The 55,771-nt window shown below is 67.6% G+C and carries 50 protein-coding genes, 3 tRNA genes and 1 pseudogene (2 of these 54 running past the window's edge); 21 read left to right on the top strand and 33 right to left on the bottom strand.

The genetic code is table 11. The features are described 5' to 3' along the window. Together AC2YHT_RS15610 and AC2YHT_RS15605 are read right to left on the bottom strand one after the other, a co-directional pair. Window positions 1-170 carry the 5' portion of a hypothetical protein gene (locus tag AC2YHT_RS15610; protein WP_487290697.1) on the bottom strand. 85 nt of this gene lie to the left of the window's left edge, so the window shows 170 of its 255 coding nt (coding positions 1-170); its start codon is at window positions 168-170; its stop codon lies beyond the left edge, outside the window. Window positions 171-373: 203 nt separating this feature from the next. Continuing rightward, entirely contained in the window at window positions 374-949 is a 576-nt protein-coding gene (locus AC2YHT_RS15605) for a hypothetical protein (RefSeq protein WP_487290696.1), read from the bottom strand. A gap of 250 nt (window positions 950-1,199) precedes the next feature. Here AC2YHT_RS15605 and AC2YHT_RS15600 point away from each other — a divergent pair, with 250 nt between their 5' ends. Continuing rightward, window positions 1,200-1,481 carry a hypothetical protein gene (locus AC2YHT_RS15600; RefSeq protein ID WP_487290695.1) on the top strand — a complete coding sequence of 94 codons (282 nt, stop codon included), beginning with the start codon at window positions 1,200-1,202 and terminating at the stop codon, window positions 1,479-1,481. Window positions 1,482-1,577: 96 nt separating this feature from the next. Here AC2YHT_RS15600 and AC2YHT_RS15595 read toward each other — a convergent pair whose 3' ends face one another. Together AC2YHT_RS15595 and AC2YHT_RS15590 are read right to left on the bottom strand one after the other, a co-directional pair. Continuing rightward, window positions 1,578-2,999 (bottom strand): Shedu immune nuclease family protein, encoded by a 1,422-nt coding sequence (locus AC2YHT_RS15595; RefSeq protein WP_487290694.1) that lies wholly within the window; start codon window positions 2,997-2,999, stop codon window positions 1,578-1,580. Window positions 3,000-3,038: 39 nt separating this feature from the next. Continuing rightward, window positions 3,039-3,539: a hypothetical protein gene (locus AC2YHT_RS15590; RefSeq protein ID WP_487290693.1), complete on the bottom strand. Its 501-nt coding sequence runs from the start codon at window positions 3,537-3,539 to the stop codon at window positions 3,039-3,041. 423 nt (window positions 3,540-3,962) lie between these two features. On the opposite strand from AC2YHT_RS15590, the gene AC2YHT_RS15585 reads away from it, so the two are divergent. Continuing rightward, the gene (locus AC2YHT_RS15585; protein WP_487290692.1) at window positions 3,963-4,394 is read left to right on the top strand and encodes a helix-turn-helix domain-containing protein; all 432 of its coding nucleotides are present in this window, start codon (window positions 3,963-3,965) and stop codon (window positions 4,392-4,394) included. A gap of 29 nt (window positions 4,395-4,423) precedes the next feature. On the opposite strand, the gene AC2YHT_RS15580 is transcribed toward AC2YHT_RS15585, so the two are convergent. The 3 genes from AC2YHT_RS15580 to AC2YHT_RS15570 form a co-directional block, all read right to left on the bottom strand. Then, entirely contained in the window at window positions 4,424-5,332 is a 909-nt protein-coding gene (locus AC2YHT_RS15580) for an ArdC family protein (RefSeq protein ID WP_487290691.1), read from the bottom strand. A gap of 63 nt (window positions 5,333-5,395) precedes the next feature. Next, entirely contained in the window at window positions 5,396-5,761 is a 366-nt protein-coding gene (locus AC2YHT_RS15575; RefSeq protein ID WP_487290690.1) for a DUF736 domain-containing protein, read from the bottom strand. Window positions 5,762-6,519: 758 nt separating this feature from the next. Further along, a complete protein-coding gene (locus AC2YHT_RS15570) occupies window positions 6,520-8,595 on the bottom strand; it encodes a ParB/RepB/Spo0J family partition protein (RefSeq protein WP_487290689.1) in 2,076 nt (691 codons plus the stop codon). A 399-nt stretch (window positions 8,596-8,994) separates the two neighbouring features. Between AC2YHT_RS15570 and AC2YHT_RS15565 the strand changes: the two genes are divergently transcribed. The 3 genes from AC2YHT_RS15565 (at window position 8,995) to AC2YHT_RS15555 (ending at window position 11,641) form a co-directional block, all read left to right on the top strand. Further along, window positions 8,995-10,056: an exodeoxyribonuclease VII large subunit gene (locus tag AC2YHT_RS15565; protein ID WP_487290688.1), complete on the top strand. Its 1,062-nt coding sequence runs from the start codon at window positions 8,995-8,997 to the stop codon at window positions 10,054-10,056. A 64-nt stretch (window positions 10,057-10,120) separates the two neighbouring features. Beyond that, window positions 10,121-10,363 carry a DUF7662 domain-containing protein gene (locus AC2YHT_RS15560; RefSeq protein WP_487290687.1) on the top strand — a complete coding sequence of 81 codons (243 nt, stop codon included), beginning with the start codon at window positions 10,121-10,123 and terminating at the stop codon, window positions 10,361-10,363. A gap of 99 nt (window positions 10,364-10,462) precedes the next feature. Then, window positions 10,463-11,641 carry a PDDEXK-like family protein gene (locus AC2YHT_RS15555; protein ID WP_487290686.1) on the top strand — a complete coding sequence of 393 codons (1,179 nt, stop codon included), beginning with the start codon at window positions 10,463-10,465 and terminating at the stop codon, window positions 11,639-11,641. 50 nt (window positions 11,642-11,691) lie between these two features. Here the strand turns inward: AC2YHT_RS15555 and AC2YHT_RS15550 are convergent, their stop codons facing one another. After that, window positions 11,692-12,561 carry a hypothetical protein gene (locus tag AC2YHT_RS15550; RefSeq protein ID WP_487290685.1) on the bottom strand — a complete coding sequence of 290 codons (870 nt, stop codon included), beginning with the start codon at window positions 12,559-12,561 and terminating at the stop codon, window positions 11,692-11,694. A gap of 322 nt (window positions 12,562-12,883) precedes the next feature. On the opposite strand from AC2YHT_RS15550, the gene AC2YHT_RS15545 reads away from it, so the two are divergent. Continuing rightward, window positions 12,884-15,871, top strand: a complete 2,988-nt coding sequence (locus AC2YHT_RS15545) for a TrlF family AAA-like ATPase (protein WP_487290684.1) — start codon at window positions 12,884-12,886, stop codon at window positions 15,869-15,871. Between the two features lie 36 nt (window positions 15,872-15,907). Here AC2YHT_RS15545 and AC2YHT_RS15540 read toward each other — a convergent pair whose 3' ends face one another. From AC2YHT_RS15540 to AC2YHT_RS15510, 7 genes are all read right to left on the bottom strand, one after another. Next, complete coding sequence (locus AC2YHT_RS15540) at window positions 15,908-17,134, bottom strand: hypothetical protein (RefSeq protein WP_487290683.1); 1,227 nt, start codon at window positions 17,132-17,134, stop codon at window positions 15,908-15,910. Window positions 17,135-17,229: 95 nt separating this feature from the next. Continuing rightward, entirely contained in the window at window positions 17,230-17,427 is a 198-nt protein-coding gene (locus AC2YHT_RS15535) for a hypothetical protein (RefSeq protein WP_487290682.1), read from the bottom strand. 41 nt (window positions 17,428-17,468) lie between these two features. Beyond that, the gene (locus tag AC2YHT_RS15530) at window positions 17,469-20,627 is read right to left on the bottom strand and encodes a hypothetical protein (RefSeq protein ID WP_487290681.1); all 3,159 of its coding nucleotides are present in this window, start codon (window positions 20,625-20,627) and stop codon (window positions 17,469-17,471) included. Window positions 20,628-20,946: 319 nt separating this feature from the next. Continuing rightward, window positions 20,947-21,023, bottom strand: a tRNA-Arg gene (locus AC2YHT_RS15525). A 21-nt stretch (window positions 21,024-21,044) separates the two neighbouring features. Beyond that, a tRNA-Arg gene (locus AC2YHT_RS15520) sits at window positions 21,045-21,121 on the bottom strand. Window positions 21,122-21,179: 58 nt separating this feature from the next. Continuing rightward, complete coding sequence (locus tag AC2YHT_RS15515) at window positions 21,180-22,496, bottom strand: NCS2 family permease (protein ID WP_487290680.1); 1,317 nt, start codon at window positions 22,494-22,496, stop codon at window positions 21,180-21,182. Between the two features lie 3 nt (window positions 22,497-22,499). Continuing rightward, complete coding sequence (locus AC2YHT_RS15510) at window positions 22,500-23,585, bottom strand: purine nucleoside permease (protein ID WP_487290679.1); 1,086 nt, start codon at window positions 23,583-23,585, stop codon at window positions 22,500-22,502. 137 nt (window positions 23,586-23,722) lie between these two features. Between AC2YHT_RS15510 and AC2YHT_RS15505 the strand changes: the two genes are divergently transcribed. After that, entirely contained in the window at window positions 23,723-24,637 is a 915-nt protein-coding gene (locus tag AC2YHT_RS15505) for a 5'-methylthioadenosine/S-adenosylhomocysteine nucleosidase (protein ID WP_487290678.1), read from the top strand. 208 nt (window positions 24,638-24,845) lie between these two features. Here the strand turns inward: AC2YHT_RS15505 and AC2YHT_RS15500 are convergent, their stop codons facing one another. Then, on the bottom strand, window positions 24,846-25,808 hold the full coding sequence (locus AC2YHT_RS15500; protein WP_487290677.1) for an ABC transporter ATP-binding protein: 963 nt from the start codon (window positions 25,806-25,808) through the stop codon (window positions 24,846-24,848). A gap of 153 nt (window positions 25,809-25,961) precedes the next feature. Between AC2YHT_RS15500 and AC2YHT_RS15495 the strand changes: the two genes are divergently transcribed. The 3 genes from AC2YHT_RS15495 (at window position 25,962) to AC2YHT_RS15485 (ending at window position 27,678) form a co-directional block, all read left to right on the top strand. Further along, window positions 25,962-26,243, top strand: coding sequence for a zinc-finger domain-containing protein (locus AC2YHT_RS15495; protein WP_487290676.1), 282 nt, complete (start codon window positions 25,962-25,964; stop codon window positions 26,241-26,243). 1 nt (window position 26,244) lies between these two features. Beyond that, window positions 26,245-26,676 (top strand): acyl-CoA thioesterase, encoded by a 432-nt coding sequence (locus tag AC2YHT_RS15490; RefSeq protein WP_110121666.1) that lies wholly within the window; start codon window positions 26,245-26,247, stop codon window positions 26,674-26,676. A 66-nt stretch (window positions 26,677-26,742) separates the two neighbouring features. After that, entirely contained in the window at window positions 26,743-27,678 is a 936-nt protein-coding gene (locus tag AC2YHT_RS15485; protein WP_487290675.1) for a hypothetical protein, read from the top strand. A gap of 2 nt (window positions 27,679-27,680) precedes the next feature. Here the strand turns inward: AC2YHT_RS15485 and ggt are convergent, their stop codons facing one another. Continuing rightward, window positions 27,681-29,453 (bottom strand): gamma-glutamyltransferase, encoded by a 1,773-nt coding sequence (ggt, locus tag AC2YHT_RS15480; RefSeq protein ID WP_487290674.1) that lies wholly within the window; start codon window positions 29,451-29,453, stop codon window positions 27,681-27,683. Window positions 29,454-29,729: 276 nt separating this feature from the next. Between ggt and AC2YHT_RS15475 the strand changes: the two genes are divergently transcribed. Together AC2YHT_RS15475 and AC2YHT_RS15470 are read left to right on the top strand one after the other, a co-directional pair. Then, window positions 29,730-29,806, top strand: a tRNA-Arg gene (locus tag AC2YHT_RS15475). Window positions 29,807-29,878: 72 nt separating this feature from the next. Continuing rightward, window positions 29,879-30,340, top strand: a complete 462-nt coding sequence (locus AC2YHT_RS15470) for a low molecular weight protein-tyrosine-phosphatase (RefSeq protein ID WP_487290673.1) — start codon at window positions 29,879-29,881, stop codon at window positions 30,338-30,340. Between the two features lie 120 nt (window positions 30,341-30,460). Here AC2YHT_RS15470 and AC2YHT_RS15465 read toward each other — a convergent pair whose 3' ends face one another. Next, entirely contained in the window at window positions 30,461-31,108 is a 648-nt protein-coding gene (locus AC2YHT_RS15465) for a TetR/AcrR family transcriptional regulator (RefSeq protein ID WP_110120406.1), read from the bottom strand. A 181-nt stretch (window positions 31,109-31,289) separates the two neighbouring features. On the opposite strand from AC2YHT_RS15465, the gene AC2YHT_RS15460 reads away from it, so the two are divergent. The 5 genes from AC2YHT_RS15460 (at window position 31,290) to AC2YHT_RS15440 (ending at window position 38,434) form a co-directional block, all read left to right on the top strand. Continuing rightward, complete coding sequence (locus AC2YHT_RS15460) at window positions 31,290-31,457, top strand: hypothetical protein (RefSeq protein WP_487290672.1); 168 nt, start codon at window positions 31,290-31,292, stop codon at window positions 31,455-31,457. A 62-nt stretch (window positions 31,458-31,519) separates the two neighbouring features. Further along, window positions 31,520-32,695, top strand: a complete 1,176-nt coding sequence (locus tag AC2YHT_RS15455) for an efflux RND transporter periplasmic adaptor subunit (RefSeq protein WP_487290671.1) — start codon at window positions 31,520-31,522, stop codon at window positions 32,693-32,695. 165 nt (window positions 32,696-32,860) lie between these two features. Next, a complete protein-coding gene (locus AC2YHT_RS15450) occupies window positions 32,861-36,043 on the top strand; it encodes an efflux RND transporter permease subunit (RefSeq protein WP_487290670.1) in 3,183 nt (1,060 codons plus the stop codon). Between the two features lie 145 nt (window positions 36,044-36,188). Then, entirely contained in the window at window positions 36,189-37,583 is a 1,395-nt protein-coding gene (locus AC2YHT_RS15445) for an efflux transporter outer membrane subunit (RefSeq protein WP_487290669.1), read from the top strand. Between the two features lie 218 nt (window positions 37,584-37,801). Beyond that, window positions 37,802-38,434: a flavin reductase family protein gene (locus AC2YHT_RS15440; RefSeq protein WP_487290668.1), complete on the top strand. Its 633-nt coding sequence runs from the start codon at window positions 37,802-37,804 to the stop codon at window positions 38,432-38,434. A 258-nt stretch (window positions 38,435-38,692) separates the two neighbouring features. Here the strand turns inward: AC2YHT_RS15440 and gyrB are convergent, their stop codons facing one another. From gyrB to dnaN, 7 genes are all read right to left on the bottom strand, one after another. Further along, window positions 38,693-41,143, bottom strand: coding sequence for a DNA topoisomerase (ATP-hydrolyzing) subunit B (gene gyrB, locus AC2YHT_RS15435; protein WP_487290667.1), 2,451 nt, complete (start codon window positions 41,141-41,143; stop codon window positions 38,693-38,695). Continuing rightward, the gene (recF, locus tag AC2YHT_RS15430; RefSeq protein WP_487290666.1) at window positions 41,140-42,318 is read right to left on the bottom strand and encodes a DNA replication/repair protein RecF; all 1,179 of its coding nucleotides are present in this window, start codon (window positions 42,316-42,318) and stop codon (window positions 41,140-41,142) included. Before recF ends, gyrB begins: the two co-directional genes overlap by 4 nt. Window positions 42,319-42,488: 170 nt before the next feature. After that, complete coding sequence (locus tag AC2YHT_RS15425) at window positions 42,489-42,866, bottom strand: VOC family protein (RefSeq protein ID WP_487290665.1); 378 nt, start codon at window positions 42,864-42,866, stop codon at window positions 42,489-42,491. Between the two features lie 287 nt (window positions 42,867-43,153). Beyond that, complete coding sequence (locus AC2YHT_RS15420) at window positions 43,154-43,513, bottom strand: hypothetical protein (protein ID WP_487290664.1); 360 nt, start codon at window positions 43,511-43,513, stop codon at window positions 43,154-43,156. Then, window positions 43,510-45,453, bottom strand: a complete 1,944-nt coding sequence (locus tag AC2YHT_RS15415) for a S9 family peptidase (RefSeq protein WP_487290663.1) — start codon at window positions 45,451-45,453, stop codon at window positions 43,510-43,512. Before AC2YHT_RS15415 ends, AC2YHT_RS15420 begins: the two co-directional genes overlap by 4 nt. Before the next feature lie 17 nt (window positions 45,454-45,470). Beyond that, window positions 45,471-45,758, bottom strand: coding sequence for a GIY-YIG nuclease family protein (locus tag AC2YHT_RS15410; protein WP_487290662.1), 288 nt, complete (start codon window positions 45,756-45,758; stop codon window positions 45,471-45,473). 170 nt (window positions 45,759-45,928) lie between these two features. Further along, the gene (dnaN, locus tag AC2YHT_RS15405; RefSeq protein WP_110120418.1) at window positions 45,929-47,047 is read right to left on the bottom strand and encodes a DNA polymerase III subunit beta; all 1,119 of its coding nucleotides are present in this window, start codon (window positions 47,045-47,047) and stop codon (window positions 45,929-45,931) included. A gap of 236 nt (window positions 47,048-47,283) precedes the next feature. On the opposite strand from dnaN, the pseudogene AC2YHT_RS15400 reads away from it, so the two are divergent. Further along, a pseudogene (locus AC2YHT_RS15400) lies at window positions 47,284-47,451 on the top strand (DUF2061 domain-containing protein); the annotation flags it as partial. A gap of 146 nt (window positions 47,452-47,597) precedes the next feature. On the opposite strand, the gene grpE reads toward AC2YHT_RS15400, so the two are convergent. Both grpE and hrcA read right to left on the bottom strand, forming a co-directional pair. After that, window positions 47,598-48,212, bottom strand: a complete 615-nt coding sequence (grpE, locus tag AC2YHT_RS15395; RefSeq protein WP_487290661.1) for a nucleotide exchange factor GrpE — start codon at window positions 48,210-48,212, stop codon at window positions 47,598-47,600. A 13-nt stretch (window positions 48,213-48,225) separates the two neighbouring features. Beyond that, a complete protein-coding gene (gene hrcA / locus AC2YHT_RS15390) occupies window positions 48,226-49,302 on the bottom strand; it encodes a heat-inducible transcriptional repressor HrcA (protein ID WP_110120421.1) in 1,077 nt (358 codons plus the stop codon). A gap of 136 nt (window positions 49,303-49,438) precedes the next feature. Here hrcA and rph point away from each other — a divergent pair, with 136 nt between their 5' ends. Then, window positions 49,439-50,155, top strand: coding sequence for a ribonuclease PH (gene rph, locus AC2YHT_RS15385; RefSeq protein WP_110120422.1), 717 nt, complete (start codon window positions 49,439-49,441; stop codon window positions 50,153-50,155). Window positions 50,156-50,185: 30 nt separating this feature from the next. Here the strand turns inward: rph and AC2YHT_RS15380 are convergent, their stop codons facing one another. The 6 genes from AC2YHT_RS15380 to AC2YHT_RS15355 form a co-directional block, all read right to left on the bottom strand. After that, the gene (locus tag AC2YHT_RS15380) at window positions 50,186-51,793 is read right to left on the bottom strand and encodes a M61 family metallopeptidase (protein ID WP_487290660.1); all 1,608 of its coding nucleotides are present in this window, start codon (window positions 51,791-51,793) and stop codon (window positions 50,186-50,188) included. 122 nt (window positions 51,794-51,915) lie between these two features. Then, the gene (locus AC2YHT_RS15375; protein ID WP_487290659.1) at window positions 51,916-52,239 is read right to left on the bottom strand and encodes a hypothetical protein; all 324 of its coding nucleotides are present in this window, start codon (window positions 52,237-52,239) and stop codon (window positions 51,916-51,918) included. A gap of 9 nt (window positions 52,240-52,248) precedes the next feature. Beyond that, a complete protein-coding gene (locus AC2YHT_RS15370; protein ID WP_487290658.1) occupies window positions 52,249-52,596 on the bottom strand; it encodes a RidA family protein in 348 nt (115 codons plus the stop codon). Between the two features lie 166 nt (window positions 52,597-52,762). After that, on the bottom strand, window positions 52,763-53,191 hold the full coding sequence (locus AC2YHT_RS15365) for a thioredoxin domain-containing protein (RefSeq protein WP_487290657.1): 429 nt from the start codon (window positions 53,189-53,191) through the stop codon (window positions 52,763-52,765). A gap of 230 nt (window positions 53,192-53,421) precedes the next feature. Further along, entirely contained in the window at window positions 53,422-53,652 is a 231-nt protein-coding gene (locus AC2YHT_RS15360) for a helix-turn-helix domain-containing protein (RefSeq protein ID WP_110120425.1), read from the bottom strand. 19 nt (window positions 53,653-53,671) lie between these two features. After that, window positions 53,672-54,202 (bottom strand): DUF2975 domain-containing protein, encoded by a 531-nt coding sequence (locus AC2YHT_RS15355; protein ID WP_110120426.1) that lies wholly within the window; start codon window positions 54,200-54,202, stop codon window positions 53,672-53,674. Window positions 54,203-54,560: 358 nt separating this feature from the next. Between AC2YHT_RS15355 and rdgB the strand changes: the two genes are divergently transcribed. Both rdgB and hemW read left to right on the top strand, forming a co-directional pair. Beyond that, window positions 54,561-55,166 carry an RdgB/HAM1 family non-canonical purine NTP pyrophosphatase gene (gene rdgB / locus AC2YHT_RS15350; protein ID WP_487290656.1) on the top strand — a complete coding sequence of 202 codons (606 nt, stop codon included), beginning with the start codon at window positions 54,561-54,563 and terminating at the stop codon, window positions 55,164-55,166. Between the two features lie 160 nt (window positions 55,167-55,326). Continuing rightward, window positions 55,327-55,771: the 5' portion of a radical SAM family heme chaperone HemW gene (hemW, locus tag AC2YHT_RS15345; RefSeq protein WP_487290731.1), read on the top strand. 707 nt of this gene lie beyond the right edge of the window; only the first 445 of its 1,152 coding nucleotides appear in the window; the start codon lies at window positions 55,327-55,329; the stop codon falls past the right edge of the window.

Genomic DNA, 55,771 nt, shown 5'->3' with positions numbered 1-55,771 from the left:
TCGACCTCGAACCAGGCCTCTTCGCCCTCGAAGTCCGGAACTCGTTCCCGATCGATGAAGCTGTTGCGGCTGCGCTGGGCCCGGCGGGTCCCGCCCTCGAAGGTGAACATCAAGGTCTTGCCGTGACCCTCGCCGCCAAACTGGCGCACGCGCACCAGCTTGACGACCATCTTATGGATGACCCGCTCCGGCAAAGGGGCGTGCGTCGTCGCGCGCCTACGAAGGCGTGGGGGCGGCATGGCGATCTCCTTGTTCCCGAAATGTTCTCACGTCATCCCGTGACGGAGTCAACAGGCGCTCCTCCCCGGATCGAGGCGGCGAGGTCAGGGCCGCCCCATGACGCCCTGTCCCGACCGCCGCGTCAGCTTGCCCCTCAAGGCGCTTTGGCGCCGAAGACTTCATCGATCAGCGCCTTCATGAACCTCGCGCCTAGGCGAGCCAGTGCGATCGGCGCGGGAGGGTCGCCAATGTCGTAGGCGAAGGCTTCGGGCACCGGCAGCGGCTTTCGCCCCTCGATCGGCCGCAGACGGATAGACTCGGGGAAGAAGGCCAGGACCGGCGGTGGATCGTCGGTCGTGGGGATCAAGGCAAAATCCGGCAGAAGCGCGCCCGGGCGCGTGCCGCGAATTTCGATCTCGTAGCCGCCCAGGGCGCCCAGAGCGATCGCGGCCTCGGACTTCGCGACCACCTCAAGCAAGGTATGGCTGTCGGCGTTGCGGGCCATGTGCAGATAGTTGAGCGCCGGGTCGCGTTGCACCCGCGATTTCCAGGATTGATAGAGGCCGCGCGCCTGGCGCCCGCCCGCCGCGTCGCAGAGCTCCAGCGCCTGGTACCAGTAGACCAGGAAATCGCTCCAGTGGCGCTCGGCGTCCTCGAAGGTTTCGGATGCCTCCAGTCCCGCGAGGGCCTCTTCAACCCGTCCAGCCTTGATGGTGATCGACCGGCTCATAGCCTCCCCCTCGCCACGGACGCCTGGCGACCTACACCTGTCTAGACAGATAATCCAGACCCCAATAGACGTCGAAGTTGTCAACATCACTTATCTTTACTACGCACTTCTTGACACACGAAGTAAAAGTGTGTAGAGTGCCATTTCAAGTTGGACTCGCCCGACTTGATCCCCGAAAACCTATCTCTCGGCGTCGAACCCCGACGCGTCACCGAGGAGAAATCCCCTATGTATAAGGACCTCTACACCTATGACCCTCCCTACCAACCTGCCTGACGTCATCAACGCCATCGCCTTCTTGGCCTTCGTTCTCGGCGTCGTGTTCTACGTGCTCCCCGCCATCGCCAAGCCGCTCAGCATCGCCCAGAAGCTGGCCTTGTCGATGACCTTGTCCGGCGGATCGGCCTTCAGCATCACGGTCGACGCGCCCAACGCGACCATGACACCGCAGAGTTCGCCGCCGGCGATCACCGCGCCAGCGCCGCCCCAGGCATCGCTGCCGTCGCCGACCTCTCCCCCTCCCGCGATCTAAGGCCCGCAGGCCGTTCACGACCGATGCGCCGAGCGTCCCCCCTGTGCGTTTCCCGCCAGGGCGCGCTTTGACGCGTCGGTCGGCGCGGCGGCCGCCTCAAACAACGGGAAGGTCATCCTCACCGTGGTCGTCGGACTCTGCTGGCGGCGACAGGAACTCAAGCAAGCCGCGCAACTTGGCCAGGAGTTCCTCGTAGGTGACGATGATCACGTCGTTGAGCCCGTTGCGGAACAGCTCCAACGATTTCAGCTGTGCCGGATCCTTCGGAAGGGCCCCGGCGATGACCAGGCACTTGACGGCATAGACCTGCCGGTCGGCTTGCCGAGAGGCGAACTGCAAAAGCGGCAAGCTCAGCGCTAGCTGGTAACGCTGATCGAGAACCTGTGTGACCGCGCCTGCCAGCTCCGGCGACGGCGGGTACACCCCGCCGCGGTACTCGGCGCCGAGAAGACGGGTCGCGGGCTTCTTGATCTCGACCAGGGCGATGTTTTCGGTCAGTCCGTTGCGCGCCATGAAGTCGGCGATCTTCTCGCCGCCGCCGGAAAAGGTTCGCCCGCCCACGGAAACCCGCTCGCCGATCACCGCGATTGGCAGGCTGAACGCCAAGTTCAGCACGAAGGGGTGCTCAAGGAAAAAGGCCTGCCAATCGGCCTCGCTGAGCGACCTGGCGATCATCGTCGTCATGCGCGCGATCAGCGTCTCCAGCGTGACCACCTCTAGCTCACGCTGCAGCTCCATCAGCGCAGCTGGCTCGTTCAGCGCGAGATCCTGTTTGGCGGCCGAGACCACCTTGATCGCGGCCGCCTTGTCCGCCGACGACAGGCGGTCGACAGCGACGGACGCCCCAACCGTCTTGAAGATAGTGTCGGGTTTGTAGGGTCGCTGGGCTTGTGGAAACCGTTGCGGCAGGATGGCGGTCAGCAGGCTGTTGTGCGCCAGGACCACCTTGTCGCCGCTCGCGGAGGTCAAGGCCTGGCTGTGAATCCGCCCCAGGCCCAGACGTACAGCCTCGAAATCACCGAAGGTCAGGACGTAGGTCCCGCCCGAAAGTCCCGAGGCGCGGGTGCGGCTGACCACGAGCGTGTCGACCTCGGCGATCTTCTCGATCGCGGCGATGATGTAGCGAATGTCCTTGAGCAGCCCCAGGCCATATTCGGGATCGCGAATGAACCCCGCCGGCAATCCAGCCAGCGCCGGTTCGGGCCCGTCTTCCTCAAAGACCCCGGCCAAGCCGAACCCCTCCAGGGTGATGGCGCGGATCCTGTTGTACTTGGGCCCCAGAAAGTTGGGGCGTCCCGGAAGCGTGCCGTGCGGCCGGACCGTGAACCGGTCGCTCGCGACCGCGACGTCGATCAGACTGATCAGCGCGTTGTCCCGCGTGACGGCCAGGCCGTAGTCCTGCGCCTCGGCGACCCGCGCGTCGGAAAGCCGATAGGTGACCGAGTGATCGCCTTCGTTGTCGGTGAAGGCCAGGAACTCGCCTTTCGGCGCTTGAGCGTCTGCAAACCGGCTTGGCACGGGATCAAGGCTCCGAAGGGATCAGGCCCGCAGGCCCAGCTAGAAGACGCCAGCCTTCAGCTTCTCGACATGATCGAGCGTCTCGTCCACGGCGAGAACCGCACGAAGCTTGGCCTCTTCCAGGCTGCTTCGCCAGTGAGGGATCGCCGGATCATATCCATTTGGTCCGTCACCGATGTAGCGTGCATGCACCTGCCATCGCCCCTTGGACTGCGGCGTGATCGTCAGCCGCACGTTCTGAACCTCGGCCGTAAGACCGCCGCCGTCGCGCTCGCGCCACTGCGTGGCCGCGACAAGCCGCTTGGCGCGCATCTGCTCGCGTTCGAGCAAGGTCAGGATCACGTGCATTTCGCCCGACAGGCGCGCGTCCTCGCCCGCCATGCGCTGGATGCTGCGCAAGATGGTTTTCATCTCGCGCTTGTCTCCCAACGCCGACATCAGCATCGAAAAGCTGCTCTGGTTGAGATTGAGATCGTTGATCGCTTGCCGCAGCTTTGCGGCTTCGCGCGCTTCGGGACTGTCTGGCGGCTGGTCGTTCATGGACAAATATTACGACGTTTTGTCGTAATCTCAATACGACAAAACGTCGTTCTCGTTCTACCTCGCGTCGGCGGGCAAAAAAGAAGGCCCGGCGTCGCCGCCGGGCCAGTTCATTAGGGAGGAAACGCCCAGGAAGGGCAGAGGCGAGATCGCCTCACGGGTCCAGAGCTAGGCGTCGGCTCGCCAGTTCACAAGGCCGCTCGCCACCAACACCGCATGCTGATCCCAATGCCGCCGGAATATCCAAATCAGCGGCGACCGGCGCCGCTTGCCTGATCATGCCGCGCCCATCCAAGCGACAGGATCGCTTGACGGCGCCGCCGGTCGACCGTCCATTCTCATGCAAGCTTCGCCAGGGGGAGAGCGACGCTGGTGCGTCAGACGCCCGCGAGCCATTCGCCTCGCGATCGCGGAGAGCCTTCCTTGACGCCCGACACCACGCCCCACCCGATCGATCTGCATGTCGGCGCCCGCTTGCGGCTTGGCCGCAAGATGCGCGGCGTGCCCCAGCGCGTGCTCGCCGACGCCTTGGGGATCAGCTTTCAGCAGGTCCAGAAATACGAAAGAGGGACAAACCGGATTTCAGCATCCGTGCTCCTGGCCCTGTCGCGGCTCCTGAAGCTGGAGATCGCCTGGTTCTTCGAGGGCCTAGCGCCGACCGGCGAGGCGCCACACGATGCGGCCCAAGAGGCCGTCTTGGTCCAGCGCGGCCAAGCCCTGCGGCGCTTCCTGGCGACACGCGAAGGACCCGAGTTGGCGCTCCTGGTGGCGGGGCTACCCGTTCGCCAGCGTTTTCAGGTCCTCTCCCTGATCCGCGCCTTCGCCGACACCGAACATCTGGACGCGGCCGAATAGGCCGGCGGCGCGGGCCGCCGGCCCTGCGGTCAGCCGACCAAGGCCTTGAGGTAGTCGACCGCCTTCTGGGCGTGCGCGGCGGCGCCGAAGATCGCCCGCTTGTCGCCCTCCAGGACCTTCAGCCAGGAACCGATATAGGCCGCGTGGTCGGCGCGTGGCCTAAGGTCCACGCCCAGTTCGGCGCAGAGGAACGCAGCGCCCAGCTCGGCCACCAGTTCCTCGCGCGCATAGCCCTCGTCGCCGAAGGTCTTGCGGCCAAGATCACGGTCGAGCCGAGAGGGGTGACGGGTCCAATGGACCGTCTCGTGAGCCCGGGTGGCGTAGTAGTCGTGCGGGGTGGCGAAGGCGCCAAACACCGGGATGCGGATACGGTCGGCGATGAGGTCGTAGCAGGCCTGATCGCCGCCATGCGTGACCTGCGCCTGCGTGGCGGCCAGAAAGGCGTCGGCGCGGGCGATGCGTTCGCTTTCCGGCAGGGTCGGCGGCGCGGCCTGAAAGCGTTCGGGCAGTCCGTCGATCTGCTCGACATTGAAGACCCTGTAGGCCTTCAGGAAGGGGATCGAGCGCTCGACGTCTTCGCCCTGCTCGTTGGTCTCCTGGCGGGTGATGCGGTTAGCGTAGACGACGGTGGTTCCGGTCTCGCCCTTGCGCACCGCGCCTCCCAGTTCGAGGGCTTGCTTGAAGGTCATCCAGATCGGCGCGCCGTAGCCCCGTTCGAGGGCCGCGCCCCAGAGCACCAAGGTGTTGATGCCGGAATAGGGCTCCAAGCTGTGGCGCAGCGGCCGGGAGACGGGTCCGGCGGCATGACCGGCGGTCCAGGGTTTCGTCCAGGGGGTCACGCCCTGGGAAAGGTCGGCGAGGATCTGATCGGTGATGGACGAATAGGGATCTTGGCGGGTCGCGCCGTTCGGGCGCGAGGTCTTGTCGGCGCGCGACATGGCGGCCTCCTTGCGTCTTGAGAGAAGGGGCTCCCCGCCGGGCGGCGGGGAGCGATTGGCGGGTCAGGCCTGCGGCGCGTCGTCCGCCTCGGGCTCGAGCTCGGGGCCGGAGTCGGCGCCGCGACGCTTGGTCGGACGGGTCCAGACCAGATCGAAGCCGTCCTCGGCCGCGAACAGGCGGGCGTTCACCGCCGCCGGGAAGCTGATGTCGTCGAGGCTGACCGACAGGAAGTCGACGCCCTTGCCGGACGTGTACTTCCAGGCCGAGCCGATCTCGGCGCCCTCGGCATAGACCCGGTAGACGGGCTGCGACTTGGCCGGATCGCCGTCGATGGCCTTGAACACCACGTTCGACACGCGGATTTGCAGGGTGTGGATGGAGCCGGTGAAACCGTCGGCCGTGGCCTTGAACTTACCGATGCGAGCCATTGGAGCTTGCCTTTCGCTGGTTTCGGGCCGCGCCTATCGCGGCCTCGATGGCGCTTGCGAAGACCGGGGACGGGGGAGGACGGCAGGTCGCGTCAGCGAGCCCGAAGCCCAGCGCAGGACCGCCGGGAGCGGGTTTGTTGCCTCGCGAGGAAGGCGCGCGCGGCCGAAGGCCCAAGCGTCGGGGAAGAAACCCGAGCCCAAGGTTGACGGCGGCCACCGCCCCGGTCCGTTTGCAGCCAGGAGAGGCCGCAAGGGACGCGGCGCGCTCCAGCAAAGGCGCTCCAGGGCGCGCATCGGGAAGGCAGGGCCCGGCCGACACTCCAACCGGTCTTCGCCACGCCCTTGCCGATCACCGTGCGCAACGCCGTGTTCGGGATTATCGGCGGCGATCCGGCCAAGTCGCAGCCCGCCTAGTGGGTCAGGGTCAAGGCGACGCCATCGGCTCGGCCTGGAAGTACACGTCCGGCAAGGGCGTCGACTTCCTGTCGGTCAGCCTCGACGACACCGGCCTCCTGGTGCTGGCGAAGGCTCGGCGTCTCCCGGTCGACCACGGCTTTGATCTGGTCTGGACCCGTCCGACCAAGCGTCGTCGCGCCGAGGCCGGCCCCGAGGTCGAACTTCAGGCGGATGACGCGCCGCAGGCCCGCCCCCTCCTAGCGATGCTCGCCACCCGGCGGGATGGCCCTTCTCGCAAGACGCCAGAAGGCCGCCGCGCCAAGCTAAGGCGGGCCGCCCGAAGAGCGACCCGCCGGACCTGCCTATTCGGCCGCCACGAGATCAGGGGCTTCCGACGCCTCGGGCGAGACCTCAGGCTGGCCCTGATCCCCGGCCTGCGCCGCGACCGCCTCGTCGGCTTGCTGAGGCTCCGGTGCGGCCCTGGTCCGCAGCAACGTCGGAAGCCAGCGGGCCTTGACCAGATCGGGCTCGGCCGCCGCCACCAGATCGACCTTCTTCAGGCCCGACAGACGCTGGGCGGTGTCGGGCGAGACCGCCTCGCTCGTCGCCGCCAGCACATGGGCCTTGGTGACCCGAGACAGGTAGCGCTCGGCGGTCGGCTGCCAGAAGGCTGTCATGTCGAGGCTCGCCGCCGTGGCCAGGACTTCGGCATGGGCCAGGGCCGCGCCGCGCCCGCCGAAAGCCTTGACCGCATCGACCGTGCGCCCCACGCAGAAGGCCAGCAGGCTGGCGCGACTGTCGGCGTCGAGGCCGACGATGAAGTCCCACATCGCAGCCGGGTCCTCCGGGACTTGGCGCGCCCATTGGCCAAACCGCGTTTCCAGGGCCTCATGGGCGGGGCTGGTCTTCACCCCCTCGCCATGCTCGGGCAGGAAGGTGGAGGTCGCCTGGATCGTCAGGCATGAAGCGCGGCCCACGCCCTGGAACGTGCAGAGCGCCAGGACGTGGGTCAGGGCGAGGAGCGCCAAGTCCGGATCATTGGCCAGCGCAAGCCGCAGCCCGGCGGAACGGTGGGCGGTCAGGTCGGCGATGAGCTTGGCCGACAGGGGCGCGCGCGCATCGCCCTCGGGCTCCTCGCTCGCCGGTGCGGGCTCGTCGTCGGCGTCATCGCCTTGCGCCTCGCCGTCCGCTTCATCGTCCTCCTCGTCCGGCGCGGTGGCGACAACCTCGTCCTCGGGCAGGACGAGGCCACGCTCGATACGCGGCTCGCCGTCATAGCCGAGGATCACCCAGACACCGGCTCGGGCGAGGTCTTGCGCGGCGAAGGCCTCGGCGGGCTCTTCCAGCTGAGCCTCCAGCGCCGACAGACGGGCCTCGATCTCCGGCGGGAGGTCCTCGACGCCGCCCCATTCCTCGCAGAGGGCGTTGTAGGCGTCGCGCTGGGCCTGCTCCTCCTGGCTGACCGGCACGGGCTTGGGCCACACCCGGCGCAGCCCGTGCCCGTGCGGATAGTCCAGTCGCCATTGCGCCCATTTCCAGCCCTCGGCCGTCTGGACGTCCTGGGCGATGTCCGAAAGCTTGGCGGCGACCAGTTCGTCGATCAGAGCCACGTCCGACAGGTAGCCGCCGCGATCCTCGGTGAAGAGGTCACGGATGACGGCCCCGCCCGCCGCGACATAGGCCTCGACGCCGATGAAGCGCACGCGGCGGTCGTCGGCCTGCACCGTCTTCTCTGTCATGGCCCGGCGAATGGCGGACGGGTGGGCTTGGGCGTAGGTCTCGAAGACCTGGAGCTGGCGCGCGTGGTCCTCGGAGACGGCGAAGGCCATCAGCTGGTCGAGGGTCAGCTCGCCCTCACGGTGACGCGCGATCAGCGAGGGGTCCACCGCCGCCAGTCGCAGGCGCTGGCGCACGACGGCGGCGGTGACGCCATAGCGCGCGGCGATGGCCTCGGCGCCCCAGCCCTTGCGCTCGGCCAGATCGCGGAACGCCTCGAACTCGTCGGCGGGCGGCAGCGGCTCGCGGGAAATATTTTCGTCGAGGCTGACCTCCACCGCGTCATTGGCCTCGTCCACCAGACAGCGCACGAGCGCGCCGCGCGGGATCAGCTTGCGCTTGGCCAGCAGGCGCAGCGCCAGACGCCGACCTTCCCCGGCCGTGACCAGGGCGTAGCCCGTCTCGGAGCCGTCGGCGCGGCGCTCGGGTTTGACGACGGGCGGCTGGATGATCCCCTTGGCCAGGATCGAAGCGGCCCGCGCCTCGACGACCTCGGGGCGATGGCCGCCTTTGCGGACGTTGTCGGGCGAGGCCTTGAGCTTGTTGAGCGGATAGACGCGCTCTTCGCCGGAGCGGACGGCGCCGGTGTCGGTGAGCACGAAGTACTTGGCGGCGATCACGCCGTCGGCGGCGTCTTGGGCGGTTTGACTGGACACGGACATGACAGGTCTCCCGTTGAGGGTGGGGTCAGGCGCGGGTTGCGCCTGACCCCTGCCCGTCGGCGAGACCGGGGGGTGCAAACGGAGCGGCGGTTTCGCGGGGACCCGGCTGCAGCCGTCGCCGTCCTCGCGCCTTTCGCCGCCCTCGCGCCCGCGAAGCTGGGCGGAAACCGATGCGAAGTGCGCCAGGGGGCAGCGCCCCCAAGCCCGCGGCCGCGGCAAGCGGCCGCCCTGCAAAAAAGGGAGTTTCTCGGCCCAGGGATTTCGATGGCCTGGCGCGTCAGGAAGGACGACATGGCGAGGTGAACGCCATTCCAACCAAGTCCGAACACGCTTCGGTTACGCCCGCGCATCCAAGCGTAGTCATCGCTAAGGTAGAGTGCTGTGGCGGAGTGCGCGTCCATGAACGAGATGACCAACCAGTTCCCGACGGCGACCCAGGCCGTTCTCACCCCCGAGATCCTCTCGGCCACGGTGCAGGTCGTGGGTCAGGCCGGCGTCTTCCTGATCAAGGGGTTCGCGCGTGACGTCCGCGCTTGGCCAGCGACCGGCGCGCCACGCCACGTCTATGGAACCCTGCAGTTGGGGGCGGCCTCGATCCGCTTCAAAGCCGATCCCCTGAACGCGCCCCAGGAGGGCGAAGCGGTAATCCTGTCGGCCTGCCTGGAGATCAAGCCGCCCAAGGCGGCTGGACGGGATCGGTGGAACGGCGCCTTCGAGGTCACCTTGATCGGCGAAAAGGCCGGAACCTGGTCGCCCGGCGGCGCGGACCGTCAGGTGGTCCAGTTGACCGCACGGGCCGATCGGCTGCCGCTGGAAGACTTCCTGGACACCTATCTGCCTGATCGCCTGACGATCCTGGTGTCGGGCAAGGCTGAAGCCGACATCCAGCAGGCCTTTACCGAAGCGGGCCTGGTTCAGCGCCCCAGGATCGTGCGGGCCCGGTTCGATGATGAGGCCGCGATGGTCGAAGCCGCGCGGCAAGCCGTGGCCGACGGCGCCGAGGCCGTGGCCCTGGCGCGCGGCGGCGGCGCGGGATTGGAGCTGACCGCAAATTCCCCGCGTCTTACCGAAGCGCTGATCGGTCTTGGTCGACCCTTCTACAGCGCCCAAGGACATGGCGACGACGTGTTCCTGATCGATAAGCATGCCGATGACTGCTTCGCCACGCCGTCTGTCCTGGGCCTTGCGATCGCGCGCGGCGTCGTCCGCGCCAACAGCCGACGCCAGGATCGCGAGACCCTCAACCAGGCCCGCCAGCGCGCCGAGGACCTGCAAGCCAGGCTCGACCAAAGCGCCACGACGGTCCGGTCGACGAGCGACCAGCTCGCCTCCGCCGAGGCCGCGCGCAACCGTCGGATCCACGCCGACCGGTTCGGGGTAAGCCTCTCTTGGCCCGTGGCCCTGAGCCTCGCCGGCGCGATGGCCTTCCTGATCGCCCTGGCCTTCATCCTCGTGACCTAAAACTGGCCTGACGCCGCGGGCCGATCGGCCTTGCGGACGGGGTCTCGGTGCGCAAGGTGCGCCGATGGCCAAGTACGAACCGCTCAGACGTTACCTCGCCCGCCAGAAGACGAGCCATGTCGAGCTGACCTTTACCGAGATTGAGCGGCTGATCGGGGCCATGCTTCCCAAGCGCGCCCAGCGCCCGCAGTGGTGGTCGACCGCAGACGCGCACGCCGCGCCCGGCGTGCAGACGGCGGCTTGGCGCTCGGCGGGCTTCGTGGCCTCATTAACCGGTGAGGAGAAGGTGCGGTTCGACCGCGGCTAGAGCCGCAACCGCGCAGCCGCTAAGCTCTGCCTGGCCAAGCTTGGGAGACGCGCCCTGCCTGATCCTGATCTCCACGGAATCGAAAACGCCCTCAACCAGTTGGTCGACGATGATGGGTTTCATCGCCTCGACGCCCTGCTCGGGCGGTTCAATCTCTTCGAGGCCATGGGCGGCGTTCGCGCCGAACTGCGCCACTCCAACTTCCTCGGCTACCTGTTCACGCCGGCGAGGGCTCATGGCCTTGGCCCTCTAGCGCTTGAAAAGACGCTTCGCGCGATCCTGGAGGCGACGCCGCCCGCGCTGCGGCCGATCCGCCCCTTGGAACTGGCGCTTGCCGATCTCGACGATGCGGTCGTTCATCGCGAGCGCGAGAACATCGACCTGTTGATCGAGATCGGCTCGCTGAACCTGATGGTGCTGATCGAGAACAAAGTCGGCGCAGGCGCCGGCGAGGGGCAGCTGCAGCGCTACAAGGAGGCCCTCCAGCGCCGCTTTCCAACCCGAAAGCACCTCTTGATCTTCTTGACCCCTGATGGCGTCGAGCCTGATTGCGAGGGCTACGTGCCCTTCAGCTATCGGAGGCTGGCCGAGATCCTGGACGATCTTTCGCGCCACGACAGCGTCGCTGTCGAGCCTCGGATGATCCTGTCCCACTACGTCGAAATGCTGCGGAGACACGTCGTGCCCGACGAAGAACTCAAGTCCCTCGCGCTCAAACTCTACGAGCGCCATCGCGAGGCCTTCGACTTCGTTTTCGAGGTCCGCCCCGCGCCGCAAGGTCTGCTCGACGTCCTGAAATCACGCGTTCTAGGCGTCGAGGGCCTGGTCGAAGATCGCTCATCTATGACCATCTTCCGCTTCCTGCCGGCCCGATGGGATAGCGACCTTCCCGGGGCGCAATGCAGCCGGTCGCTCTGGACGCGTACTGGACGGGGCCTGATGTTCGAGATCAAGGTCAACCCGACCACCGGCCGGGTGCATGTCACCCTGGTGCTGGGTCCGCTGGAGGCGGATTTGCGTCGGCGGATCTATCAGGCCGCCGCCGATCACCCGGAGACCTTCAAGGGGCTGGTCAGGCCCATGGGCCAGCAGCACTCGACCCTCTATAGCCGCGAACTCCTGACCCCGGCGGTCGCGCAGACCCTGGACTTCGAGCAACAGAGTCTGGCGGTTTCCCTGGCCTGGTCGGAATTCCAGGGCGAGGAACTACTGGCCCTGATCAAGTCGGTGGAGACGATCGTCACCGCCGCCGCCCAAGAAGACGCCGCCGTAGGCTAGGCCGGCGACGGCGCCATCCGGAAACCTCGCCGCTTGGCGGGAGGGGTAAATTAGGCGCTGCGTTGCGGCTGAAGCCGGGCGGCGTCGAAGGCCGTGGACGTACCAGACCACGGCGCCTCGCTGATCGGCGCGCCCAGGGCGTTAACCGCGGCGATCAGCGGCGACGGGTCGTAACCCTTGCGCCCGTCGGTGATCAGGTAGAACTCGACACCGCCGTCCGGCCGGTACATCCCCCACCGATCAGCCTTGGCGATGATGAAACCGTGCTCGTCGGCCCACGCCGCCCGCTCCTGCAGCCTGCTGTCCGACATCGGGTAGGGCTCGTCGGCGATCAGATAGGCCTTGGCCTTCGGATCGTACCAGGTGGTCGGGTGATCCACGCCCGGCGCCTCGGCGCGATAGGCGCCGTTGGGATAAGCGCGATAGCGGCTGGTGGAGGGGCGCAGGCCCGTGACGTCGATGAACTGCAAGGTGCGCAGCGCCTGGCAGATGGCCCAGCGCGCGGACTGTTGCGAGTGGTCCAGATCGCGGGCGGCCAGGTGATTGTCGCCGATGACGCGCAGGTGGCCCAGCCGGTCGGCGATGCGCATCTGGGCCGGACTGACGACCTCCAGCAGCGGGCGGCTCAGGCGCACGCTGAGGGACTCAACGCCCGCCTGTCGCGCTTCACGGTCGCGCCAGCCGATCGTGATCCGCACCGCGTAGCCGGGCCGGACATTCGGCTTGCGCGGACCCGCCGACGGCGGACGGACCGGGAGGCGGCGCGTGGCGTCGATCCAGTTGTTGAAACCGGACTGGACGGCGGCCTGGTCGAGGGCGCGAGCGTGCTGCAGGCCCTGCTGAGCGCGGATGCGCTTGGCCAGCCGCTTGATGCCGTCGAGGGTGGTGGGGGTGGACGTGGAGGTCTGAAGACCGGTCATCGTTGTGCTCCTGGCCCGTGCCGAAGCGTCGCCCGTCCACCGCCCGAGAGCCTGAACAAAACGATCAGGGTCAGGAATTAGTCTGAGTAGTGCCAGGTGAGGCTTCGCGCTGACGGGCGGCGGGCTCCTACCGAGAGCCTGCCAAGACGATAACCTGTGCGTTCCAAGCGCACAAGAAAGGCGACGTCACAGTCGTCCTCCGGCGCTAAGCGAACCTCTACAGCCACCTTGGTTCCCGCTAGGGGGCGGCCCTCCCACCTTGCAATAGGCGCGAGATCATTGGCCTAATCTAGGCTTGGTTGTAAGCGCGGGCGGGGCGGCCGTGGTTAGCTATCGAGCAGGGACGGCGGATCCGCGCGGATCGGTATGGCGGCGGTGGGAGCCGCACATCCATCCTCCTGGCACGCTGTTCAACGATCAATATCCCGCTGGGGATACCGGCTGGGAGGCCTATCTCACTCTCATAGAGACCGCCGATCCACCTGTGCAGGCGCTCGGCGTGACCGACTATTTCGGCGCCTGGACATACGAAGAGTTTCTCAACCGCGCGGCAGGCCGGCTGCCGAGTGTGGCGCTGGTCTTCCCGAACATCGAACTGCGGCTGAACATCAGCACGCAGAAGGGACCCGCGATAAATCTCCACCTGCTGGTGTCGCCCGAGGACCCTGCCCATGTCGCTAAAATCAATCAGTTCCTCAAGGGGCTGACTTTCGAGGCGTTCGAGACAACCTTTCACTGTGACCCAGACGACCTGCGACGCCTTGGAAGTCGCTACAAGCCCCTACAGACGGACACGGCCGCGCTCCTTGCCGAGGGCGCGAACCAGTTCAAGGTCGACTTCAAACAGCTGCGCACGGCCTGGCGTCAGAACACGTGGGTGCAGGAGAACGTGCTCGTCGCCGTCGCCGGCAGCAACCGAGACGGAACGGCTGGCCTGGGCGGTGACCCGGCGCTGGACACTCAGCGGGCCGAGATCGAATCTTTCGCGCACATCGTTTTCGCCTCGACACCCAGTCAGCGAGCCTTCTGGCTTGGGCAGGGCGGCGTAACGCGTGAGCACTTGGAAGCCCGATACAACGGCCGAAAGCCCTGTCTGCACGGAAGCGACGCGCACGGTCTGACGAAGGTTCTAAACCCCGACCTCGACCGACGGTGCTGGATCAAAGGTGACGCGGTGTTTGAGAGCCTGCGTCAAGCGGCGCTCGAGCCTGAAGTCCGCGTTGCAATAGGCCCCGCTCCGCCTGAGGAAGGCTTGGCTTCCCAGGTCATTGCTGAAGTGAGCGTCTCTGACGCGGACTGGCTACCCAATCCAAGGGTGCCTCTCAACAGCGGTCTGGTTTGCGTGATCGGTGCGCGCGGCTCTGGCAAGACGGCGTTGGCTGATCTGATCGCGGCAGGCGCGTTCTCCGCTTCCGCCCAGGTCAATGAGCGCTCCTTCCTAAGCCGCGCAAAGCCGGCGCTGAGCAATGAGGCTGTCGCGCTGACTTGGCGCAACGGCGAGACGACCGAGAACGGCCTGACCTCCCTAGAGCTCGAGGATTTCCTGGATCGTCCCCGCGTCCAGTATCTCTCCCAACAATTCGTCGATCGGCTCTGCGCCTCCGACGGGGTCACCACCGAACTCATGTCCGAGATCCACCGGGTGATCTACCAAGCGCATGGTCAGGACGCTCGCCTAGGCGCGAGCGACTTCAAAGAACTTTTGGACCTGAAGGCGTCACGCGCCCGCGCCGCACATGCGCGCGAAGTTGAAGCGCTAGGATCCGTTTCTGTCGAGATCGAGCAGGAACGGGAGCGCGAGGCTAGCCTGCAAGGCCTGCAGCTCCAGCGTGAATCTCTGGTGACGAACGCTGCGAAGCTCAAAGTCGATCGCGCCGCTCTCATCCCCCAGGGAGACGAAGCGCGGGCGGCGGCATTAGACGCAGTATCGCGCGCGGTTGAATCCAAATCGCAGGTGCTAGAGGGACTTGAGCGACGAAAACAAGCGGTTCTGGCTCTCGCTGAGGAGGTCGCCGCTTTCCGAAAAAGCACCGCGGACGCGCAGCTGCGCCAGTTGCGCGGGAAATACGCCGAGGCGGGCCTGTCAGACGCTACCTGGGACTTTTTCAAGCTCAACTATGTCGGCGACGTCGACGGCGCCACACAGTCGGCCCTGGCTGAAGTCGAGACGGCTGTCGCCCAGGTGAGAGGAACGCCCGCGGTCGGCTCCGGCCCTCAGCTGGCCGACGGCGCAGATTTGTCCCAACTATCCTTATCTGTTCTTCAAGCCGAACTGGCGAGGGTTCAACAACTGGTCGGCGTCGATCGGGATCGCGCCAAGCGATATGACCAGCTCACGCAACGGATTGTCGCCGATGAGACGGCGGCCGCGAAGCTGGAGCGCGAGATCGCGATTGCCGAGGGCGCCAAAGCGCGCATCAGCAAGCTGCAGGCGGATCGGATCACGGCCTACAAGGGCGTCATCGCGGCGTTGGTTGAAGAACAGCAGCAGCTGGAAGCGCTCTACGCCCCTCTCAAAATTCGATTGGAGGAAGAACTCGGCGCGCTCGGAAGATTGTCGTTTTCCGTGCGGCGCACCGCAGATGTGCAGGCTTGGGCTGACGCCGGCGAGGAGCTGCTCGATGTCCGCAAGGCCGGCGCCTTCCGTGGCCGAGGGACCTTGGCGACGCGGGCTATGGAAACCCTGAAGTCGGTTTGGGAAACGGGGAGCGTCGACGAAGCCGGCGACGCTATGGGCGCCTTTTTTCAAAGGCACCGTCAAGACTTCCTCGACCAAGCCAATGTCGAACGGACTGATAAAGCGGCCTTCCGGCGCTGGGCTGCGGCTATTACCCGCTGGCTCTACAGCGTTGAGCACATCGAGGTGTCCTACGGTGTTCAGTATGACGGCGTCGACATCGAGCAATTGTCGCCGGGCACACGCGGCATCGTCCTGCTGTTGCTGTACCTTGCGGTCGATCGGGAAGACCTCCGCCCGCTGATCATCGATCAGCCGGAGGAGAACCTCGACCCGAAGTCGATTTTCGACGAACTCGTGCCCAGGTTCCGCAACGCCAAGATTCGGCGGCAGGTCGTCATCGTGACGCACAATGCCAACTTGGTCGTGAACACGGATGCCGACCAGGTCGTGGTCGCCACCTGTGGTCAGCACCGCGCCGGTGCGCTGCCAGAAATCACCTACACGTGTGGCGGGTTGGAGAACCAAAACATCAGGCAGCGGGTTTGCGAGATTCTCGAAGGCGGCGAGGCGGCGTTCAAGGAACGGGCCCGGCGCTTGCGCGTGCGAATGGTTCAAGAGCCTGAAATTTAGACCTACTCGTCCCTACAGCTCTTCCAGATGGCCCCGCTACCAAACGACCTCTAGGTCATCGTCAAAGCGCTGCGCGTCATAGTGACTGCTCACGAAGTGCCCCGGAAATAGGTGCCCGCACTTCTTCCTGCGCTCGTCGAAGCCGGGATAGGCGTCATCCATGACAACCCAGAACTCCGCTTGCACGTCCGGCTTCAGAGCAGCGACGATTTCCAGCAGCATTAGGTGCGTGGCCTCATAATCATCGACGGCTTCCTGCGGCCGATAGTGCTTAGCTAAAGATGCCCTGAATTTCCCGATGTGATCGCCACCCTCGGGATAGAGTGGCCGCGTCGCATCGAAGTACACCGTCTCTATGCGATCTGCGATCGGGTCAATATTACCATGTATCGCATGATTTCGCCTATCAACCACGCGCTTGAAGGCCTTGTAAATATCGGAAGACATGTCGATCGGCTTATCGAAGCCCTCGCACTTGTAGAAGAGATCGAAAATTCGCCTGTCAATGTTATCGCGAATGAACGCGTCGTACTGCCTTTTATCCGCACGGATCTCGGGCCGGCAGAGCATCAGGATCACCATATTCAGGAAGGCTTCCGCCATGATCGGCGTCAGCAGCGCCAACTGCAGACAGGCCCCGAACAGCTCTGGTTCTGGCGTTTGGGGGACGTGTTCTTCCTCGGCGACCTCACCCTTAGCGGCGCGATTGCGCAGCATCGTCAATGAATCGAACTCGAACGGATCACCCTGACCGAGAACGTCGGTGATCACCGCGTGATGGTCGGCGCATAGCCCCGCGATTGCGACGTACTTGTTGGGAAAAACCGACCATTTCTCCAGCGCATGAAGGACCTCCGACTTTTCACGCCCCATGCGCCCGAAGTCGGCCTTGATCGCCAGGATCAGCGCCTTCCAATCCTCATCCGACATCGGCTCATAGGCCCAGATATGCACTTCGCGTGAGGAGGCGACGATGTAGAGATCGAGGTCGTGTACTTTGAGATTGTAGTCCCAGTGATAAATGTTGTCGCTATCGTCCCTTCGGAGAAAGCTCTGCATCCCATTTGGCAAACCAAAGCGAGCCTTCAGGTAACAGTACATATCCAAGGTGCTTATGTGCTTCCGAACACATAGCGCCGCACCCCCACCTTCAGATACCTTCGCCCTTTTCAACAACCGATCCAGGTATTGGCGATGCTCTTTTTTGGTTGGTCTGCGCCAAGACAGGACGTCTATGCATCGTGGCTTCGTGTTCGTCGCCATCTTCCCTCCTGCCAAATGGCGCCGACGCGGGGCGCTTCGCTGCAAGCTCGCCCAGCTTCACCTGACTCGCGGTGCAGTCGCAAAGTGGGTCGCCCCTAGCCGGCCACATCATCGGATTGATCGAGACGAGAGATCCGATCCGGCATCTCCAACAGCTTCACGGCAGCTGCGGCGATCGCCTCGGAGATCGACGGAAACGCTTCGGCGGAACTAACGACCACGCCCGTCGGGAACGTGATGGTCGCCTGATACCCATTACCCTTCGGGGTGGCGCTGAGCTTGATTTCGGACATCACCAAAGCCCTCTTCGGCGGCGCTGCCGCCCCCGCAAAGCCTATCCTCGAGGCCCCTCCAATAACATCCGGCCGATATGCTCCAGTTCCCCTTCCTGGATCTCGTCGAAGTTCCTGACAGGAAGATCACGCTTGAGGATCGCAAGGTCGAACATCAGTTCCGGTTCACCGTCCTCGCCGATCACCGCCGGCGCAATGCCGTAACAGCCAATCGTCTCATAGGCGGAGAGGAACCGCTGAAGATTCTCGTCTGTGCTCGGCTCCAGGACCTTAAGCCGGCTAACCATCTGCGTGACCTTCACCTCCGAGACGCCGTTGCGGCCGGCGGTCAAAAGCGCCGCGTAGTGGGCGGGCGGGCGTCCCGGCAGATTGCGGAGAATGGCGAAGTGGATGTCGCCGTTCGTATCGCGCTTGCCAAAGCGCTCCCGCCAGCGGCTAAAGATCTCGCGCCCGATGTCGCGATTGTCGAAGACGAACGCCATGATCGGCGGCGCCGCCGCCCCGAAGGTGCAGGACAACAGACCTGCCCACCCGCTTCTCTCCCAAAGCGGCACTTCGAGAATGGCGCGAACTTCGAGATCGCGATGGTCCCGAGGCATCGCGGGCTCGAAATCGGCGCCGCGAACTTCCCGAACCTCATCTTCGCTCGGGATTGGGTCGAGCTTCCGGCGAACAATCAGTGGCCGGTTGTCGGTCGGAGGGTAGGACGTCTCCGATATCGCCACCCAATCCGACAGCCGCGACGCTGCGGATGTGAAGGCTCGGCTACGGCTGGCTGCACTTGCAACAGCGGTGCTGATGCGCTCGCCGAGAGCCTCGTCACGGTACAGCTGCTCGATCAGGCTCAAGGGATTGTCGGTCACGCAGCTGGCGACGAATACCATACTGGCGACGTAGGTCATGGTCTGATGCGTGCGCCCGTCCATGGCGAAAGATGTGGGCGCCACGCCGCTCGGCCATTTCAGCAGGGACCGCGCTCGCACCTCGTCGATCTCATAGACCGGCTCCTCCAAGCCGTCATGCTCCTCGATCCTGATCTCGAACCGCTCGACGTGGGCGCCCACGCGGGCGGCCAACGTCGTGGCGAACAGCGTCTCGATCACAGCTAGGAGCGTCTCGGCAACTTGGATCAGGACGTCGGATCCAAGGAACCGCGCGGCGACGCGCATGCCCAGGACGCGCGTCTCGATCACCTGCTCCGTGGTCCCGTAAGTGATCAGCGGCGTGCCGGTTGGATCGCCTGCGGGCTGGCTGGCCAAGAGTACGAACGTCTCGCGGATCTTTGCGAGCGCTTCGCTGTCAGCCAAGGTGGCTTCGTCGATGATGAGGGTCTCGTAGCCCAAGGCGTACAAGAGCGCGCCCTGCGCCTTCTCTAGGCCCAGGCCGCCAAAGAGGTCCGGCAGCGACGCGGCGGCCGCGAGTTCCTTCGCGCCGAGATTGACCATCTGGCTCGCCAACACCACGTCGAAACGCTCAAGGCGATCTGCGACGCGCTCGAGGGAGTCCTCGGTCAGCGGCAGGCTTTCGCGGCACCCTCGCACCAGTCGAACGACATCAAGGAGTTCGGGAAGCAGTCGAAGTTCGACGTCGATCCACCCGAGCAACATCAGCGCCGGCACGATCGATGCTGGCAGATCTACTTCTGTTTCAGCCTCAACGAAGATGCTGGCGACGGCGAACATCGCGTGAGCCCTCGCGGCCCAAAGCATGCCCATGCCGCGATAGGCCAGGGCGAGCAGGTAGGTGGCCTCCACGAGGCTCTCCACGTACTCCTTCTTGGCCAACTGGCGGGTGGCTCGCCCTAAAATCCGGATAAGCTCGAAGCGATCTTCCTCACCATCCAGTTGGTTGGCGCGCTTGAGCAGGATCAACCCGCTTTCGCCTTCCCCCGTGCGTCGACTGACAAAGGCCGCCAACTCATCGACGAGACGGCTATAGCCGGGGTCTCGCCCGGCCAAGGTCCCGTAGACCTCGATCATCTGCACCAGGCGTTCGGCGGAGTATTCGACGAGACCCTCGGCCTCTTGCAGGATCTGCGTGAACTGCGGCCACAGGCCTGGCAATGCCGCCTTGTCCCCAGTCAGCATAAGCTCGTTGGCCTGGACAATCAGGAGTGAGGTTCGGGCCTCGAGCGCGTTGTTGGGCCGTTCCTTGTCGGCCGCCAACGCCTTCAAGCGGTCGACGAGGCGCCCCATCCTCGCCGCTAGCTTGACCTGCTCGGCCGAACGATGACCGTGCATCACCAGGTTGACGAGATTCTGCGTCAGGTTGCCGACCAGCTCGACGTTGCGCGCCATGTCGGAGGCGAACACTATTTCCGCGAAGGTGTCGTATTCCCGGTCCAGCAGGTCGAAGTCGTCGAACCAGTAAAAGGCCGTCCAGAGCATTTGATAGCGCGCGTCTAGCCTTTGCCGAAGCAGGCCATGATCATCGGCCAAGCGGATTGCACGCTGAAACCGACCATCGGTCTCGAAGCGAGGTCGCTCGAGTTCACGAGACAGAAGGGCTGCGGCGAGAGCGTCAGCAGCGCGCTGACCTGGCTGACCTTCGTAGGCAGCGGGATCCTGGATCACCTTTTCCAGATCCTCCAACTGCTGCATGCGCGCGTAGTCGGCGGGGCCGAGCCGGTGGGCGGCCAGGTGCTCGCCGACACCGAGATACTCGAAGGCCAGATCCTTCTGGTTCCCCTTGATGACTTTGGCGGTGATCCAGGATCGATCGAGAATCTCCACCCGAAAGCCGTGCTTGGTGGACATCTCGTCCTCAAGCGCCGCGCGATCCCGGGCGCGGGCATATTGGGACGTTACGAAAAAGACCTTGTCGTAGGGACGGCCTGTCGCGGCCAGACCGTCGATGTCCGATCGCGCTTTCTGCCGCCAGGCCTTCTTGGCGCTGAAGGCGAAGGCCCATCGCTCGCGTCCGGCATTGGCGGCGCCCACATAGGTGAGATTCATCACCTCGTCGGCGGTGGCGATGGTCTCGCTGTCAGCCTTGCTGTCGCCCCCACCTTCCGGCCCCGTCGCCGGCTTGAGATTGGGACAAATCAGCCTCTCGCAAAGCATGCGGCAGAAGATCTCGAAGTCGTGGGTTTGGTTGCGCGCCGTAAGCGTATCGAGCCTCTGCTCCAGCGCCGAGGCATCGAGCTTGTACGCCGACCGTTCGGCGCTGTCGGAATACTGCTCAGGGCGCATCTTGCGCATGAAGTCCGACGGCGAGACGCCGCGGGGCAAGGCCGGGACTTCGGCCGATCGTGTCTTTCCGCTCATGGAACATGAGTAGAACGGATCTTCGCGAGTCGCGACAGGCCGCAGCACAGCTGCCTGACCTGCGTTGCTCACCCCTCTAACAGGTCGCGAAGCTAGCCTGCGCCTCCGCTATCCAGGCCCAAGCTGAACCCGCCGATGCAGCAGGGAAGCACGGAGAAAGAAAATCCCCCGACTAAAACCCCGACTAAAAAGCAAAATTAGTCGGGGGCGCTCACCGCGCTACCGGTTAAGCGTATGATTTTCTTGGAGAAAATGGCGCGCCCGGAACGATTCGAACGTCCGACCCTCAGATTCGTAGTCTGATGCTCTATCCAGCTGAGCTACGGGCGCGCATTTTTCGGCAAGAGAGACTGGCGCACCCGACACGATTCGAACGTGTGACCTTTGCCTTCGGAGGGCAACGCTCTATCCAGCTGAGCTACGGGTGCATCCGCCTTGCGGAAGCGCGGTCTTAGCCGAAAGCCGCGCCTGCGCAAAGGGTTTTGGTCAGCCTTTCGCCAGATAGACGAAGCGCAGCACGAAGAGCGCGGCGAGGACCACCAGCAGCCAGTCGCCCTTGCGCAGCTTGCCCGTGGCGGCCTTGAGGATCGCGTAGCTGGTGATGCCGAACGCCAGGCCGTTGGCGATCGAGAAGGTCAGCGGGATGGTGATCACCGTCAGGAAGGCGGGGATGGCCACCGTCGGGTCGTTCCAGTCGACCTCGGCCAGCGAGCCGATCATCAGCGCGCCCACCAGCACCAGGGCCGGCGCCGTGGCGGCGGCGGGAATGGCCTGCACCAGCGGGGCGAAGAACAGGGTGATCAAAAAGAGGATGCCGACCACCACGGCCGTCAGGCCGGTGCGGCCGCCGGCGGTGACGCCCGAGGCGCTCTCGATGTAGCTGCACACCGTGCTGGTGCCGGCCGCGGCCCCGATCATCGTGGCGGCCGAGTCGGCGGTGAGGATGCGGTTGAGGCGTGGGATCGTGCCGTCCGGCTGGACGAGGCCGGCCTTCTTGGTGACGGCGACCAGGGTGCCGACGTTGTCGAACAGATCGACGAACAGGAAGACGAAGATGATCTCGAGCAAGGCGACGCCCATGCCGCCGCGCAGGTGCAGGGCGGCGGGGATGTCCATCTTCAGGAAGGTGGCCGAGAGGTCGGTCAGGCTGTAGGCGCCGGGGGTGAACTTCGACAGGCCCAGCAGCCAGCCGGCGATGGCGGCCAGCAGGATGCCGATCAGGATCGCGCCCTTCACGCGCCAGGCCTGCAGGGCGGCGATGACTACGAGGCCGATCAGGGCCAGGGCCGCCGTCGGGGTGGTCAGGTCGCCCAGGGCCACGGCCGTGGCCGGGTTGGCGACGATGACGCCGGCGTCCTTCAGGCCGATGAAGGCGATGAAGAGACCCACCCCCGCCGCGACGGCGGAGAACAGCGGCCGCGGGATGGCCGCCACGATCATCTGGCGAATGCCGGCCACGGTCAGGATCAGGAAGGCGACGCCGGAGATGAACACGCAGCCGAGCGCGGTCTCCCAGGGCACGCCCATGCCCTTGACCACGGTGTAGGTGAAGTAGGCGTTGAGGCCCATGCCGGGAGCGAGAGCCAGCGGGTAGTTGGCGATCAGGCCCATCAGGATCGAGCCGAGGCCGGCGGCCAGGCAGGTGGCGGCGGCGACGGCGGCGACCGGCATGCCGGCCTCGCCCAGGATCGCCGGATTGACCACGACGATATAGGCCATGGTCATGAAGGTGGTCAGGCCCGCCAGCACCTCGGTGCGGACGTTGGTGCCCTGGGCCTTCAGGTGAAAGAGACGTTCGAGCATGGCTTATCGGCCTCCGGCCGTGGGCAGGGCGCGCGCGTAGCGGTCCCAGTTCTTGACGAGGTCGCGGGCGACGACGCCCCCGACGAGGAATTCGGCTTCGAAGCCGGCCTTGGCCCCGTCGTCGTGCAACACGCGCGGGAAGGTCGGCTCCCCCAGCGGCGGGCGGGTGTAGTTGCTGGCCGTGCGCAGCACCAGCACCCGGCGCCGGTCGATGCGGCCGCTGTCGGCATGGGCGTCGAGCACGTCGAGGATCCCCTGGTCTTCGCAGTCGCTCATGGTGAAGGTCCCCGCGCCGTCGGTCCAGAGCTTGACCCAGTCGCGCGCCCACTGGGTGCGCTGGGTTCCGTGCCAGAAGCGCACCGTGCCCAGGGCGTCGCCTTGCAGCACGAACGGCGGGCGGGCCGCGTTCGGCTCCTTCACATAGCCGGCGCGCAGTTTCACCAGATCCGGGTTGTCGGGCAGCTTGACGTCCTTGGTCAGGGCGTAGGCCCAGTCGACCAGGCCGCGATCGAGCGTCCAGGCCATGGCGCTGGAGCCCTCGGCCTTGCCCTTCACGTTCGGGCGGTCGGCGTCGTTGGAATAGAGGCCGTAGGGCCAATCGGCGGGGATCTCGCGGTCGTCGACCTCGTAGATCGGGTCGGCGTCGACGACGTAGCGGGCCCAGGCGGCGCTGCCGACCGAGGCCGAGGCCGGATCGACGCCGGCGATGCCGCTGACGATCCAGTAGGCGTGGGAGAGGTCGAACTGGTCCGACAGGATCAGGGCCGCGACGCTTTCCCGCGTGCGGCCGCGCATGTCGCTGACGATGGCCAGCACGCCGTCGTCGGAATAGCGGGCGACGTGGCGGATACCGGGCACGCGGATCTCACGCTTCAGCGGCCAGCCCTCGACCCAGGGCTGGAACTCGCCGGCGACGTCGCCCGTATCGGCCCCGATCTCGAAGGTGGTGACGACCACGACCTTGATCGGGATGGGGATCGGGATCGGCTTGGCGGCCGCCTGGGCCAGGCAGGGGATGCTCGCGCCCAGGAGGACCGTCCCCAAAATGGTCGCCAAAGCGACCAATGTTCTTAGAATCCAAGCCTTCATGCCTGCCCCGCTTACTTAAAACGGCGCGAAAGTCGTCGGAACCGGCGGACGATGCAACAGGCTGGACGTCGGCCCTTCCGACGGCGGCGCACGCGGCGCTAGGGTGCCACCGAATCGACCATCGGAAGCCTCCCCCCATGCGTATCGCCTCGACCGCCCTCGCCTGCGTTCTGCTGCTGACGCCGATCGGCGCGCCGATTGCCGCGAACGCCGCCGAGCGCCTTGACGCCGCGCCGCGTACGGCCGTGGTCAGCGCCTTTCCGCCGGAGATGGCGGCGCTGGAGGCGGCGACCGTCGACAAGCACGAATATGTCGCCGCCGGCACGCGCTACGTGACGGGCAAGCTGGAGGGCAAGCCGGTGGTGCTGTTCCTGTCGGGGATCAGCATGGTCAATGCGGCCATGACCACCCAAGCGGCCCTCGATCGCTTCCATGTCGTCCGCATCGTGTTCTCCGGCGTGGCCGGCGGGGCCGATCCAGAACTCGAGGTCGGCGACGTGGTGGCGCCGGAGACCTGGGCCCAGACCTCCGAAATGGCCTATGCTCGCGAGGTTCCGGGCGGCTTCGCGCCGACGCCGGGCCTGGTCAGCGACCTGCCCAATTTCGGCATGATGCATCCGCGCGCCGTGACCGTGAACCAGGACCCGGCCAAGGCGGAAGACAAGCTCTCCTTCGCCACCGATCCGGCCCTGATCGCCCTGGCGCGCCAGTCGGTCGAGGGCCTCGCTTTGAAGCGCTGCGCCGCTGACCAGTGCCTGACCAAGCCGCCCAAGGTGGTGGTCGGCGGGGCCGGCGGCTCGGGTCCGGTGTTCGTCGACAACGCCGCCTTCCGGGACTACGCCCACAAGACCTTCGGCGCCCGGGTGCTGGACATGGAAAGCGCCGCCGTCGCCCAGGTGGCGTACGTGAACAAGACCCCGTTCATCGCCTTCCGCAGCCTGTCGGACCTGGCCGGCGGCGACCCGGCGACGAACCAGTTCCCGGTGTTCCTGCGCCTGGCGGCGGATAACTCCGCGACGGTGGTGCGGGCGTTTGTCAGGGCTTTGCCGTAGTCAGCGGAGCTCTCCCAACCCAAGTCCACCTCTCCCAGAGGGAGAGGGAGGGGCCCATGCGCAGCATGGGAGGGTGAGGGGTTTCGGACTTTCCGGACAGGGCAGGGTCAAAAGGGGACGAGACGGCAGACGTCTTACCCCCTCACCCTCCCACGCCTTCGGCGCGGGCCCCTCCCTCTCCCCATGGGAGAGGTTTTCCAGAGCGCCTTTACGTCTTCAGCGGATCCTTGGCGTTCGGATCGCCGTAGGTCAGCGACACGAACACGTCCTCCAGGTCCGGATCCTCCGTCGCGATGTCCTTGATCGACACGCCGGCCCCGCGCACGGCGGCCAGCACGTGTTCGACGCTCGACTGGCCGGTGCGGTAGCTGACCGAGAAGGCGCCGCCGGCGCGACCCTTGGTGTCGAAGCCTTCCAGCGCCGGCGGCGTCGCCAGCGGGCTCTCGGGGGTCACCACCACGTTGCGGATGTCCATCCGGCCCAGGAGGGTCGGGGTCGGCTCGCAGACCACCACCTCGCCGCGGTTGACGATGGCGATCTGGTCGCACAGCTCCTGGGCCTCTTCCAGATAGTGGGTGGTCAGCACGATGGTCACGCCCAGCTCGTGCAGGCCCTTCACATACTCCCACAGCTGGCGGCGCAGCTCGACGTCGACCCCGGCGGTCGGCTCGTCGAGGATCAGCACCGGCGGCTGGTGGACCATGGCTTTCGCCACCATCAGTCGCCGCTTCATGCCGCCCGACAGCTGGCGGACATAGGCGTTGGCCTTGTCGCCCAGGCCCAGCGCATTGAGCAGCTCGTCGGTGCGGCGCTCGTTCTTGGGCACGCCGTAATAGCCGGCCTGCACCTCCAGCGACTCGCGCGGGGTGAAGAAGACGTCGGCGGCCAGCTCCTGCGGCACCACGCCGATGGCGGCGCGGGCGTCGCGCGGACGCTCGTCGATGTCGCGGCCCCAGATCCGCACCGTACCCGACGACTTGCGGGTCAGGCCGGCCAGGATGTTGATGAAGGTCGACTTTCCCGCCCCGTTCGGACCCAAGAGGCCGAAGATCGAGCCGCGCGGCACCTTCAGGTCGATGCCGTTCAGCGCCCGCTTCTCCGGCGCGGTCTTGGTGGCGGGATAGGTCTTGAACAGGCCCTCGGCTTCGATCGCGTAGGCAGGCAGGTCCATGAAGCGTCCAATCAAGGCCCGTAGCGGGGCCGAAGGCTTTGAAAACGAAGGCGCGGCGCCTTGCCCGAATTGACGCGGCGCCGACGCGTCGCATAGGTATGCCTCGTTCGCCGCCTAGCCAAGGCCGCGCTCAGAATTCGAAGGTTAGTTCCCATGGCCAAGGCCAAGTCCGAAGCTCCGACCGCCCCCACGGGCATGGACGTCGCTGTCACCGCCGGCCCGGCCCCGGAAATCGTCCACGTCCATTCGCACCGCATCGCCTGCGAAGGCGTCGGCGGGGCGCTGGGCCACCCGCGCGTGTGGCTGGAGATGGGCGCGGCCGGCTCGGTCGACTGTCCCTATTGCGACCGCCGCTTCATCGCCGCCTCGCACGCCGGCCACGACGAGGACGAGCAGCTCGCCCCCGGCGTCTACGAAGGCCCCGGCGGCCACTAAGTTGGACGATTCCAGCCTCTCCGGCCCGCGCGCCGAGACCCTCGCCCAGGCGTGGGAAGCCGCCGAATGGCCGCACGACCCGCCGGTCCTGCGCGCCATCGCCATGCCGTCGGACACCAACCCCGAAGGCGACATCTTCGGCGGCTGGCTGCTGTCGCAGATGGACCTTGCAGCGGCCTCGATCGCCTTCCACCGCGCCGCCGGCCGCTGCGCCACCATCGCCGTCGACGGCATGGTGTTCATCAGCCCGGTGTTCGTCGGCGACGAGGTCAGCCTGTTCGCCCGCATCGTCCATACGGGGCGCACCTCGCTGAAGGTCGAGGTCGAAGCCTGGCGCCGCCGCCGCGACGGCGAAAAGGCCCACAAGGTGACCCAAGGCGTGTTCACGTTCGTCGCCATCGGCGAGGACCGCAAGCCGAGGCCGCTGCCTTAGAGGCGGCCTTGCCAAGGCCAGGCCTCGCTCCGAAGATCGGCGCACGACGTCGTCGGGGAGCGGGCCATGCCGGGCACTCTACCTTTCATGCGCCTGGTCCACGCCGACTGGAGTACGCGCGAGGGCAGTCGCTGGACGGCGCAGGCCCGTCGTGAAGGCGCGGGATGGCTGGTCGAGGCGCCGCGCCTCGTCGGCCCGCTCGATCGCTTCGTGCATCACCTTTTCGCCGAGCCCGGCCCCGTGCTGGCGGGCTTCGACTTCCCCATCGGCCTGCCCGAAGCCTATGGCCGTGCGACCGATCTGGCGGGGTTCGGCCAGGCCGTGCAGGCCTTTGGCGCCGCTCCCTGGGCTCGCTTCTACGACGTCTGCGATCGGCCCGACGAGATTTCGCTCCAGCGTCCGTTCTACCCCCGGGTTTCCGTCGCCGGCGTGCGGCGCGACGAGCTGTCGAACGGGCTGGGCCTCGGCGACTTCGCGGCGCTGTTGCGCCGATGCGAGCGGGCGACGAGCGACCGACGGGCCGCCTGCGCCCTCTTCTGGACCCTGGGCGGCAATCAGGTGGGCAAGGCCGCCATCCAGGGCTGGCGATCCGTGGTCGGGCCAGCCCTGGCGCGCGGCGCCCGCCTCTGGCCTTTCGACGGCGACCTAGGCGACCTTTCCGGGCAGGGCCGGCCGGTTCTTTGCGAGACCTATCCCGCGGAGGCCTATCGTCACCTCTCGGTCGTTTTTCCCCGCGACGGCAGCAAGCGACGACGCGAAGACCGGCTTGCGGCGACAGCGGGCCTGGCCGAGCGCTGCGCCGCCCATGGGGTCGGGCTGGACGCGGACATGCGCCAGGCGCTCGAAGACGGCTTCGGCCGCCATCGCACCGGGGAAGACGCCTTCGACGCCGCCATGGGCCTGCTGGGCATGATCGAGGTGGTGGAGGGACGGCGGGTCGCCGGCCCGCCCTGCGCCTACGCGTCGGCCTGGGAGGGATGGATCCTGGGCCAGGCCGCCTGAGTCTATTCCAGCCCCTTGGCCACGCCTTCGCGACGCGGATCCGCGCCGCCTTCCAGCACGCCGCCCCCTTCTGCTTTATTTGGGCGAACGATCACTCCGTGCAGGCCCGAATTCTCGTTCTGGCCTTCCTTGACCAGCACGCCGCGCGCCTGCAGGGCCGCGGTCAGCTCCGGCCCGAAGCGATCGACCTCGCCCGAGAACACGTCGCCGCGCGCCACCAGGTTGGGCAGGGCGACGGCGTCCTGCATCGACAGGCCCCAGTCGAACACCCCGACCATGGCCTTAAGGTTATAGGACAGGATCGCCGAGCCGCCCGGCGAGCCCACGGCGGCCAGGAACTTGCCCTTCTTGTCCAGGACGATCAGCGGCGACATCGACGAGCGCGGGCGCTTGCCCCCGGCCACGGCGTTGGCGCCGGGCAGGCCGTCCTTGTCGATCGGCGCGAAGTTGAAGTCGGTGAGTTGGTTGTTGAGGAAGAAGCCGCCGACCATCCGGCCCGAGCCGAAGATGCTCTCGACCGTGGTGGTCATCGACACCACGTTGCCGGCCGGATCGACGATGACGAAGTGGGTGGTGCCGCCCGGCTCGATGGTCGAGTCCGGGCCCACCTTCGGCGCGCCCTTGGGCAGGCCGAAGGTGGGGACCGGGCCGGCCGTCTCGCCGATCAGCTTGGCGCGTTCCTTGACATAGGCCGGGTCCAGCAGACCCTCGACCGGCACGGTCACCTTGCCCGGATCGCCGACATAGCGGTCGCGGTCGGCGTACATCACCCGCTCGGCCTCGGCGATCTGGGTCCAGGCGATCGGGTCCTTGGGGCCGCGCTTGTCGATGTCGGTGTGCTCGAGCATCAGCAGGGCCTGCAGCAGCGACACCCCGCTCGACGACGGGTTGGGCACGCAGACGGTGTAGACCTTCCACGGCCGGCAGAGGGCGTCGGCGCTGCGCGGCTTGTAGGCCGCGAGGTCCGCCAGGGTCATGGCCGAGGGCCGCTCGCCCTCGTGCAGCTTGGCGACGATCGCCTCGGCCAGCGGGCCTTCATAGAGGGCCGACGGCCCTTCGGCGGCCAGGCGGCGCACCGTGGCGGCGTAGGCCGGGTTCTTCAGCGTCTCGCCGGCCTGGTAGCGCTGGCCGTCGGGCTTGGTGAAATAGGCGGTGGCGTCGGCCGTCTTGCCCTGGGGCGAACGGCCGTTGATCATCGAGGCCAGGCGCGGGCTGACCGTGAAGCCCTGGTTGGCCAGCTTTTCGGCGTCGAGGAACAGGCGGTCCCAGGCGATGGCGCCGTGCTCCTTCTGGGCCTGGGCCAGCATGCCGACCGCGCCCGGCACGCCGGTCGAGCGCCCCGACAGCACCGCCGAGATGAACGGCACGGGCTTGCCGTCGTCGCCCAGGAACAGGGCCGGCGTCGCGGCCGCCGGCGCGGTCTCGCGGCCGTCATAGGCCGTCACCTTGCCGGTCTTGGCGTCGTAGACCACCAGGAACGAGCCGCCGCCCAGGCCTGAGCTCTGCGGCTCGACCAGGCCCAGCACCGCCTGCACGGCCACCGCCGCGTCGACGGCCGAGCCGCCTTCGCGCAGCACCCTAAGGCCCGCCTCGGTGGCCAGCGGATTGGCCGTGGCGACCATGCCGCGCGGGCTGTAGGCCGCAGCGGCGCCAACCGTGCTCGGAGCCGTGACCGCGGCCGGCCTGTCCTTGGCCACCGCCGCCGGCGTCGCGCAGCCGGCGATCCCTCCGCAAGCGGTCAGGACGGCGAGGGCGGCGAGAACGGGCAGGCGCATGGGCGGATCCTCGGAACGGAGCGCGGAACAGGTCCTGGCGAGCGGCTTCAAAGCCGACTCCCGGGACGGAGATTCGACGAACCATGCCCCCGCCGCCGCCAGCGCGCTCGCAAAAAACACGGTCCCACGCCCCTGCGACATCTTTTCCGGCCGTTGAAACCGTTACAGCACAAGGAGTCGCCCACTTATCCACCGGACTCGGCGACTTTTTTCGACAAGACGCTTGCACACCCCCGGGGTCCAGGCTATTTCCCCCGCCTCGCCGCAAGGCAGTGCGCGCCCGTAGCTCAGCTGGATAGAGCATCAGACTACGAATCTGAGGGTCGGACGTTCGAATCGTTCCGGGCGCGCCATTTTCTTCTCCTAGAAGATCTCCTGAAAAATCAGAGTTGTCGGCGCGGCGGGTTTTGGCCTAGCGGTTCGGCATGACCGTTTCCGTGCTGTTCGTCTGCCTGGGCAACATCTGTCGCTCGCCGCTGGCCGAGGCCGCGTTTCGGCTGGAGGCGCAGCGGCTGGGGCTGGACGTCGTCGTGGATTCCGCGGGGACCGGCGGCTGGCATGCGGGCGATCCGCCGGATCGGCGGGCCCAGGCGACGGCGCGGCGGCATGGGGTGGAGATCGGCCGCTATGCGGCGCGGCAGGTGACAACGGCCGACTTCGAGCGCTTCGACCATGTGGTGGCGCTGGACCTGGACAATCTGAAGAACTTGAAGCGGCTGGCGCCGGCCGGGAGCCGGGCGCGGCTGAGCCTGCTGCTCGATCACGTCGAGGGGCGGGCCGGCGAGGCCGTGGCCGATCCGTATTACGGGGATGAGGCGGGGTTCGAGGTCACCTGGGCCGATGCGGTGGCCGGGGCGCGGGGGCTGGCGGCGAAAATCAGAGGATAGACCCCCTCAGTCGCTACGCGACAGCTCCCCCAGAGGGGGAGCATCTTATTGGCTCGGCGCTCTTAGATCCTCCCCCTTTGGGGGAGGTGGCCCGGAGGGCCGGAGGGGGCTCAGCAGCCCCTACCGATCCCCCAGGTGCACCCGGATCAAGCTCCGCGCGGCGCGGGCGACGGAGCGGGCGGGGCCGTCGGCGCCGAGGGTGACGCGGGCGGTGTAGGAACCCTCCATCAGCAGCATCAGGGAGTCGGCCAGCTCGTGGTCAGCGGCGCCGGCGCGGCTGCACAGGTCGATCAGCCGGCCGTGCAGCGAACGCTTGTAGTTCACCGACACCTGCTGGGCGGGGTGGTTTTCCTCGTGCAGCTCGATGGCGGCGTTCGACAGCGGGCAGCCGTGGATGTTGGTGTCGCAGGCCTTGGTCTCGAAGGCGTCGAAGATCGCCTCAAGCTGGCCGCGCGGATCGCTGCAGCACATGGCCGTGACGCCGTCCCACCAGGCCCAGTATTCGCGCTCCTGCTCGCGCAGGACCTCGGCGACCAGTTCGTCCTTGGAGGGGAAGTTCCGGTACAGCGTCATCTTGGTGGCCTCGGCCTCGGCCGCGATGGCCTCGACGCCGACGGCCCGGATGCCGTGCTGGTAGAAGAGTTCGCGGGCCGTCTCGAAGATCCGGTCGCGGGCGGGCCTCTTGGACGCCGGCGGGCCGTCCGGCGCGCACGCCGTCCCGGCTCCCAGCTCCCCCGAGCCGACCTCCCCAGATTTTCTCGCAGCCATTTTCGCAGCACCTCGCCTTGACGTGAGAGTTACCGGTCAGTATCTCTCCGGATGTCAGTGATACCGAACGGTATCGTCACATTCTAGATCGTTATCCGCCATCGCCAAGTCAAGCAACCAGCCTCAAGCAACCGACCCTGCGACATTTCCTCCCTCTTAGCCCCTGAACGGAGCGCAAGCCATGCCGAACGCGAGCGACCTCACAGCCGCCCCCGAAGCCCCGGCCGCTCCCGTGATGGGTTGGCTGACCACCGCCGCCGAACACGGCCGCACCCTCAAGCGCTGGATCGGCCGGACGGCCTCCCAGCCCAAGCCCAGCCGCCGGGCTCGCCGCCCGGCCTGGGAATAGCAGTTCAAGCGTCCCTCCCCGTCCGCCCGCTCCCCCGGGCGTTCTTTTCGACAGGTTCCCCGATGCGCCACGCCATCAACACCTTCGCCGGCCTCGCCGCCATGGCGGTCCTGGCCGCCTGCAGCGCCAAGGCCCAGCCCGAGCAAGGCCCCGCTCCCGCCGTCCCGGTCACCGTCGCCGACGTGGCCTTCAAGTCGCTGCGCCAGTGGGACGACTTCACCGGCCGCCTCGAGGCGGTCGACACCGTCGACATCCGTCCCCGGGTCGGCGGCTATGTGAACACGGTCCGCTTCACCGAAGGCGCCTATGTCCGCAAGGGCCAGGTGCTGTTCGAAATCGACCCGCGCCCGTTCCAGGCCGACGCGGCCCGCGCCTCGGCCGAGGTGGCGCGCGCCAAGGCCGGGCTTGATCTGGCCGTCGTCAACCGCGAGCGCGGCCAGCGGCTGATCGACCAGAACGCCCTGGCCCGCAGCGAATTCGACCGGCTGTCGTCGGAAGAAAAGGCCGCCCAGGCCAATCTCGCCGCCGCCCAGGCCGCCTTGCAGACCTCGCGCCTGAACCTGGAATGGACCCGCGTGACCTCGCCGATCGACGGCCGGGTCTCCAAGGCCCTGATCACCCGCGGCAACCTGGTCACCCAGGCCGACATGCTGACCACCGTGGTCTCCGACACCCCGATCTACGCGGCCTTCAGCGCCGACGAGCAGACCTTCCTGAAATACGCCGCCGCCGAGCGCGGCAAGGAAAGCCCGGTCTATATGGGCCTGATGACCGAGGACGGCTATCCGCACGTCGGCAAGCTGGCCTTCATCGACAACGCCCTGGACGCCAAGAGCGGCACGATCAGCGGCCGGGCGATCTTCGCCAACGCCGACGGCCGGTTCACGCCCGGCCTGTTCGCCCGCATCCGCCTGGTCAGCGCCGCGTCACAGACCGTCGCCCTGGCCCCCGACCGGGCGATCGCGACGGATCTGGGCAAGCGCTACGTCATCGTGGTCGGGGCCGACAACAAGGCCCAGTACCGCCCGGTCGAGGTCGGCCCGCTGGCCGGCAACCTGCGGGTCATCCGCCAGGGCCTCAAGCCCGGCGACCGGGTGATCGTCGGCGGCCTGCAGAAGGTGAAGCCCGGCGACGCCGTCGCCCCGGTGGCGGTGAAGACCGAGGCCGCCGACCTGGGCCAGCTGGAAGCCGGCCCCCGCAAGGTGGCCGCGGTCGAGAGCCCGATCCGCCAGAACTAAAGCCCTCTCCCTTCCCCCTCGATGGGGGAAGGGCCGGGGATGGGGGTGACAGCGCGTCAGGATAAGGCGCCAGCCCCACCGCCGCAGACACCCCCACCCTAGCCCTCCCCCATCAAGGGGGAGGGAACGACTCCTCACGTCCCTCCTCCCCTCCGGACGCCCGCCATGAACTTCGCAAAATTCTTCGTCGGCAGGCCGCGGTTCGCCGCCGTCCTGTCCATCGTCATCTTCATCGCCGGGCTGGTGGCCCTGCCCAACCTGCCGATCAGCGAGTACCCCGAAGTGGTGCCGCCGACCGTGGTCGTGCGCGCGGCCTATCCCGGCGCCAACCCGTCGGTGATCGGCGAGACCGTCGCGGCCCCCCTGGAACAGGCCATCAACGGCGTCGAGGGGATGATCTACCAGTCGTCCCAGTCGGCCTCGGACGGGGCCATGATCCTGACCGTGACCTTCGCGCTCGGCACCGACCTGGATAAGGCCCAGGTGCAGGTGCAGAACCGCGTCGCCCAGGCCCTGCCGAAACTGCCCCAGGAGGTGCAGCGCATCGGCGTGACCACCAACAAGGCCTCGCCCGACCTGACCCTGGTCGTGCACATGATCTCGCCCAACAACCGCTACGACATGCTCTATCTCAGCAACTACGCGCAGCTGAACGTGCGTGATCGGCTGAAGCGCATCGACGGCGTGGGCGACGTGCAGATCTTCGGCGCCGGCGCCTACTCCATGCGGGTGTGGCTGGATCCGGAGAAGGTCGCGGCTCTCGGCATGACCGCCGGCGACGTCGTGCGGGCCCTGCGCGAGCAGAACGTCCAGGTGGCCGCCGGCCAGCTGGGCGCGCCGCCCTCGCCCAATTCGGGCGCCGAGTTCCAGCTGTCGATCAACGCCCCCGGGCGCCTGACCGACGAGGAGCAGTTCCGCGACGTGATCATCCGCGCCGGCGCCGACGGCCAGATCACCCGCCTGGGCGACGTGGCCCGGGTGGAGCTGGGCGCCAACAACTACGCCCTGCGCAGCTTGCTCGACAACAAGTCGGCCGTGGCCGTGCCGATCTTCCAGCGCCCCGGCTCCAACGCCCTGCAGATGGCCGCCGACGTCAAGAAGACCATGCAGGAGCTGAAGAAGGATTTCCCCGAAGGCGTCGACTACGAGATCATCTACGACACCACCGCCTTCGTGCAGGAGAGCATCGACTCGGTGGTCCACACCCTGATCGAGGCCATCATCCTGGTGGTCATCGTGGTGGTGATCTTCCTGCAAGGCTGGCGGGCCTCGGTGATCCCGCTGCTGGCCGTGCCGGTGTCGCTGATCGGTACGTTCGCGATCATGCTGCTGCTGGGCTTCGGGCTTAACGCGCTGACCCTGTTTGGCCTGGTGCTGGCCATCGGCATCGTCGTCGACGACGCCATCGTCGTGGTCGAGAACGTCGAGCGGCACATCACCAACGGCCTCTCGCCGCCCGAAGCCACCCGCAAGGCGATGAGCGAGGTCACCGGCCCGATCATCGCCGTGGCCCTGGTGCTGTGCGCCGTCTTCATCCCGACGGCCTTCATCACCGGCCTGTCGGGCCAGTTCTACCGCCAGTTCGCCCTGACCATCGCCATCTCGACGATCATCTCGGCGATCAACTCGCTCACCCTGTCGCCGGCCCTGGCCGCCGTGCTGCTGAAGTCGCACGACGCGCCCAAGGACCGCTTCCAGAAGCTGATCGACCGCGCTTTGGGCTGGCTGTTCACGCCGTTCAACAAGGTCTTCCACCGCGCCTCGAACGGCTACGTCCGCGGCGTGAAGGCGACCCTGGGCCGCTCGACCGCCTCGCTGTTCGTCTATGGCGGCCTCCTGCTGCTGACGGGCCTGGCCTTCGCCCGCACCCCGTCCGGCTTCGTGCCGCAGCAGGACAAGGCCTATGTGGTCGCCGTCGTGCAGCTGCCCGACGCCGCCTCGCTGGACCGCACTGAGGCCGTGATCAAGCAGATGGGCGACATCGCCATGAAGACCCCGGGCATCGAGCACTCGGTGGCCTTCCCGGGCCTGTCGGCCAACGGCTTCATCAACAGCCCCAACGCCGGCGCGGTGTTCTTCCCGCTCAGCGACTTCAAGGACCGTCGCGGCAAGGAGCTCTCGGCCAACGCCATCGTCGGCCAGCTGAACCAGAAGTTCGCCGCCATCCCCGACGCCCAGATCGCGGTCTTCCCGCCGCCGTCCGTGCAGGGGCTGGGCACCATCGGCGGCTTCCGGATGCAGATCGTCGACAAGGCGGGCCTGGGTTCGGACGAGCTCTACAAGGCCACTCAGAACATCATCGCCAAAGCGCAGAAGGATCCGGCCCTGGCCGGCGTCTTCTCCAGCTACCAGGTGAGCGTGCCCAAGATCCAGGCCGACATCGATCGCGAGAAGGCCCGCGCCCAGGGCGTGTCGCTGACCGACCTCTTCGAGACCCTGCAGGTCTATCTGGGCTCGCTGTACGTCAATGACTTCAACCGCTTCGGGCGGACCTACGAGGTCAACGTCCAGGCCGACCAGAGCTTCCGCCTGCAACCCGAGCAGATGCTGCGCCTGCAGACCCGCAACGGCGCGGGCCAGATGATCCCGCTGGGCTCGTTCATCAGCTTCAAGGAGGCCACCGGTCCCGACCGCGAGATGCACTACAACGGCATGCTGACCGCCGAGATCAACGGCGGCCCGGCGCCGGGCTTCTCGACCGGCCAGGCCCAGAAGGCCCTCGAGGAACTGGCCAAGCAGGAACTCCCTGCCGGCATGGGCTTCGAGTGGACCGAGCTGACCTACCAGCAGATCCTGGCCGGCAACACGGCGATCTACATCTTCCCGCTGTGCGTGCTCCTGGCCTTCCTGGTGCTGGTCGCGCAGTACGAAAGCTGGAGCCTGCCGCTGGTGGTGATCCTGATCGTGCCCATGACCCTGCTGTCGGCCCTGGCCGGCGTGCTGGTCACCGGCGGCGACAACAACATCTTCACCCAGATCGGCCTGATCGTGCTGGTGGGGCTGGCGTGCAAGAACGCCATCCTGATCGTCGAGTTCGCCCGCGAACGCGAGATCGAGGGCGACACGCCGCTGAAAGCGGTGCTGGAAGCCTGCCGCCTGCGCCTGCGTCCCATCCTGATGACCTCGATCGCCTTCATCATGGGCGTCTGGCCGCTGGTGGTGTCGCACGGGGCCGGGGCCGAGATGCGCCGGGCCATGGGCGTGGCGGTGTTCTCCGGCATGCTGGGCGTCACCGTCTTCGGCCTGATCCTGACGCCGGTCTTCTACTACGTCATCCGCCGGCTCAGCGGCTCGCGCTCGCTGGTGAAGAGCCAGCCCGCGCCGGCCGTGGAAGCGGAGGCCCACTGACCAACCTTCCCCTCCCCCTCGATGGGGGAGGGGCCAGGGGCGGGGGTGAACGCGGCGTCGGCCAGCGCCCCTCCCCCAACCGCCCAGACACCCCCATCCCCGACCCTTCCCCCATCAAGGGGGAAGGGAGACTCCCGAGGCTCCCATGACCCTCTTCCGCACAACCCTCATCGCCGGCGCCTCGCTGCTGGCCACGGCCTGCGCCGTCGGCCCCAACTACAAGGCCCCCGTCGTCGCCCCCATCGCCCTGCAGAACGCCGCGCCCTCCGTCGCCTCCACCGCCGCCCCCGAGGCCCAGTGGTGGAAGGCGTTCGGCGACCCGACGCTCGACGCCCTGGTGACCCAGGCGCTCTCCACCAATCTCGACCTCGAGATCGCCGTAGCCCGGGTGAACGAAGCCCGCGCCCTCTTCAAGGACGCCCGCCTCGACGCCGCCCCGCGCGTCACCGCCACCGGAACCTACGCCGCCGCCGACCAGCAGCAGCCCACCTCGGGCGGCCAGCGCGTCTATGGCGACACCTACCAGGCCGGCTTCGACGCCGCCTGGGAGCTCGATCTCTTCGGCCGCGTGCGCCGGGGCGTGCAGGCCGCAAGCGCCGAGGCCGGCGCGGCCCAGGCCGACCTGCGCGACGCCCAGGTCACCGTCGCCGCCGAGGTGGCCCGCAACTACCTCGAACTGCGCGGCGCCCAGGCCCGCCTGGCGGTCGCCCGCCGCAACCTGGAAACCCAGCGCGAGACCCTGCGCCTGACCCGCGTGCGGTTCGAGGCCGGGGCCGGCGGGGCCATCGACGTCGCCAGCGCCGAGGCCCGTCTCAAGGCCACCGAAAGCGCCATTCCCGAACTGGTCACCGCCGAGACCCGCGCCAACTACCGCCTGGCCGTCCTGACCGGCCAGCGACCCGGCGCCCTCGACGTCCAGCTGAAACCGCGCGCCCAGGATCCGGCGCCGCTGGTCATGGCCCTGCCGATCGGCGAGGCCTCCACCTTCCTGCGCCGCCGGCCCGACGTGCAGGCGGCCGAGCGGCGGCTGGCGGCCCAGACCGCCAAGGTCGGGGTGGCCACCGCCGACCTCTTCCCGCGCGTCCGCGTCACCGGCTTCGTCGGCTTCCTCACCGGCACGGCCTCGGGCTTCGGAAACAGCGCCAGCCAGGCCTGGTCGGTCGCGCCCAGCGTCAGCTGGCCGGCCCTCGACCTCGGCGGCGCCCATGCGCGGCTGAAGGCGGCGGAAGCCCGCAACGACGCGGCCCTCGCGGCCTACGACAAGGCCGTGCTGACCGCGATCGAGGACCTGGAGACGGCCCTCGTTTCCTACCGCCAGCGCCAGGCGCGCCTGGCCAGCCTCGCCGACCAGGCCGCCGCCTCCCGCCGCGCCGCCGAGCTGGCGCGGATCCAGTACAAGGAAGGCGGCATCGACTTCCTCGTCTTGCTCGATGCGGAGCGGACGCTGCTGTCGGCGGAAGACGCCCTGACCGTGGCCGAGACGGGCGTGAACACCGACGTGGTGGCGATCTACAAGGCGCTCGGCGGGGGGTGGTCCTAGCCCCCTCTCCCAGAGGGAGAGGGAGGGGCCCATGCGCAGCATGGGAGGGTGAGGAGGTTACACCGTCGGCGGTCCCCTCCCCCAAACCCGGCGCGGTCGTTCAAGCCAGGATGCGGCTGACGCCTTACCCCCTCACCCTCCCACGCCTGCGGCGCGGGCCCCTCCCTCTCCCCATGGGAGAGGGGCTATATGGCGACACCCTCTCTTGGAGCCCCCGCATGGCCGCCGCCGACGCCCACCTGTACCAGCCCCGCGACGGCCACGGCCTGGCCCACGATCCGTTCAATTCCATCGTCGGCCCGCGCCCGATCGGCTGGATCTCGACGGTGGACGCCGACGGCCGCCGCAACCTGGCGCCCTACAGCTTCTTCAACGCCTTCAACTACACCCCGCCGATCGTCGGCTTCGCCAGCACCGGCTGGAAGGACACCGTCGCCAACATCCAGGCCACCGGCGTGTTCTGCTGGAACCTGGCCACCCGCGACCTGGCCGCGGCGATGAACGTCACCTCCGCCCCCGCCGCCCCCGGCCAGGACGAGTTCGAACTGGCCGGCCTGACCCCGGTCGCCGGCAGCCTGGTCGCCGCGCCGCGCGTGCTGGAGAGCCCGGTGAACTTCGAGTGCCGCCTGAGCCAGTCGTTCAAGCTGACCACCGCGAACGGCGACGAGGTCGAGACCTGGATGACCTTCGGCGAGGTCGTCGCCGTCCACATCGACCGGCGGTTGATCCGCGCCGATGGCGTCTATGACGCTCCCGCCGGCGAGCCGATCCTGCGCTGGGGCGGCCGCGGCGACTACGTCGCCGTCGAGCCCTCGGCGCTGTTCGAGATGATCCGGCCGACCAAGGCGTGACTCTAAACCACCTCTCCCAGAGGGAGAGGGAGGGGCCCATGCGCAGCATGTGAGGGTGAGGGGTTTCGGACTTTCCGGACGGGGCAGGGTCAAAGGAGATGAGACGGCAGACGTCTTACCCCCTCACCCTCCCACGCCTTCGGCGCGGGCCCCTCCCTCTCCCCATGGGAGAGGTGAATTCAAAGTCGCCCCAAACGAAAAAACCCTCCCGAACCGGCTGGCTCGGGAGGATTTTCAAGGTCGCCGTAGCGAAGGCCGTCAGACGTCGACTTCGGCGTCCAGGGCGTTTTCCTGGATGAACTCGCGGCGCGGTTCGACCAGGTCGCCCATCAGGCGGCTGAACATGTCGTCGGCGTCGTCGGCGTGGTTGACCTTGACCTGCAGCAGGGTGCGGGCGTCGACGTCGAGGGTGGTCTCCCACAGCTGGTCGGGGTTCATCTCGCCCAGACCCTTGTAGCGCTGGATGGTCAGGCCCTTGCGGCCGGCGTCGAGCACCGCCTGCACCAGGTCGAGCGGCCCACGGATCGTGGTCGACTTGTCCTTGCGGCGGAAGGTGGCGACGCCCGAGAACACCTCGGCCAGCTTGACCGCGCGTTCGGCCAGGCGGCGGGCGTCGGCGGCGTGCAGCAGCACGTCGTCGAGCACGACGCGCTCCGACACGCCACGGCGCACGCGGCTGAAGACGAAGCCGGTGTCGCCGCGCTCGCCCGACCAGGGACCATCGCCCTCCTCGTTGTAGAGGTTCAGGCGGGCGGCGGCCTTGGCCGCGTCCGGGGTCTCGCCCAGCAGGCCAGCGAGAGCCGCCTGCTCGATGGCCGAGGCCGGGGCGCGGGTCGCCAGGCGGTCGATATTGCCCTTGGCCGAACGGGCCAGCTGCACCAGGGCCAGCAGGTCCTGACCGATCAGGCGCTCGCCCGAGACGAGGTCGAGCTCGGCCCCGTCGACGCCCTCGTCCACCAGGAAGGCGTCCATTTCGGCGTCGTCCTTGAGGTAGCGCGAGGACTTGCCCTTGGCGGCTTTGTAGAGCGGCGGCTGGGCGATGTAGATGTAGCCGCGCTCGATCAGCTGCGGCATCTGCCGGTAGAAGAAGGTCAGCAGAAGCGTGCGGATGTGGGCGCCGTCGACGTCGGCGTCGGTCATCAACACGATCTTGTGGTAGCGCACCTTGTCCGGGTTGAAGTCGTCGCGGCCGATGCCGGCGCCCAGCGCCGTGATCAGCGTGCCGATCTGGTCGGACGACAGCATCTTGTCGAAGCGGGCGCGCTCGACGTTCAGGATCTTGCCGCGCAGGGGCAGGACGGCCTGGTTGTCGCGGTTGCGGGCCTGCTTGGCCGAGCCGCCAGCCGAGTCGCCCTCGACGATGAAGATTTCGGACTTGGCCGGGTCGCGCTCGGAGCAGTCGGCCAGCTTGCCGGGCAGCGAGGTGATGTCGAGCGCGCTCTTGCGGCGGGTCAGTTCGCGCGCCTTGCGGGCGGCTTCACGGGCCGCGGCGGCCTCGGCGATCTTGCTGACGATCGCTTTCGCCTCGTTCGGATGCTCCTCGAACCAGGTCGAGAGGCCTTCCTGCACCAGGTTTTCGACGGCCGGGCGCACTTCCGACGAGACCAGCTTGTCCTTGGTCTGCGAGCTGAACTTCGGGTCGGGAACCTTGACCGACAGCACGCAAGTCAGGCCTTCGCGGCTGTCTTCGCCGCCCAGGTTGACCTTTTCCTTCTTCAGGATGCCGGAGCTTTCGGCGTAGTTCGAAATCACCCGGGTCAGGGCGCCGCGGAAGGCCGAAAGGTGCGTGCCGCCATCCCGCTGGGGGATGTTGTTGGTAAAGCACAGCATGTGCTCGTGGTAGCTGTCGTTCCACCACATGGCCAGGTCGACCTCGACCTTGTCCTTGCGGCCCTTGACGATGATCGGGGCCTTGAGCAGCGGGGTCTTGGCCTTGTCGAGGTGGCGCACGAAGGCCTCGATGCCGCCCTCGTAGAACAGCTTCTCGACCCACGGCTCGGCGTCGCGGTTGTCCTTGAACCAGATGGTGACGCCCGAGTTCAGGAACGCCAGCTCGCGCAGGCGGTGCTCCAGGGTCTTCCGGTCGAAATCGATGAAGGCGAAGGTGTCCTTCGAGGGGAAGAAGGTCACTTCGGTGCCGGTCAGCACCTCGCCGGCCTTGGGGCCTTCGTCGCGCACGGGCGAGACGCCGGTTTCCTTCAGCGAGGTCACCGCGTCGCCGCGCTCGAAGCGCATCTGGTGGACCTTGCCGTTGCGGTGGACCAGCAGTTCCAGCCAGTCCGACAGGGCGTTGACGACCGAGACGCCCACGCCGTGCAGGCCGCCCGAGACCTTGTAGCTGTTCTGGTCGAACTTACCGCCGGCGTGCAGCTGGGTCATGATGACCTCGGCCGCCGAGACGCCTTCGCCCTCGTGGATGTCGACGGGGATGCCGCGGCCGTCGTCGGTGACCGTCACCGAACCGTCGGCGTTGAGGATCACCTGGACCTTGGTGGCGTGGCCGGCCAGGGCTTCGTCGATGGCGTTGTCGACCACCTCGTAGACCATGTGGTGCAGGCCCGAACCGTCGTCGGTGTCGCCGATGTACATGCCGGGGCGCTTGCGCACCGCGTCCAGGCCCTTGAGGACCTTGATCGAGTCCGCGCCATATTCGCCGGCGACGGCTTCTTCGGGAACTTCGGGGACTTGGCCTTCGGTATTCTCGGTCATTCGTCTTCCAGAGCCGTAGACTCAATGGGGGTCAGACCGGCTTCGCTGACGCGAACGCCCAGAGCCCGACCCTTGAGATGGTCGAACAGCGACTCGTCCGTGCCGGTGAGGAAGGCCTGGAGCTTGAGCGCCGTGAGTTCGTCGGCCAGAGCCGCTCGCCGGGTGAGGTCGAGATGCGCGGCGACTTCGTCGAGCAACACTATAGGATTCGGCGCGGATTCCGCACGCGAAAGTCTCGCCGCCTGGGCCAAAACCAGGTTCAAAATCAGCGCTTTTTGCTCCCCGGTCGAGCATTCCGAAGCCGGACGGTCCTTGTCGACGTGGAACACCGCCAGATCGCCCCGGTGCGGGCCGGTCAGGGCGCGTCCCGCGGCCCCGTCGCGGGGTCGCGCAGCGGCCAAAGCCTGGGCCAGCTGAAGCTCGATTTCGGCCGCGTCGGCGCCGTCCAGGGCCATCTGCTCCCAGGCCCCGGTCAGGGCCAGGCGGGCCTGCGGGAAGGGTCGGTCGCCCCGGCTGTCGATCTCGGCCTGCAGGGCGGTGAGGGTCCGCGCCCGGGCCTGGACCATCAGCGCCCCGGCTCCGGCCAGCCGCGCCTCCAGCACCGTCAGCCAGGCCGGATCGGCGCTCGCCCCGCCGTCGGCGGCGTCGGTCAGCAGGCGCATGCGCTCGCGCTGGGCCTTGTCATAGGCGTTGGCGTGGCTGGCGTGGGCGGGTTCGGCGGCGAACACCAGCCGGTCGAAGAACTTGCGGCGATCGGAAGCCGCCTCGAGGAACAGGCGGTCCTGCGCGGGCGTCAGCCACATGGGGCGCACGTGGTCGGCCAGACGGCCCGGCGGCACGGTCTCACCCTCGATGCGGACGATGCGGCGCGCGGCGCCGGCAGCTTCCGTCCCCGTGCCGACCTTCAGGATCTCGCCGTCGGCCTCCTCGATCTCGGCCGCCACGGCCCAGGCCCGGCCCACGGCCTCGCCCGGCTGCCGGCGCCCGACCTCGGCCAGGCTCGACCCGCGCAGGCCCTTGCCGGGCGACAGCAGGCTGACGGCCTCCAGCAGGTTGGTCTTGCCCGCGCCGTTGGGGCCGAACAGGTAGACGCTGCGCCCGCCGGTCGAAAGATCGGCGCGCTCGTAGGATCGGAAGTCGGTGAGCCGCAGGCGGGCGATGGTGGCGGACGCCATGGGCGTCTCTTAAGGCAGGTCGGTCCCAACTGAAACCTCTCCCATGGGGAGAGGGAGGGGCCCGCGCCGAAAGGCGTGGGAGGGTGAGGGGGTAGGCGGTCGCCCCACTTCTCCTCCCGTCATTCCCGCCCTTTTGGCGGGAATGACGGGAGTTTGGTGGTGAGAGCGGGCTATTCCCCCAGCCGGTACGCGCACAGCTTGTTGCCGTCGAGATCCCGGAAATAGGCGAAGTACGCCTTGGGCATGCGCTCGCCGGGCTGGCCCTCGCACTTGCCGCCCAGCTCAATGGCCTTGGCGTGGAAGGCGTCGACCTCCTCGCGGGTGTCGAAGTCGAAGCCGCCCATCATGCCGTTGCCGATGCAGGCGGGATTGCCGTCGTACGGCCCCAGCACCCCGAACATGCCCACCCCCTTGCCGCGATAGAGCCGCCCGCCGGACGGGTGCTCGAACAACGGCTTCATGCCGATCGAGCCCAGCAGGGCGTCGTAGAAGGTCTTGGCCTTCTCCAGGTCGTTCGAACCGACGGTCATGTAGCTGATCTTCGCCATGGCGGCCTTCTCCCGTTTTCTTATGAAACGGACGGTGGCGCGGGGTGGCGGCGGGCGTCAAGGGGCGTGGTAATCCCTACTCCGCCACCGGATTTCACCGCACATTCAAGATCGTCATCCCGGGCGGAGGGCCGCGTAGCGGACCGCAGACCCGGGACCCAGGGGTCGGTGCACTGCGGTTGCCCCTGGGTCCCGGCTCTCCGCTTCGCGGAGCCTGTCCTCGGGCGCGCTTCGCGCGACCCGGGGGGCCGGGATGACGAGAATTGAGGGTATGAGGAACCGCTCCCCTACCCGAAATACCCCCGCGCGACCTCCACCTCGGTCAGCCGCCAGACGCCAGCAGCGCCCAGCAGCACGCGGCGCATCTCGACCTCGAAGATCGTCCGCGCGACGTCGCGATCGACCAGGTCGCGCACAGCAGCCTCGAACGGCGCATCCGGCGCGATCGCCCGATGCACCGCCGAGTTCATGACCGCCAGGTCCACCACGCCCTCCAGCGACGCGAAAGCCGCGGCGACCGCCTCCGACCGTTCGAACCAGGTCGCGCAGCCGGAAAAGTCGATCGCCTCCCACAGGGTCAGCATGCGGTCGAAGAGGTCGTCGAAGCGCTCCTCGCGCAGCAGGCCCGCCGGACCTCCCCGGCTCACTGACCCGCGCCGGTCCCCAGCACCTTCTCCAGGAACTGGGTCTCGACCTCGCGGCGGCGGTCGTTGTTGACCTTCTTGAGGAAGCCGTGGCCCTCGTCCTTGAACTGCACGTACCAGGTCGGAACGCCCTTCTCGCGCAGCTTCTCGACCACCTGGTCGGACTCCGACTTCGGCACGCGCGGGTCGTTCCAGCCCTGCATGACCAACATCGGCTTGGTGATCCTGCCCACGTTGTTCAGCGGCGAGATCGTCTCGAAGGCCTTCAGCATCTTGGGGTCGCGCTCGTCGCCGTATTCGACGCGGCGCAGATCCCGGCGATAGGCCTCGGTGTTCTTCAGGAACGAGACGAAATTGCTGATGCCGTAGCGCTCGACGCCGCCGGCCAGGCGGTCGGAATAGTGGGTCATCACCGCCAGCGACATGTAGCCGCCGTAGGATTGGCCGTAGACCACCACGCGGCTGGGATCCAGGTCGGGCTGGGTCTTGATCCAGTCCAGCAGGGCGCCGATGTCCTTGACCGAGTCCTCGCGCTTCTCGGCGTTGTCGAGGTCGAGATAGGTCTTGCCGTAGCCCGACGAGCCGCGAACGTTGGTGACGATCACCGCCGCGCCGAGCTCCGCCACCGTGTGCTGGTGAAAAGCGTTGAACACCGGCCGCGACTGGCCTTCCGGACCGCCGTGGATGTCGATGATCACCGGCGCCTTCTTCCCCGCCGCGAGCTTGGGCTTGTAGACGAAGGCCGGGATCGAGCGCTTGTCGAACGAGGGGAAGCGCACCAACTCGGGCGCGACCAGGGCCGCGGGGTCCAGGCCGCCCAATTCCGAGGCCGTCCAGCGGGTCACCTGGCCGCTCGCCACGTCGAGGCTCCAGGCGTCGCTCGAAGTCGTGGGCGTGGCCAGGGAGAAGCCGATCTTCGAACCGTCGCCCGAGAAGGCCAGGTTCGACACCACCCCGCCCGGAAGCTCAGGCTGCGGCAGGGCGCGACGGGTGCGGAAGTCCTGCACGACCAGCTTCGAATAGCCGTCCTCGTTGACCACATAGGCCAGCACGCGGCCGTCGCCCGACAGCTTGAAGTCCTCGACGTCCCAGGGGCGCTCGCCGGAGACCAGGGTCTTCTTGCCGGTGGCCAGGTCGAACTCGACCAGGCGCATGAAGTCCGAACCCTCGTCCGACAGCATCAGCACCGACTTGCCGCCGGGCGTGAAGACGCCGCCGTCATAGGCGACCTTGCCCTTGGTCGGGTTCAGCTCGGTGGTCTTGCCGGTGGCCACGTCGAGCAGCCAGCGCTTGGACTGGCCGATCGAGAAATAGCGGCCCAGCAGCACGGTCTTGCCGTCGGGCGAGACGTCGATCGGCGAGACCTGGCCCTCGCCCTGGAAGATCACGCGGCGGCCGCCCGGCGCGGCCGGGTCGCGCAGCACGATGTCGTAATTGGCCGAGCCCTTGGCCGCCCGGCTCCAGACCAGCACCTTGCCGTCGCCCGACCAGGCCGGCGACTGGTTGCGGGTCCCGGCTTCCGTCAGCTGGGTCTCCTTGCCCGAGGCGTCGCGGACGAACAGCTGGAACCACTCGTCGCCGCCGGTGTCCTTGGAGAACAAGATTTCTCCGGTCGGGAGGGTGTGAACGCCGCTGACCGGCTCGTCGTGGAAGGTCAGCTGGCTGCGGTCGGCGCCGGGGCCGGCCACCTTGTGGATCTGGTTGGTGTTGCCAAAGCGCGTGACGATCAGCATGCCGCCATCGGCCGCCCAGTCCTGGAAGGCCGCGCTACGGGCGTTCTGGTAGCGCGCCAGGCTCTCGCGGATCGACGGATCGGCGACCGGCACGTTCTCGAGGATCTGATTGCCGATCTCGCGGCGCTCGACGGGGGCGGTCTGGGCCAGGGCGAGGGTGGAGACCGACAGCGCCAGGGCGGCGGTCAGGGCGAGCAGGCGAGGCTTCACGGGCGTCTCCGGTCGATCTAGCAGTTCAGATCCTGGGCCAGATCGCGCCAGCCCGGGTTGGTGCGTTCGATGAGTTCCAGCTTCCAGAGCCGCCGCCATTTCTTCATCTGGCGTTCGCGGATCAGGACGGACTCGCGGGTGTCATGGACCTCGTACCAGACGAGAATGCCGACGTGGTATTTGCGGGTGAAACCCGGCCGGACTTTCTCCTGGTGCTCCCAGATGCGGCGGGCGAGGTCGTCGGTGTGGCCGATGTAGAGCGTACCGTTGCGGCGGCTGGCGACGATGTAGACGTAGAACGCCACAACCTGCCCCCGCTTGAGCGCGCTTACGCGCCATCCCCCACTCCGTAAAATCCCCGCGAAAGCGGGGACCCAGGTGTTTTATCGTCGAGCGCCTCGCGTTTCAGAAAAAGCCTGGGTCCCCGCTTTCGCGGGGATTTTACGGTGAAAAGAACCGAACCCAGAGTTCCCGATCAGACCCGCAGCGGCATCAGCACGTACTTCACGCCCGGATCGACCGGATCCACCACCAGGGTGGGCGAGGCCGGGTCGGCGAAGCGGAACTCGGCCTGCGGGCCGGCGATCTGGCCGCAGACGTCGAGCAGGTAGCGGGCGTTGAAGCCGATCTCGAAGGGCTCGCCGTCGTAGTCGACCTCGACCTCTTCCACGGCCTGGCCGGCTTCCATGTTGCGGACGGTCAGGGTGATGCGGCCCGGCTCGATGGCCAGCTTCACCGAGCGGCTCTTCTCGGCCGAGATGGTGGCCACCCGGTCGACGGCCTTGGCGAAGAGGTCGTTGTCGAGCGTCAGGATCTTGGCGTTGTCCTTGGGGATCACGCGCATGTAGTCGGGGAACGAGCCGTCGATGACCTTGGAGGTCAGGGCGGCGCGGCCGAACTCGAAGCGGACCTTCTGGGGCGAGACCTGCAGGTCGATCGACTCGCCGGCGTCTTCCAGCAGGCGGCGAGCCTCGGCGATGGTCTTGCGCGGCACGATCACGCCCGGCAGGCCGGCCGAGCCCTCGGGGGCCGGCATCTCGGCCAGGGCCAGGCGGTGGCCGTCGGTGGCCACGGCGCGCAGCTTGGTCTCGCCGCCCTCGTTGACCGTGTGCAGGTAGAGGCCGTTCAGATAGTAGCGGGTCTCTTCGGTCGAGATCGCGAAGCGCGTCTTGTCGATCAGGCGCATCAGCTCGTTGACGTCGACGGCGATGCGGCCCGACAGGCCCTCGTTGCTCATCACCGGGAAGTCGCCGGCCGGCAGCACCGGCAGGTTGAAGCGCGAGCGGCCGGTCTGGATGACCAGGCGCGGGTCGTCGCCCGAGAAGCTGAGCGACACGTCCGAGCCGTCGGGCAGCTTGCGGACGATCTCGTACAGGGTGTGGGCCGGGGCGGTGATCTGGCCGGGCACGTCGATCTGGGCCAGGCCCTCGTCGATGATCTCCATGTCGAGATCGGTGGCCGAGAACGAAAGCGTGTCGCCATCCGCCGACAGCAGGATGTTGGACAGGATCGGGATCGTGTTGCGCCGCTCGACGACGCTCTGCACGTGACCCAGCGCCTTCAGCAGCGCCGCCCGCTCGATGGTAAGCTTCATTTCTCGGTCCAGGCTGGACGCGGAACCGTCGTCGTCAAGAGAATCCCCCCGAGCGCCCGCCCCGTCGTCAATGGACCACGGACATTAGCGCAATCCCTGCCTCTGGGAAGAGCCTGCAAGGCCTTTGGCGCAAGCCATGGCTGTGGATCACGGGGGTGGATGTTGAAAACCTGTCCTCTTGATCGGTTTCGGCGATAGCTTATATTGATAATCAATCGCAACTAAGGCTGAAAGCCATGCGCCTCGCCCTGAAGACCGCCACCTACGCCACCATGCACCTGACCGTGGCCATCGCCGTCGCCTACGCCCTGACCCGCGACTGGCGCATCGCGCTCGCGGTGGGGATCGTCGAACCGATGGTCCAGACCGTGGCCTTCAACCTGCATGAGCGGGTGTGGAGCAAGGTGAAGGCCTAGGGCTTTTCCGCCCGCTTCTCCCACTCCGTAAAATCCCCGCGAAAGCGGGGGTTTTACGGAAGGGGGATCGGCGTCCCGAATTCCAACGAAGCCGAAAAAGAAAAGGCCCCCTCCTTTCGGAGAGGGCCTTTTCATCAAGCCTTGGTGTCGAACGACCCGCCCGACTCTTCGCCGGAAGCCGCGTACGGATTGGCGGCGGCGGCCGGTTCGGCCGGGGCCGGGCCGGTGGAGCCCTTGGCGGCGACGGCCACCATGGCCGGGCGCACGAGGCGGCCCAGCAATTCGTAGCCGACCTGCAGCACCGCGACGACGCCGCCGGCGGCGACTTCGTCCGAGGGCTGCTCCATCACCGCCTGGTGCAGGTGGGGATCGAACTTCTCGCCCTTGGTCGGGTCGACCTTCTTGAGGCCGTTGCGCTCGAAGGCCGCCTGCAGCTCCTTCTCGGTCATCTCGACGCCGACGATGAAGTTCTTCACCGCCGCGTCCTGCGAATCACGCGGGCTGGCCGCGGTGGCGCGCGACAGGTTGTCGGCCGCGCCCAAGAGGTCGCGGGCGAACTTCTGGATCGCGTAGGCGCGGGCGTCGTTCATCTCGCGCTCGGCGCGGCGCTTGACGTTCTCGGCCTCGGCCGCATAGCGCAGCGCCTGGTCCTTCATCGCCGCGATCTCGGCCTTCAGGGCCTCGATTTCCTGGGCGGCGTCCTCGGCTTCGAAAGCGACGTCTTCGGCCGGCGTCTGCTCGTCGGTCATTTCCAAACAGTCCTCATCCATCGATCATCCGGCCGAGCACGCGGGCGGTATAGTCCACCAGCGGGATCACCCGGGCATAGTTCAAACGCGTGGGGCCGATCACGCCGATCGCGCCCAGCACCTTCTGTCGCCCCGTCATATAGGGCGCCGCGATCACGGAGGAACCCGAAAGCGAAAAGAGTCGCGTCTCGGCCCCGATGAAGATGCGCACGCCCTCGGCGTCGCGCACGTCGTCGAGCAGGCCGATCAGCTGGCCCTTCTGCTCCAGGTCGTCGAACAGCTGGCGCACCCGCTCCAGGTCCTCGCGGGCGCCGCCCTCGGCCAGCAGGTTGGCGCGGCCGCGCACGATCAGGGCCCGCTCGGCCCCCTCCCCGCCGCCCCAGGCGGCCAGGCCGTCCTCGACCAGGCGCGCGGCGGTCTCGTCCAGCTGGCGGCGGGCCGTCTCCAGCTCGGCGCGGATCTCGTCCTTGGCCTCGGTCAGGGTGCGGCCGCGCAGGCGGGCGTTGAGGAAGTTCGACGCCTCCTGGAAGGCCGAGGGCGTCAGCCCCGCCCCGCCGCGCATCAGCCGGTTCTCGACCGTGCCGTCCTCGAACACCATCACCGCCAGGGTCTGGCCGCCGCCCAGGGAGACGAACTCCACGTGCTTGACCCCGCCTTCGCGCACTGGCGTGACGACGATGCCGGCCCCGCCGGCCAGCCCCGACAGTATGGCCGAGGCCTCGTTCAGCGCCTCCTCGAAGGTGCGGCCCTTGGCGTAGAGGCGGCTTTCGATCTCGCGCCGCTCGTCCTCGCCGACATCGCCGACCTCCAGAAAGCCGTCGACGAACATCCGCAGGCCCGCATGCGTCGGCATCCGCCCGGCGCTGGTGTGCGGGCTGTCGAGCAGACCCAACTGCGCCAGGTCCTGCATGGTGTTGCGGATCGAGGCCGGCGACAGCTGGATGCCGCCACGCGACAGCGTGCGCGAGCCCACCGGCTCGCCGGTCTCCAGATAGGCCTCTACGACCCGGCGAAAGATGTCGCGGGCGCGGGCGTCCAGCTCGGTCAGGCCGGGCGTCCGAGCGATCGGTCCCGGAAAAAGCTGTGTCATGGCCCTCAAATGGGAACGGGGAGATAGGTACGAAAGGCGAAAAAATCGAGCGGGGACTTGGAGGTTCCCGTCCGGGGGAGGATAAGCGGCGCCTTCAACCACGACTAGCCCCCGCCAACCAGACCGGAGTTTCCGCATGCGTCCGTCCGAACGCGCCCCCGACCAACTGCGCGCCGTCACGCTGGAAACCGGCGTCAACCGCTACGCCGAGGGCTCGTGCCTGATCGGCTTTGGCCACACCAAGGTGCTGGTCACCGCCACCGTCGAGGAGAACGTCCCCGGCTGGATGCGCAACAAGGGCGCCGGCTGGGTCACCGCCGAATACGGCATGCTGCCCCGCGCCACCCACACCCGCGGCCGCCGCGAGGCCGCCGCCGGCAAGCAGACCGGCCGCACCCAGGAAATCCAGCGCCTGATCGGCCGCTCTCTGCGCGCCGTGGTCGACCTCAAGGCCCTGGGCGAGCGCCAGATCAGCCTCGACTGCGACGTCATCCAGGCCGACGGCGGCACCCGCACCGCCGCCATCACCGGCGCCTGGGTCGCCCTGCGCCTGGCCACCAACTACCTGCTGGAAGAGGGCGTGCTGAAGGCCGACCCGATCCTGGGCCAGGTGGCCGCCATCTCCTGCGGCGTGTTCAAGGACACCCCGGTCCTCGACCTCGACTACGAGGAAGACAGCAACGCCGAGGCCGACGGCAACTTCGTGCTGACCGGCGGCGGCGAGATCGTCGAGATCCAGGCCACCGGCGAAAAGCGCGGCTTCACCCGCGGCGAGTTCGACACCCTGTTCGGCCTGGCCGAAAAGGGCATCGGCGAGCTGTTCGAATTCCAGCGCGCGGCGATCGGCAAGTAAGGCTTTTGCCCCCGTCCTTGCGGCGGGGGCCTACCGCCAGCGCTCCACCGTCCAGGCCATCGGCCTGGACGGCATCGGCGCCTTGCAGGTCACGCTTCCCACGGCCTTGCCCTTCAGGCTCAGAACGAGTTCGCCCTGGGCGGCGCAGAGCGGACCCGCCGCGTCGAAGGCCGCGTGGACGTCGGTCATGATGTCGTGGCCGGCGACGGCGTCGATGGCCGGATCGCCGTTCAACGCGCCGCACCGATCGCCGGTGTCCAGCTTCAGGGCCTTGGGATCGCCGCCGTAATAGCCGCGATCACCTTTGCAGACCTGATCCAGCACGTGCATCACCAGGGCCTGGCGTTCGGCCTCGCCCGAGCGCGTCGGCGTGATCTTCGCGCCCATCGCCTCCATCGCGCTGGTCAGGCGACTCCAGCGGTCCGGCGCGCCCGGCTGCATCAGCAGGTGCAGCGGCTCGTCGGCGACGCTGTCCGACAATCCCGCCAGGGCGAGCAATCCGGCGCTGTCGTATTGGCCGCCGTTTCGCCCCGCATCGGCGAAGAGCGTTCGCCAGAGATCGAAGACGTCGCGCGATCCCTTCGACGCCTGGCGGACGCGAAGGTCGGCGATCCATTGCACCAGCACGCCGCAATCATAGACGCCGCCGCCGCGCCGCGGCGCATCAGTCGCGAGACCCTTGGCCTTCAAGGTGTTGGCGCAGCCGGTCAGGCGGCCGGCCAAGGCCTCGCCGACCTGGGCTTCGCTCATGGCGCCGGCCTCCCGCGCCGCCAGCAGGGCGGCGTATTCGGCCATGCCTTCGTGCAGCCAGGCCTCCCGGGCCCCGTCCCGCGACCTGAAGGTGCGGCTGTTCCAGAAATGGAAGAACTCGTGATTGACAAACCCGACGGCGCGATCGGCGTCGCCGGCGTCCATCTTGCCGGCCTGGGGACCGAAGAAGCGCAGCGAGGCGACCGGGCCGGCCGTGGTGTCGCCCTGCCAGCCGGGATTGAAGGTCGGAACCAGGGCAATCATGACCGTCGGCTTGCCGCCGAGCTCCACGCTAAGACGCCTCGTATAGTAGGCGGCGGCCTGGCTGGCGGCCTTGGCGACGGCGTCGCGCATGATCGCCGGGGTCTCGGATCCGGCCACGAAGGTCGCCGACCCGGCGGTGATGTCGCCGGCCGGACCGGCATAGACATAGCCGTCGAGCGCAATGCGGTCGCCCGCGCCCGCCGGCGCCGTCACCCAGCCTCTCGGCGACACGACATGGCCCTCCACCACGCCTTCGGCCGCCTTGAAGTAGGGCCCGTAGATCTGCCAGCCGCCGCCGATCGCGGTGAGGGCCGGATAGCGCCGGTCACGGGGCTGGCTGTCGGGCGTGACCAGAACCGAAAAGGTCGAGAAGGCCCCGCCGTCGGCCCGCGACACCACGCCGTTGGCCAGTACGACGCCAGATGTCTGGAGGCGCCAGGTGTCGCCGCGCACGTCCTCGACGGGCTCTTCCAGCGCAAACCGCGTCACCGGCTCAGGCAGGGTGAAGGTCGCCTCGACGCCCTTGGCGCTCGGCTTCAGTTCGAGCCGCACCGGCTCGGCGGCTTGCGCCCTGGCCGCGATCAAAGCGATCGCCGCCACCAGAACACCCACACCCCTACGCATCACGACGCCTGATCCCCCAACGCCCCACGAAGGTCGATCACTACCACCCAGCCGGGATCGCGCACGTACCAAACACGCGACGCCGGCGATGTCGGCCAGGGACGATCCCGGCCGAGCGCGCTTCAGTCCCGCCAGAACCAGACCTCGAATTCGACGCCGTCCTCGACCGCCATCGACCCGTAGCTCTCCCTGGCCTGCTCGGCCGCGGCGTCGGCTCGCGCCGGGAGATCGCCCGCCATGCGGTCCAGGTCGTCGCTGTCGATGTGGAAGCCCCAGTCGGGCCTTGGCGTCGAACCACAGTCGCACGTCGCATCGATGGTCGAAACCGACAGGCCGCGCGATCGGCCAAGCTCGACCAGCGCCATCATCCGCTCGAACGACAGGCGGCCGGAGCCCTTCGCGGTGAGCGCGGCGGTGATGGCGGCTTCCAAGTCGGCATGGATCATGACGCACGCCTACCGCGCCGCCACCACGGTGATCTCCACCGCGTAGCCCGGATCGGCCAGCCGCGCCTCGACCGTCGTGCGGGCCGGCGGGTTTTCGGGATCGACCCAGGCGTCCCAGGCCGCGTTCATCTCGCCGATCTGGCCGATGTCGGCCAGGTGGATAGTGGCGCTGAGCAGGCGCGCCTTGCTGGATCCCGCCTGGGCCAGGGTGTCGTCGATCTGGGCCAGCACTTCCTTCGTCTGCTCCAGCACCGAGCCGCCCACGGTCTCCTCGGCGACGTGGCCCGACAGGAACACCACGCCGTTGAAGACCACCGCGTCGCTCCACCGCGCCGCCTTGCCGATACGTTCGATCATTTTCGGGTCTTTCTCATGTCTCCCTTCCCCCTCGATGGGGGAAGGGTCGGGGATGGGGGTGACCTGCTGAGCGAGCCGCGGCGCACGGCCGCCGCCGCACCACCACCACCACCACCACCACCACCCCTGCCCCTCCCCCATCAAGGGGGAGGGGTCAAGACGTCGCCTAACCCAGCGCCCGGGTCGTCCAGTCCACGATCTGCGGCGCGCTCATCAGGCCGGCCTGGCGGGCGACCACCGCGTTGTCGCGGAACAGGATCAGGGCCGGGATGCCGCTGACGCCCAGGGCCGAGGCCGGCGCGGGATGGGCCTCGGAGTTCAGCTTCAGCAGGCGCACGCGGGGCTCAAGCTTGCCGGCGGCGGCGGCGTAGTTCGGCGCCATGGCCCGGCACGGCCCGCACCACGGGGCCCAGACGTCGAGCAGCACGGCCGCGCCCTGCGTCAAGCGGCGATGGCGGTCGAGGCCGGCGGCGTCGACCTCGATAGGCGTCGCGGTGAACAGGGCGCTCTTGCAGCGCCCGCACTTGCCGGCCGCGGGATCGCGCTCTTGCGGCAGGCGGTTGGCCGCCCCGCAGGATGGACAGACGATTTGCATGGGCAGCAGGTGTGGCGCGGCGGCCCTCGCCGCAAGGGCCGCCTTTAGGTCGGATAGACGTTCACCAGCCCGAGCTCATTTTTCACCGAGCATCCCCGCGAAGGCGGGGACCCAAGCCGAGGCGGGGATCGATCCACGGTCGCGCCTCATCCTGAAAATCAGCTTGGGTCCCCGCCTTCGCGGGGAAACACGGATTTGAAGGTCGCGAACAACTGGATGTCGATCCGCCTTCAGTCCTCGTCGTGGCCCTCGCCCGGCCCGTGCTCGAAGGTCATCAGGTCGCCCGGCTGGCAATTGAGCTCGCGGCACAGGGCGTCGAGGGTGGAGAAGCGGATGGCCCGCGCCTTACCGGTCTTCAGGATCGACAGGTTGGCGATGGTCACCCCGACGCGGTCGGACAGCTCGGTCAGCGACATGCGGCGTTCCAGCAGCACGCGGTCGAGATTGACGCGGATGGACATGGCGAGACGAACTCCGCGCTCAGATGGTCAGTTCGGCTTCGCGACGAAGGCGCGCGCCCTCGCGGAACACCTCGGCCAGGACGAACACCACCAGCACCGAGAACCAGGCGTTGAGGGTGAAGGAGCCGTCGACGACCTTCTCGCCGTCGATCAGCACCCGGGTCAGGGCGGCGAACACATAGCGCCCGACCTCCAGGGCCGCCAGTATGCCGCCCACCACCCGCAGGCGGCGCACGTTCTCGGGATGGAACGGGTCCCCTAAGGTCATGGTGGCGAAGATCTTGCGCAGTCGCTCGACGATGGCCATCCAGCCGCCCGACATCAGCGCCCAACCGGCCAGGGCGGCGGCCGATCCCGGACCGTTCTTGGCCAGGGGCTCGGCCAGCTCGCTGGGCAGGATCGAGGTCAGCAGGTCGGTGTTGAAGCTCAGCAGCAGCACCAGGATGGTCACCAGGGCCAGCAGGCTGACCCAGATCCACAGCACATAGTAGCTGACGTCGAGAATGATCTTCAGGAAGCTCGATACCGAGCCCGGCCCCAAGGCGCGCATGGGCTTTTGTCCCCACCTATGCTCTGGCGACTCGCTCTCAGGCGGTCGCCGGATTGAAGTCTAGAGCGAGTGGGCGAGGAACGTCACGGCCGAGATCGGCAGGCCCGCGATCAGCGCCACGGTCGCCAGGCGGAAGGCCGAGGTTTCCAGCAGGCTGAACAGGCGGGGCAAGGTCATCAGGGCGGTTCCAGGCGGGGGGACGGAGAAGCCTTTCTCCGATGACGCCAGGATCGCCGATCGGCGGCCAGCGAACAATGTCGCTTATCGATAAACGATATTAAACTTTCGCAATGATCGGGCCTTGCGGCGAGGGTCCGCCGGGGGTCTAACGGGCCGTCTTTTGTCGAGGAGCCGCGCGATGACCCTGAAACTGATCAACGGCCAGAAGATCGTCGCCGCCACCCACAATCCGGGCAAGGCCAAGGAGCTGGCCGCCCTGCTCGACGGCCGTTTCGAAGTGCTGGCCGCCGGCGCCCTGGGCCTGCCCGAGCCGGACGAGACCGAGACGACCTTCGTCGGCAACGCCCTGCTCAAGGCCCGCCACGCCGCCGACCTGTCGGGCGAGGTGTCGCTGGCCGACGACTCGGGCCTGTCGGTCGCCGCCCTGGACGGCGCGCCCGGCATCTATTCGGCCCGCTGGGCCGGCCCGACCAAGGACTTCGCCCTGGCCATGGACAAGGTCGCCGAGCGCGTCGAGGAGACGGGCTCCGAAGACCTCGCCGCCTGGTTCACCTGCGCGCTGGCCGTGGCCTGGCCGAACGGTGGCCCGGCCGTGGTGGTGCAGGGCGAGGTGCATGGGACCCTGGTGTTCCCGCCGCGCGGCGACAAGGGCTTCGGCTACGACCCGATCTTCATCCCCACCGGCCACGACCTGACCTTCGGCGAGATGGAGCAGGCCGCCAAGGACGCCATGAGCCACCGCGCCGTGGCCTTCGAGAAGCTGAAGGCTGCGCTGTTTGAGTGATCTCGGCCCTCTACCTTCTTCTCCGCGTATCCCCGCGAAGGCGGGGATCCAAGCTGACGCTCCAGAGGGGGCCCGGCGTGGAAGCTTCACCGCCGAAATCCATTCGGCGCCTCGGCTTGGATCCCCGCCTTCGCGGGGATGCTCGGTCTAGGGGGACGGGATAGTGGAAAACCTCCCCCCTCTAGGCCTCTACATCCACTGGCCCTACTGCGCCCGCATCTGCCCCTATTGCGACTTCAACGTCGTGCGCGACCGGGGGCGGACCGACGAGCAGGCGGCGCTGGCCGACGCCATCGTCGCCGACATGACCGCTCAGCGCGCCCTGACCGGACCGCGCCGCCTGCTGTCGATCTTCTTCGGCGGCGGCACGCCCTCGCTGATGGATCCGGCCGCCGTCGCCCGCGTCATCGCGACCGCCAAGGCCCTGTGGAGCCCGGCCGACGACCTGGAGATCAGCCTCGAGGCCAATCCCACCGACGCCGAGGCCGGCCGCTTCGAGGCGCTGGCGCAGGCGGGCGTGGCGCGGCTGTCGCTGGGCGTCCAGGCGCTGGACGACGCCTCGCTGAAGCTTCTGGGTCGCAACCACGACGCCGGCTCGGCCAGGC

The sequence above is a fragment of the Caulobacter sp. SRI_008 genome, from assembly GCF_057586355.1.
Note: the sequence above shows the minus strand (reverse complement) of the source record. Positions and strands in the feature narration are given on the sequence as shown.

Bases quoted from the DNA above. Each gene is read 5' to 3' on its own strand.
- AC2YHT_RS15535 (WP_487290682.1), bottom strand. From the start codon at position 17,427: ATGTCCGAAATCAAGCTCAGCGCCACCCCGAAGGGTAATGGGTATCAG.
- AC2YHT_RS15500 (WP_487290677.1), bottom strand. From the start codon at position 25,808: ATGGACCTGCCTGCCTACGCGATCGAAGCCGAGGGCCTGTTCAAGACC.
- AC2YHT_RS15530 (WP_487290681.1), bottom strand. From the start codon at position 20,627: ATGCGCAAGATGCGCCCTGAGCAGTATTCCGACAGCGCCGAACGGTCG.
- AC2YHT_RS15485 (WP_487290675.1), top strand. From the start codon at position 26,743: ATGCCGGGCACTCTACCTTTCATGCGCCTGGTCCACGCCGACTGGAGT.
- AC2YHT_RS15460 (WP_487290672.1), top strand. From the start codon at position 31,290: ATGCCGAACGCGAGCGACCTCACAGCCGCCCCCGAAGCCCCGGCCGCT.
- rph (WP_110120422.1), top strand. From the start codon at position 49,439: ATGCGTCCGTCCGAACGCGCCCCCGACCAACTGCGCGCCGTCACGCTG.
- AC2YHT_RS15470 (WP_487290673.1), top strand. From the start codon at position 29,879: ATGACCGTTTCCGTGCTGTTCGTCTGCCTGGGCAACATCTGTCGCTCG.
- AC2YHT_RS15455 (WP_487290671.1), top strand. From the start codon at position 31,520: ATGCGCCACGCCATCAACACCTTCGCCGGCCTCGCCGCCATGGCGGTC.
- AC2YHT_RS15570 (WP_487290689.1), bottom strand. From the start codon at position 8,595: ATGTCCGTGTCCAGTCAAACCGCCCAAGACGCCGCCGACGGCGTGATC.
- AC2YHT_RS15360 (WP_110120425.1), bottom strand. From the start codon at position 53,652: ATGTCCATCCGCGTCAATCTCGACCGCGTGCTGCTGGAACGCCGCATG.
- AC2YHT_RS15575 (WP_487290690.1), bottom strand. From the start codon at position 5,761: ATGGCTCGCATCGGTAAGTTCAAGGCCACGGCCGACGGTTTCACCGGC.
- AC2YHT_RS15540 (WP_487290683.1), bottom strand. From the start codon at position 17,134: ATGGCGACGAACACGAAGCCACGATGCATAGACGTCCTGTCTTGGCGC.
- AC2YHT_RS15495 (WP_487290676.1), top strand. From the start codon at position 25,962: ATGGCCAAGGCCAAGTCCGAAGCTCCGACCGCCCCCACGGGCATGGAC.
- AC2YHT_RS15560 (WP_487290687.1), top strand. From the start codon at position 10,121: ATGGCCAAGTACGAACCGCTCAGACGTTACCTCGCCCGCCAGAAGACG.
- ggt (WP_487290674.1), bottom strand. From the start codon at position 29,453: ATGCGCCTGCCCGTTCTCGCCGCCCTCGCCGTCCTGACCGCTTGCGGA.
- AC2YHT_RS15355 (WP_110120426.1), bottom strand. From the start codon at position 54,202: ATGCGCGCCTTGGGGCCGGGCTCGGTATCGAGCTTCCTGAAGATCATT.
- AC2YHT_RS15590 (WP_487290693.1), bottom strand. From the start codon at position 3,539: ATGAACGACCAGCCGCCAGACAGTCCCGAAGCGCGCGAAGCCGCAAAG.
- AC2YHT_RS15450 (WP_487290670.1), top strand. From the start codon at position 32,861: ATGAACTTCGCAAAATTCTTCGTCGGCAGGCCGCGGTTCGCCGCCGTC.
- AC2YHT_RS15445 (WP_487290669.1), top strand. From the start codon at position 36,189: ATGACCCTCTTCCGCACAACCCTCATCGCCGGCGCCTCGCTGCTGGCC.
- hrcA (WP_110120421.1), bottom strand. From the start codon at position 49,302: ATGACACAGCTTTTTCCGGGACCGATCGCTCGGACGCCCGGCCTGACC.
- grpE (WP_487290661.1), bottom strand. From the start codon at position 48,212: ATGACCGACGAGCAGACGCCGGCCGAAGACGTCGCTTTCGAAGCCGAG.
- recF (WP_487290666.1), bottom strand. From the start codon at position 42,318: ATGGCGTCCGCCACCATCGCCCGCCTGCGGCTCACCGACTTCCGATCC.
- gyrB (WP_487290667.1), bottom strand. From the start codon at position 41,143: ATGACCGAGAATACCGAAGGCCAAGTCCCCGAAGTTCCCGAAGAAGCC.
- AC2YHT_RS15465 (WP_110120406.1), bottom strand. From the start codon at position 31,108: ATGGCTGCGAGAAAATCTGGGGAGGTCGGCTCGGGGGAGCTGGGAGCC.
- AC2YHT_RS15580 (WP_487290691.1), bottom strand. From the start codon at position 5,332: ATGTCGCGCGCCGACAAGACCTCGCGCCCGAACGGCGCGACCCGCCAA.
- rdgB (WP_487290656.1), top strand. From the start codon at position 54,561: ATGACCCTGAAACTGATCAACGGCCAGAAGATCGTCGCCGCCACCCAC.
- AC2YHT_RS15440 (WP_487290668.1), top strand. From the start codon at position 37,802: ATGGCCGCCGCCGACGCCCACCTGTACCAGCCCCGCGACGGCCACGGC.
- AC2YHT_RS15600 (WP_487290695.1), top strand. From the start codon at position 1,200: ATGACCCTCCCTACCAACCTGCCTGACGTCATCAACGCCATCGCCTTC.
- AC2YHT_RS15375 (WP_487290659.1), bottom strand. From the start codon at position 52,239: ATGATCCATGCCGACTTGGAAGCCGCCATCACCGCCGCGCTCACCGCG.
- AC2YHT_RS15425 (WP_487290665.1), bottom strand. From the start codon at position 42,866: ATGGCGAAGATCAGCTACATGACCGTCGGTTCGAACGACCTGGAGAAG.
- AC2YHT_RS15565 (WP_487290688.1), top strand. From the start codon at position 8,995: ATGAACGAGATGACCAACCAGTTCCCGACGGCGACCCAGGCCGTTCTC.
- AC2YHT_RS15510 (WP_487290679.1), bottom strand. From the start codon at position 23,585: ATGAAGGCTTGGATTCTAAGAACATTGGTCGCTTTGGCGACCATTTTG.
- AC2YHT_RS15380 (WP_487290660.1), bottom strand. From the start codon at position 51,793: ATGCGTAGGGGTGTGGGTGTTCTGGTGGCGGCGATCGCTTTGATCGCG.
- AC2YHT_RS15505 (WP_487290678.1), top strand. From the start codon at position 23,723: ATGCGTATCGCCTCGACCGCCCTCGCCTGCGTTCTGCTGCTGACGCCG.
- dnaN (WP_110120418.1), bottom strand. From the start codon at position 47,047: ATGAAGCTTACCATCGAGCGGGCGGCGCTGCTGAAGGCGCTGGGTCAC.
- AC2YHT_RS15515 (WP_487290680.1), bottom strand. From the start codon at position 22,496: ATGCTCGAACGTCTCTTTCACCTGAAGGCCCAGGGCACCAACGTCCGC.
- AC2YHT_RS15550 (WP_487290685.1), bottom strand. From the start codon at position 12,561: ATGACCGGTCTTCAGACCTCCACGTCCACCCCCACCACCCTCGACGGC.
- AC2YHT_RS15605 (WP_487290696.1), bottom strand. From the start codon at position 949: ATGAGCCGGTCGATCACCATCAAGGCTGGACGGGTTGAAGAGGCCCTC.
- AC2YHT_RS15370 (WP_487290658.1), bottom strand. From the start codon at position 52,596: ATGATCGAACGTATCGGCAAGGCGGCGCGGTGGAGCGACGCGGTGGTC.
- AC2YHT_RS15365 (WP_487290657.1), bottom strand. From the start codon at position 53,191: ATGCAAATCGTCTGTCCATCCTGCGGGGCGGCCAACCGCCTGCCGCAA.